The 57671-nt window shown below is 71.8% G+C and carries 41 protein-coding genes, 1 pseudogene and 1 riboswitch; of the genes and pseudogenes, 21 read left to right on the forward strand and 21 right to left on the reverse strand.

Features of this window, described 5'->3' with window-relative positions; translation table 11 throughout:
• Nucleotides 1-155: 155 nt before the first annotated feature.
• From AB0K00_RS40520 to AB0K00_RS40535, 4 genes are all read left to right on the forward strand, one after another.
• Nucleotides 156-1016: a sugar ABC transporter permease gene (locus tag AB0K00_RS40520; RefSeq protein ID WP_363532430.1), complete on the forward strand. Its 861-nt coding sequence runs from the start codon at nucleotides 156-158 to the stop codon at nucleotides 1014-1016.
• Nucleotides 1013-1837: a carbohydrate ABC transporter permease gene (locus tag AB0K00_RS40525; RefSeq protein ID WP_363532433.1), complete on the forward strand. Its 825-nt coding sequence runs from the start codon at nucleotides 1013-1015 to the stop codon at nucleotides 1835-1837. Before AB0K00_RS40520 ends, AB0K00_RS40525 begins: the two co-directional genes overlap by 4 nt.
• Before the next feature lie 40 nt (nucleotides 1838-1877).
• Nucleotides 1878-2900, forward strand: coding sequence for a LacI family DNA-binding transcriptional regulator (locus tag AB0K00_RS40530; protein WP_363532436.1), 1023 nt, complete (start codon nucleotides 1878-1880; stop codon nucleotides 2898-2900).
• Nucleotides 2901-3068: 168 nt separating this feature from the next.
• Complete coding sequence (locus AB0K00_RS40535; protein WP_363532442.1) at nucleotides 3069-4061, forward strand: LacI family DNA-binding transcriptional regulator; 993 nt, start codon at nucleotides 3069-3071, stop codon at nucleotides 4059-4061.
• A gap of 24 nt (nucleotides 4062-4085) precedes the next feature.
• On the opposite strand, the gene AB0K00_RS40540 is transcribed toward AB0K00_RS40535, so the two are convergent.
• Nucleotides 4086-5492, reverse strand: coding sequence for a glycosyl hydrolase (locus AB0K00_RS40540; RefSeq protein WP_363532445.1), 1407 nt, complete (start codon nucleotides 5490-5492; stop codon nucleotides 4086-4088).
• Between the two features lie 195 nt (nucleotides 5493-5687).
• Here AB0K00_RS40540 and AB0K00_RS40545 point away from each other — a divergent pair, with 195 nt between their 5' ends.
• From AB0K00_RS40545 to AB0K00_RS40565, 5 genes are all read left to right on the forward strand, one after another.
• Nucleotides 5688-6215, forward strand: a complete 528-nt coding sequence (locus tag AB0K00_RS40545) for a hypothetical protein (RefSeq protein WP_363532448.1) — start codon at nucleotides 5688-5690, stop codon at nucleotides 6213-6215.
• Nucleotides 6205-7434, forward strand: a complete 1230-nt coding sequence (locus AB0K00_RS40550; protein ID WP_363532451.1) for an MAB_1171c family putative transporter — start codon at nucleotides 6205-6207, stop codon at nucleotides 7432-7434. The genes AB0K00_RS40545 and AB0K00_RS40550 overlap by 11 nt, the downstream gene beginning before the upstream one ends.
• Before the next feature lie 108 nt (nucleotides 7435-7542).
• Nucleotides 7543-7965, forward strand: coding sequence for an XRE family transcriptional regulator (locus tag AB0K00_RS40555; protein WP_363532454.1), 423 nt, complete (start codon nucleotides 7543-7545; stop codon nucleotides 7963-7965).
• 84 nt (nucleotides 7966-8049) lie between these two features.
• Nucleotides 8050-10077, forward strand: a complete 2028-nt coding sequence (locus AB0K00_RS40560; RefSeq protein WP_363532457.1) for a hypothetical protein — start codon at nucleotides 8050-8052, stop codon at nucleotides 10075-10077.
• 118 nt (nucleotides 10078-10195) lie between these two features.
• Complete coding sequence (locus AB0K00_RS40565; RefSeq protein ID WP_363532460.1) at nucleotides 10196-10441, forward strand: hypothetical protein; 246 nt, start codon at nucleotides 10196-10198, stop codon at nucleotides 10439-10441.
• A gap of 207 nt (nucleotides 10442-10648) precedes the next feature.
• Here AB0K00_RS40565 and AB0K00_RS40570 read toward each other — a convergent pair whose 3' ends face one another.
• Together AB0K00_RS40570 and AB0K00_RS40575 are read right to left on the reverse strand one after the other, a co-directional pair.
• Nucleotides 10649-11602: a DUF6569 family protein gene (locus tag AB0K00_RS40570; protein WP_363532463.1), complete on the reverse strand. Its 954-nt coding sequence runs from the start codon at nucleotides 11600-11602 to the stop codon at nucleotides 10649-10651.
• On the reverse strand, nucleotides 11602-12900 hold the full coding sequence (locus AB0K00_RS40575; RefSeq protein WP_363532466.1) for a hypothetical protein: 1299 nt from the start codon (nucleotides 12898-12900) through the stop codon (nucleotides 11602-11604). The genes AB0K00_RS40570 and AB0K00_RS40575 overlap by 1 nt, the downstream gene beginning before the upstream one ends.
• A gap of 112 nt (nucleotides 12901-13012) precedes the next feature.
• On the opposite strand from AB0K00_RS40575, the gene AB0K00_RS40580 reads away from it, so the two are divergent.
• The 3 genes from AB0K00_RS40580 (at nucleotide 13013) to AB0K00_RS40590 (ending at nucleotide 16103) form a co-directional block, all read left to right on the forward strand.
• Nucleotides 13013-13498, forward strand: a complete 486-nt coding sequence (locus tag AB0K00_RS40580; protein ID WP_363532468.1) for a sigma-70 family RNA polymerase sigma factor — start codon at nucleotides 13013-13015, stop codon at nucleotides 13496-13498.
• Nucleotides 13495-14562, forward strand: a complete 1068-nt coding sequence (locus AB0K00_RS40585; RefSeq protein ID WP_363532471.1) for a hypothetical protein — start codon at nucleotides 13495-13497, stop codon at nucleotides 14560-14562. The genes AB0K00_RS40580 and AB0K00_RS40585 overlap by 4 nt, the downstream gene beginning before the upstream one ends.
• Before the next feature lie 203 nt (nucleotides 14563-14765).
• Nucleotides 14766-16103 (forward strand): condensation domain-containing protein, encoded by a 1338-nt coding sequence (locus AB0K00_RS40590; RefSeq protein WP_363532474.1) that lies wholly within the window; start codon nucleotides 14766-14768, stop codon nucleotides 16101-16103.
• 10 nt (nucleotides 16104-16113) lie between these two features.
• Here AB0K00_RS40590 and AB0K00_RS40595 read toward each other — a convergent pair whose 3' ends face one another.
• Nucleotides 16114-17937 carry a hypothetical protein gene (locus tag AB0K00_RS40595; RefSeq protein ID WP_363532477.1) on the reverse strand — a complete coding sequence of 608 codons (1824 nt, stop codon included), beginning with the start codon at nucleotides 17935-17937 and terminating at the stop codon, nucleotides 16114-16116.
• A 214-nt stretch (nucleotides 17938-18151) separates the two neighbouring features.
• Here AB0K00_RS40595 and AB0K00_RS40600 point away from each other — a divergent pair, with 214 nt between their 5' ends.
• The gene (locus AB0K00_RS40600; RefSeq protein WP_363532480.1) at nucleotides 18152-18805 is read left to right on the forward strand and encodes a methyltransferase domain-containing protein; all 654 of its coding nucleotides are present in this window, start codon (nucleotides 18152-18154) and stop codon (nucleotides 18803-18805) included.
• A gap of 10 nt (nucleotides 18806-18815) precedes the next feature.
• Here AB0K00_RS40600 and AB0K00_RS40605 read toward each other — a convergent pair whose 3' ends face one another.
• The 4 genes from AB0K00_RS40605 to gcvT are packed head-to-tail and all read right to left on the reverse strand — an operon-like array spanning nucleotide 18816 to nucleotide 22509.
• The gene (locus tag AB0K00_RS40605) at nucleotides 18816-19709 is read right to left on the reverse strand and encodes a hypothetical protein (RefSeq protein WP_363532483.1); all 894 of its coding nucleotides are present in this window, start codon (nucleotides 19707-19709) and stop codon (nucleotides 18816-18818) included.
• A gap of 24 nt (nucleotides 19710-19733) precedes the next feature.
• Nucleotides 19734-21080 (reverse strand): L-serine ammonia-lyase, encoded by a 1347-nt coding sequence (locus AB0K00_RS40610; RefSeq protein ID WP_363532486.1) that lies wholly within the window; start codon nucleotides 21078-21080, stop codon nucleotides 19734-19736.
• 5 nt (nucleotides 21081-21085) lie between these two features.
• Nucleotides 21086-21445, reverse strand: a complete 360-nt coding sequence (gene gcvH / locus AB0K00_RS40615; RefSeq protein WP_363532489.1) for a glycine cleavage system protein GcvH — start codon at nucleotides 21443-21445, stop codon at nucleotides 21086-21088.
• A 5-nt stretch (nucleotides 21446-21450) separates the two neighbouring features.
• Nucleotides 21451-22509: a glycine cleavage system aminomethyltransferase GcvT gene (gcvT, locus tag AB0K00_RS40620; RefSeq protein WP_363532492.1), complete on the reverse strand. Its 1059-nt coding sequence runs from the start codon at nucleotides 22507-22509 to the stop codon at nucleotides 21451-21453.
• A 166-nt stretch (nucleotides 22510-22675) separates the two neighbouring features.
• A riboswitch (glycine riboswitch) is annotated at nucleotides 22676-22770 on the reverse strand.
• Nucleotides 22771-23008: 238 nt separating this feature from the next.
• On the opposite strand from gcvT, the gene AB0K00_RS40625 reads away from it, so the two are divergent.
• The 3 genes from AB0K00_RS40625 to AB0K00_RS40635 all read left to right on the forward strand — a co-directional run bounded on the left by AB0K00_RS40625 (nucleotide 23009) and on the right by AB0K00_RS40635 (nucleotide 26896).
• The gene (locus tag AB0K00_RS40625; protein ID WP_363532495.1) at nucleotides 23009-24376 is read left to right on the forward strand and encodes an endo-1,4-beta-xylanase; all 1368 of its coding nucleotides are present in this window, start codon (nucleotides 23009-23011) and stop codon (nucleotides 24374-24376) included.
• Nucleotides 24377-24577: 201 nt separating this feature from the next.
• Nucleotides 24578-25657 carry a lytic polysaccharide monooxygenase gene (locus AB0K00_RS40630; RefSeq protein WP_363532498.1) on the forward strand — a complete coding sequence of 360 codons (1080 nt, stop codon included), beginning with the start codon at nucleotides 24578-24580 and terminating at the stop codon, nucleotides 25655-25657.
• 93 nt (nucleotides 25658-25750) lie between these two features.
• Nucleotides 25751-26896, forward strand: coding sequence for an amidohydrolase family protein (locus AB0K00_RS40635; protein ID WP_363532501.1), 1146 nt, complete (start codon nucleotides 25751-25753; stop codon nucleotides 26894-26896).
• Nucleotides 26897-26901: 5 nt separating this feature from the next.
• Here AB0K00_RS40635 and AB0K00_RS40640 read toward each other — a convergent pair whose 3' ends face one another.
• Nucleotides 26902-28359, reverse strand: a complete 1458-nt coding sequence (locus AB0K00_RS40640; protein ID WP_363532504.1) for a cellulase family glycosylhydrolase — start codon at nucleotides 28357-28359, stop codon at nucleotides 26902-26904.
• A 246-nt stretch (nucleotides 28360-28605) separates the two neighbouring features.
• On the opposite strand from AB0K00_RS40640, the gene AB0K00_RS40645 reads away from it, so the two are divergent.
• Entirely contained in the window at nucleotides 28606-29310 is a 705-nt protein-coding gene (locus tag AB0K00_RS40645) for a DUF3662 and FHA domain-containing protein (RefSeq protein ID WP_363532507.1), read from the forward strand.
• Nucleotides 29311-29602: 292 nt separating this feature from the next.
• Here the strand turns inward: AB0K00_RS40645 and AB0K00_RS40650 are convergent, their stop codons facing one another.
• Both AB0K00_RS40650 and AB0K00_RS40655 read right to left on the reverse strand, forming a co-directional pair.
• Nucleotides 29603-30496, reverse strand: coding sequence for an AMIN domain-containing protein (locus AB0K00_RS40650; protein ID WP_363532510.1), 894 nt, complete (start codon nucleotides 30494-30496; stop codon nucleotides 29603-29605).
• A 277-nt stretch (nucleotides 30497-30773) separates the two neighbouring features.
• Nucleotides 30774-34385, reverse strand: a complete 3612-nt coding sequence (locus tag AB0K00_RS40655; protein ID WP_363532512.1) for a CARDB domain-containing protein — start codon at nucleotides 34383-34385, stop codon at nucleotides 30774-30776.
• A 390-nt stretch (nucleotides 34386-34775) separates the two neighbouring features.
• Between AB0K00_RS40655 and AB0K00_RS40660 the strand changes: the two genes are divergently transcribed.
• Nucleotides 34776-35987, forward strand: a complete 1212-nt coding sequence (locus AB0K00_RS40660) for a polysaccharide lyase family 7 protein (RefSeq protein WP_363532515.1) — start codon at nucleotides 34776-34778, stop codon at nucleotides 35985-35987.
• A 230-nt stretch (nucleotides 35988-36217) separates the two neighbouring features.
• Here the strand turns inward: AB0K00_RS40660 and AB0K00_RS40665 are convergent, their stop codons facing one another.
• The 5 genes from AB0K00_RS40665 to AB0K00_RS40685 all read right to left on the reverse strand — a co-directional run bounded on the left by AB0K00_RS40665 (nucleotide 36218) and on the right by AB0K00_RS40685 (nucleotide 46425).
• Nucleotides 36218-39376 (reverse strand): ATP-binding protein, encoded by a 3159-nt coding sequence (locus tag AB0K00_RS40665; protein WP_363532518.1) that lies wholly within the window; start codon nucleotides 39374-39376, stop codon nucleotides 36218-36220.
• Nucleotides 39373-40032 (reverse strand): hypothetical protein, encoded by a 660-nt coding sequence (locus tag AB0K00_RS40670; RefSeq protein WP_363532521.1) that lies wholly within the window; start codon nucleotides 40030-40032, stop codon nucleotides 39373-39375. Before AB0K00_RS40670 ends, AB0K00_RS40665 begins: the two co-directional genes overlap by 4 nt.
• Nucleotides 40019-41101 (reverse strand): DUF559 domain-containing protein, encoded by a 1083-nt coding sequence (locus AB0K00_RS40675; protein ID WP_363532524.1) that lies wholly within the window; start codon nucleotides 41099-41101, stop codon nucleotides 40019-40021. Before AB0K00_RS40675 ends, AB0K00_RS40670 begins: the two co-directional genes overlap by 14 nt.
• A gap of 201 nt (nucleotides 41102-41302) precedes the next feature.
• Nucleotides 41303-43972, reverse strand: a complete 2670-nt coding sequence (locus AB0K00_RS40680; RefSeq protein ID WP_363532527.1) for a discoidin domain-containing protein — start codon at nucleotides 43970-43972, stop codon at nucleotides 41303-41305.
• Between the two features lie 269 nt (nucleotides 43973-44241).
• Entirely contained in the window at nucleotides 44242-46425 is a 2184-nt protein-coding gene (locus tag AB0K00_RS40685; protein WP_363532530.1) for a diguanylate cyclase, read from the reverse strand.
• Nucleotides 46426-46575: 150 nt separating this feature from the next.
• On the opposite strand from AB0K00_RS40685, the gene AB0K00_RS40690 reads away from it, so the two are divergent.
• On the forward strand, nucleotides 46576-48030 hold the full coding sequence (locus tag AB0K00_RS40690; protein ID WP_363532533.1) for a GGDEF domain-containing protein: 1455 nt from the start codon (nucleotides 46576-46578) through the stop codon (nucleotides 48028-48030).
• Here the strand turns inward: AB0K00_RS40690 and AB0K00_RS40695 are convergent.
• The 4 genes and pseudogenes from AB0K00_RS40695 to AB0K00_RS40710 all read right to left on the reverse strand — a co-directional run bounded on the left by AB0K00_RS40695 (nucleotide 48017) and on the right by AB0K00_RS40710 (nucleotide 53435).
• Nucleotides 48017-48664 (reverse strand): response regulator transcription factor, encoded by a 648-nt coding sequence (locus AB0K00_RS40695; RefSeq protein ID WP_363532536.1) that lies wholly within the window; start codon nucleotides 48662-48664, stop codon nucleotides 48017-48019. The genes AB0K00_RS40690 and AB0K00_RS40695 overlap by 14 nt on opposite strands.
• Nucleotides 48652-50028, reverse strand: a complete 1377-nt coding sequence (locus tag AB0K00_RS40700; RefSeq protein WP_363532539.1) for a sensor domain-containing protein — start codon at nucleotides 50026-50028, stop codon at nucleotides 48652-48654. Before AB0K00_RS40700 ends, AB0K00_RS40695 begins: the two co-directional genes overlap by 13 nt.
• A 91-nt stretch (nucleotides 50029-50119) precedes the next feature.
• On the reverse strand, nucleotides 50120-52708 hold the full coding sequence (locus AB0K00_RS40705) for an ABC transporter permease (protein ID WP_363532542.1): 2589 nt from the start codon (nucleotides 52706-52708) through the stop codon (nucleotides 50120-50122).
• Nucleotides 52705-53435: pseudogene (locus AB0K00_RS40710) on the reverse strand (ABC transporter ATP-binding protein). Before AB0K00_RS40710 ends, AB0K00_RS40705 begins: the two are co-directional and overlap by 4 nt.
• Nucleotides 53436-53619: 184 nt before the next feature.
• Between AB0K00_RS40710 and AB0K00_RS40715 the strand changes: the two are divergent.
• Nucleotides 53620-55035 (forward strand): ricin-type beta-trefoil lectin domain protein, encoded by a 1416-nt coding sequence (locus tag AB0K00_RS40715; RefSeq protein WP_363532545.1) that lies wholly within the window; start codon nucleotides 53620-53622, stop codon nucleotides 55033-55035.
• Between the two features lie 245 nt (nucleotides 55036-55280).
• On the opposite strand, the gene AB0K00_RS40720 is transcribed toward AB0K00_RS40715, so the two are convergent.
• Nucleotides 55281-56147 (reverse strand): dienelactone hydrolase family protein, encoded by an 867-nt coding sequence (locus tag AB0K00_RS40720; RefSeq protein ID WP_363532548.1) that lies wholly within the window; start codon nucleotides 56145-56147, stop codon nucleotides 55281-55283.
• Between the two features lie 194 nt (nucleotides 56148-56341).
• On the opposite strand from AB0K00_RS40720, the gene AB0K00_RS40725 reads away from it, so the two are divergent.
• A complete protein-coding gene (locus tag AB0K00_RS40725) occupies nucleotides 56342-57394 on the forward strand; it encodes a pectinesterase family protein (RefSeq protein ID WP_363532551.1) in 1053 nt (350 codons plus the stop codon).
• Nucleotides 57395-57671 lie beyond the last annotated feature (277 nt).

Below are 57671 nucleotides of genomic sequence, written 5' to 3' on the forward strand. Positions count from 1 at the left end.
CGGCGGCCCAGGTCGGCAGGGGGTTCGCCGGGGCCCAGCGCGGCGCCCGACTCACGCACAGCGCGCCCGTCCGGCCCCATGGCACACCGCACCGGCCGGGGCGGGGCCCCCCCCGGCCGGGCGGCGCCACGACGGACCCCGCCCAACGGAGTGCCGTGAGAACCCGACTCGTCCCCTGGCTCTACCTGCTGCCCGCCCTCACGCTGCTGATCGTCTTCACGTACGTCCCGGTCGGCAGCATGATCTCCTACAGCTTCACCGACTGGGACGGCCTCGACCCGAACCCCGCGTTCGTCGGCGTCGACAACTACGTGCAGCTGTTCACCCGGCCGGAGCTGTTCAGCGTCTTCGTCGTCAGCGTGTACTACCTGCTCGCCGCGTTCGTGCAGACCGGCCTCGCGCTGTACTTCGCCTTCATCCTCAGCTTCAAGCTACGGCTGCGGAACCTGTTCAAGGGCATCCTGTTCTTCCCGTACCTCATCAACGGCGTCGCCGTGTCGTTCGTGTTCCTCTACTTCTTCCGCCCCGGCGGGACCCTCGACGCGGTCCTCGCGCTGTTCGGCGCGCACCCCGGCAAGCTGTGGCTCGGCGACCCCGACCTCGTCAACGTCTCCCTGTCCGGGGTGTCGGTGTGGCGCTTCCTCGGGCTCAACTTCGTGCTGTTCCTCGGCGCCATCCAGGCGATCCCGCCGGAGCTGCACGAGGCCGCCGAACTCGACGGCGCGAACCGCTGGCACGTGTTCCGGCACATCGTCGCCCCCGGCATCAAACCGATCCTCAGCCTCAGCGTCATCCTCGCCGTCTCCGGGTCCCTGTCGGTGTTCGAGATCCCGTTCGTGATGACCGGCGGCGCCGGGGACAGCAAGACCTTCGTCATCCAGACGGTCAAGCTCGCCTTCCAGTTCAACAAGTTCGGGCTCGCCTCGGCCGCCGCGGTCGTGCTGCTGCTCATCGTGCTGCTGGTCACCTGGGTCCAGCGCCGCCTGGTACCAGAGGAAAGGACCGACCTGACATGAGCCGGCTCGTCGCAGTGCTCAAGTACCTCAGTCTCGCCGCCGTGTCGCTGGTCGTCCTGCTGCCGCTCGTGTCGGTGTTCCTCACCTCGCTGAAGACCCCGCGGGAGATGACCGACGGCGGCGACCCCCTCGCCCCGCCCGCCGACTGGACCAACTTCGCCAACTACGCCACCGCGTTCACCAGCGGCCGGATGCTGACCGCCTTCGCCAACACCGCGCTCATCCTCGTCGTCTCCGTCGCCGGCACGGTGCTCGTGGGGACCCTCGCCGCATACGCCATCGACCGCTTCACCTTCCGGTTCAAGAAGGTCGTGGTCGGCGCGTTCCTGGTCGCCACCCTCGTCCCCGGCGTCACCACCCAGGTCACCACGTTCCAGGTCGTCGACGCCCTCGGCGCCTTCGACACCCGCTGGGCGCCGATCCTGCTCTACCTCGGCACCGACATCGTCGCGATCTACATCTTCGTCCAGTTCATGCGCGGCATCCCCGTCTCCCTCGACGAGGCCGCCCGCCTCGACGGCGCCTCCACGTTCAGGATCTACCGCAGCGTCATCCTGCCGCTGCTGCGCCCCGCGATCGCCACCGTCGTCATCATCAAGGGCATCTTCGTCTACAACGACTTCTACATCCCGTTCCTCTACATGCCGTCGGAGGGCCTGGGCACCATCTCCACCTCGCTGTTCCGGTTCAAGGGCCCGTTCGGCGCGCACTGGGAGACCATCTCCGCCGGCGCGATCCTGGTCATCGTGCCGACGCTGCTGCTCTTCCTGTTCCTGCAACGCTTCATCTACAACGGCTTCACGTCCGGAGCCACCAAGTGACCCGGTGTGCCGGGCCGGTGCGGGCTGCGACGACAATGCCATGGTGACCCGGCGCCCCACCATCAACGACATCGCCGAGGCCGCCGGCGTCTCCATCGGCGCGGTCTCGTTCGCGCTCAACGACCGTCCCGGCGTCTCCGCCCGCACCCGCGCGCGGATCCTCGCCATCGCCGACGAGATGGGCTGGCAGCCCAGCGCCGCCGCCCGCGGCCTGTCCGCGTCCCGGGCCGAGGCGATCGGCCTGGTCATCGCCCGCGACGCGGCGACCCTCGGCGTCGAGCCGTTCTACATGAAGTTCATCGCCGGCCTGGAGACTGAGCTGTCCGCGACCGGCACCGCCCTCGTCCTGCAGGTCGTCGCCGACCACGACCGGGCCATCGACGCCCTGCGCTCGCTGTGGGCGGCCCGCCGCATCGACGCCACCATCCTCACCGACCTGTGGGCCGACGACACCCGCGTCGCCGCCCTCGCCACGCTGGGCCTGCCGGGCGTCCTGGTGGGCCACCCGCGTCCCGGCTCGACGATCCCCGCGGTGTGGAGCGACGACGCCGCCGCCCTCACCGAGGCCATCAACTACCTCGCCGCCATCGGCCACCGGCGCATCGCCCGCGTCGCCGGCCTCGCCGCCCTGGAGCACACCCGCATCCGCACATCGGCGTTCCGGGCTGCCGCCGCCCGCCACCACCTGGACGCCGCCGAGGTCGTCGACACCGACTACACCTGGGAGGCCGGCGCCTGGGCCACCGAGCAGCTGCTGACCTCGGCCCGCCCCCCGACCGCGATCACCTACGACAACGACATCATGGCCACCGCCGGCCTGCACGTGGCCCGCAAGCTCGGCCTCGACGTCCCCGGCCGGCTGTCCATCATCGCCGGCGACGACTCGCAGCTGTGCGAGATGGCGTATCCGGCGCTGAGCGCCCTGGCCCGCGACGTCCTCGCGTACGGCGCCAATGCCGCCCGCACCCTGCTCGCCCACCTCGAGGGCGCCCCGCCCGGCGACTTCCAGGACGCCACCCCCCGCCTCCTCCTCCGCGACAGCGTCGCCGCCCCACCCCCCTGACCCTTCCCCTGACGAAGCGGAGGCCGTGCGAGCGCGAGCATGGGGGGCTCCGAGGTGGGAACCCCCCGGCCGGCCGCGGCGGCAGCCACCCGGAGCGAGTAACTTCATCCTCGGTCCGGCGCAGGTGGTGCCGTGGGCTGGGAGGGGCGGATGGGTCGGCGGCCGACGATGAGCGACATCGCTCAGCGCGTCGGTGTGTCGCGGGTCGCCGTCTCCTATGCGCTCAACGGGCGGCCCGGGGTGTCCGACGACCTGCGGGAGCGGGTGCGGGAGGTCGCCGCGGAGCTCGGGTTCGCGGTGCACCGGCCGGCGGTGGCGATGCACGGGGCGTCCTGCGACGCGGTCGGGTTGACGCTGCGCCGGACGTCGGCGGCGTTCAGCATCGAGGTGTTCCGGCGGCAGCTCATCAGCGGCATCCAGATGGAGCTGTCCGCGCGCGGGTTCGGGCTGGCGCTGCAGTTCGTCACGAGCGCCGAGGAAGAGATCGCGGTGCACCGCAGGTGGCACGCCGAGCGGCGGGTGGACGGGGTGGTCCTGTGCGACCTGCGCCGCGACGACCCGCGGGTGCCGGCGCTGCAGGCGCTCGGCCTGCCGGCCGTCGTCGTCGGCGGCACGGGTGCGATCCCGGGACTGGCGAACCTGTGGACCGACGAGGCCGCCTCGGCCGGCAAGGTGGTCGGCTACCTGGCGTCCCTCGGGCACCGGCGGGTCACCCGAGTGAGCGGGCCGCCGGACATGCTGCACACCCAGGCGCGGACCGCGGCCGTCGAGCGGGCCGCGGCGGGGATGACCGTGACCGTGGTGGCGGCCGACTACACGGGTGACGCGGCGGCGCAGGCCACCCGGCGCATCCTGAGCGGCGCGCCGCGGCCGACGGCGATCGTCTACGACAGCGACGTGATGGCCCTCGCCGGGCTGGGGGTCGCGGCGGAGATGGGGGTACGGGTGCCCGCCGACGTGTCGATCCTCGCCTGGGAGGACTCACCGCTGTGCGAGCTGGTCCATCCGGCGCTGACGGTCCTGCGCCGCAACATCACCGACTACGGCGCGCAGGCGGCCCGGCTGCTGCTCGAGTGCGTCGACGGGCGGGAGCCGCGCAGCGTGCGGTACACCAACCCCACCCTGGCGGTCAGGGACAGCACCGCCCCCGCCGCCGGCTGAACGACGGCAGGGACGGCTCGGAGCCTATGCCGGCACGGTCCACCGCTGGTTGGTCTGTCCGTTGCAGGTCCAGATCTGGATCTGGGTCCCGTCGGCGCTGGACTGGCCGGCGGCGTCCAGGCACCGGCCCGTCGACGGGTTGACCAGGGTCTGTCCCGCGCGGGTCCACTGCTGGTTGCCGTTGCCGACGCAGTCCCAGAGCTGGACCTTGGTGCCGTCGGCGTTGGCTCCGCCGGCGACGTCGAGGCACTTGCCGAGCGCCCGGATCGTGCCGTCGGTGCCGATGCTCCACTGCTGTGCGCCGGTGCCGTTGCAGGTGTACAGCTGGATCTTCGTGCCGTTCGCGGTGCCGGACGCGGCGACGTCGAGGCACTTGCCGGCCAGGCCGGTGACCGGGCCGGTCCGGGTGCCGCCGGTCGAGCCGGGCACGGTGAACTCGCCGCGGACCAGGACGCGGCTGTTGAAGTACGTGTTCTGCACCGCGGCGTTGGAGTTGTACGCGCCGTCGGTGAGGTACTCGGCCCACACCATGAAGTACGTCCAGCGCGGCTGGGCCTGCAGCAGCGCGACACCCGGCACCTGGCCGACCTCGGCGAGGGCGATCGGCTTGCCGCCGGCGACGTTGAGCATCGCCTGGTAGTCCGAGGTGCTCGGGGCGTACTTGACCCACATGTCGAGGGTCGCGAGGTCCACATAGGACGGTCCGGGCCAGTAGTCGGCGATCGAGCCCATGTTGACGTCCTTGACGTTCCACACCCACACCAGGTTGGTCAGGCCCTGGGTGTTGGCGTAGTGGTCGTGCACGATCTGGAACAGTTTCCGGCTGCCGTTCGCGCCGGGCCGGCCGCCCCACCAGGACCAGCCCTCGTTCATCTCGTGGACGGGGCGGAAGAGCACCGGCACGCCCGCGTTCTGCAGCTGCCGCAGGTAGGGCACGGCCTCGTTGAGGCGGTTCTTGAAGGCGGTGTTCAGCGACGTACCGTCGGTGACGAGCTGGCTCCACTGGCTGTCGCTGAGGTGGCTGAGCACGCCACCGATGTCCCAGCCGCAGGTGGAGCCGACGGTCGGCGGGCACATGTGCCAGGTCAGCGCGACGAGTGAGCCGCCCTGCCACTGGCGGACGGCCTCGTCGACCATCGTCTGGCGGGACGACACGTCGGCGGACTGGAAGAGGAAGTCGCCGCCCCACAGGCCGGGGGTCTGGCCGGTGATCTGCTGGGCAACCCGGGTCCATTTGGTCGGGTCGGCGTTGGGCTCACGGTTGTGCTGCCCGGTGATGGTGTACTGCCCGGAGATGCCGCTCAGGTAGCTGATCAGCGCGCTGCGGGACGACTGCGGGAACGCGTCGGCGGTCTGGGGCCGGGGCTGGGCGACCACGGCGAGCACGGCGGCCGCGAGGGCGGCGACCGCCACGATCCAGGCTCTTCGCACGGGGGGCTCCTTCAGGACGGGCCAGGCGGGCCACTGTACGGAATACTTACTGAACCGAGTAAGTGCAGGCACCGTACGTCCGGGCCACGAACACTGTCAATAGAGCTGAACAAATGAAAGCGGTGGCGGCTTTGGCGGCGCCGACCTGGGGCATATCGTTGAGCCGGTATGCCCCGACCGTCGGCTGGAGCGTGGATGCGGCTGCGAGAGCTGGAGAAACAGGTCAGGCGGATGCTGGCCGGGCTGGAGGTCCCGGACCCGTTCGACCTCCGGGCGTTCTGCGCGTCCGTCGCCGCCGCGCGGGGCCGCGACCTGCACCTGCACCAGCTGCCGGAGGCGGGGGTCGACGGCACGGCGTGCGGGCTGTGGCTCGCGACCGACAAGGCCGACCACGTCTTCTACGCCGCGGGCACCGGGTGGCTGCACCAGCAGCACATCATCCTGCACGAGATCGGGCACATCCTGTGCGAGCACGTCGCGCCGGAGCCCGAGCCCGAGGACGTGACCGCGCTGCTGCTGCCCGACCTGGACCCGGCGACGGTGGCCCGGGTGCTGCGCCGCTCGTCCTACAGCGCGCCGCAGGAGCAGGTCGCGGAGATGATCGCGACGATGCTCAACGAGCGGGCCGGCACCACCGCGGCCCGGCCGCCCGTCGATCCCGCCCTGGGCAACCTGTACGACGCCCTCGCCGAGCCGTTCGTGGTCGAGCGCCGTGGTCGTTGACGTCCTGGAGATCGTCGTCCTGGTCGCGTTCTGGGCGTTCACGATCTGGCGGTTCGCGACGCCGCAGACCGAGCGGGGCAAGGCCGTCCGCCTCGTGGTGCTGCTGGCGACGCTGTCGTTCACGTTCAACCGCCGGGAGATCTCCTACGCGACCGACACGGTGCTGCACGTGGCGGACATCTCGGTGCCGCTGAAGAACCTCGCGACCCTCGCCGCGTCCGCCGGCCTGGTCCACATCGTCGGGCTGCTGTCGACCGACCCGGCGCGGTGGGCCTGGCTACGCCGCGCGGCGTATGCGCTGCTGAGCGTGACGTCCGTGGCGATGTGCGTGCTGTTCCTGCTGGCCCCGCGCCGCCCGGAGCGCTACGACTTCGTCTACGAGCACGCCGGCGAGCCCGTGGTCACCGCCTACGCGGTGCTCACCCAGCTCGGGCTCACCGTCGGGCTGATCTGCGCACTGGTGCTGTTCCGCCCCACCGGGCGGTCGGTCGCGCCGGGGCCGCTGCGGACCGGGATGTGGCTGCTGAGCGCCGGGGCCGTGGTCGGGCTGCTGTTCATGACGAACCGGGTCGTCTACCAGATCAGCCACGCCGCCGGCAGCGTCGCCCTGGACACCACCGCCGCGCAGAACGTCTCGCGCGCGCTGCTGGCGACGATGCTGCTGCTCTTCGCCGCCGGCGGCGCCCTGCCGGCCCTCGGCGGGCTGCGCCGCTGGACCTCACGCTATGTGGCGCTGCAGCGACTGCGGCCGCTGTGGCTGGAGCTGTCGACGGCCGCGCCGGAGGTCGTGCTCGGCGACCCGCCGGGGCGCCTCGGCGAGCTGCTCACGCTGCGGAGCGTGGAACTGCGCCTCTACCGTCGGGTCATCGAGATCCGCGACGCACAGTGGCTCCTCGCCGCGCGGGCCGGGGACGGCGAGGACGACGCGGCGGCCCTGCGGGCGGCGGTGACCGCCCGGCGGCACAGCGCCGCGGCACCGCAGGATGCGGCCGGGCGCGCGGTGCGAGCCATGGCGTCCGGGTCCCCGGTGACTGCCGCCCCCGCCCCGGCAGTTGGCCCGCCGGGCGCCTCCCAGTCGGCCGGCGGGCCCGACGTCGACACCGAGGTCCGGGCGCTGCTCGGCCTCGCGCGGCGATACCGCGACGCGGCCGCGCAGGACGTTGTGGCCACCCCCGTTGCTCTCGCCGGCCACAGCGATCCATCCGACCCGAATGGATGACGTCAACTTCAGTTTATGGGGCGACCTCGTCCATAAATCTGAGCTTATGATGGAGATTTCCATCGTGGGGGTGCGATTGTCAAGCGTCGCTACGTTGCAGGAGGCAAGGTGACCCTCGCAGAGAAGCTCGACCGGCTGTTCGGCACGGTCCACCCGCCCGGCCGCGGCGAGTACAGCTACGAGGAGGTCGCCGCCGCCATCCGTGACCGGGGGGTGATGATCTCCCACACGTATATCTGGCAGTTGCGCAAGGGTGCTCGGGACAATCCGACCAAACGCCACCTCGAGGCACTCGCCGAGTTCTTCGGGGTCAATGCCGCATATTTCCTGGACGACGAGGCCGCCCGCCGCATCGATGAGCAGCTGGAACTCCTCGCCGCGCTGCGGGACAACGCGGTGCGCACGATGGCGCTGCGCGCCGCCGGGCTGTCGGGTCCGAGTCTCGAGGCGATCCACGGCATGATCGAGCACGCGCGCAGGATCGAGGGCCTTCCGGACGATCCGCCACCGGCCGGTGTGGTGCGAAACTGACACGCCGGGCGGGGTGTTGGCCCGGCGGCACGCGACGGTAGCGTTGCGCCAGATCGCGCGCGCGATGGTATGGAGGGTTGGCACATGTCCCAGGGCGGAGAGCTGTTGACGGCTCGCGAGGATTCCGGCTCGCGGCCGAACTTCAAGGTCGCGCTGCGAGGCTACGACCAGGGACAGGTCGACCAGTTCCTCGCCAAGAAGGACCGGGAGATCGCCCAGCTCGCCGCCGAGCGCCGGCGGATCGAGGCGGACCGGCAGGATCTGGACACCCGGCTGCGCTCCATGCAGGCGCAGCGCCAGCAGCTGCAGGCCGAGCTCACGGAGATCCGGGACCGACCGGCGCAGATCGACAAGGCCTCGTTCCGGCACCTCGGGCCGATGGTCGACGACATCCTCGCGCTCGCGGAGAAGCAGGCCAACCAGATCACCAGCACCACCCAGGAGCGCGCCGCCAAGCACCAGGCCGAGGCGGAGAAGGTCCTGGCCGAGGCCCGCGAGCTGGCCGCCAAGACGCTGCAGGACCTCGACGACGAGCTGGCGAAGCGCCGCGCCGAGGAGCAGCAGGCATATGACGAGCGCCGCGCCGCCGCGCAGGGCGAGCTCGCCGAGATCCGCGAGCTGGCGGAGCGGCTGCGGGCCAACAGTGAGGCCGCGCAGCAGCGCGCCGAGCAGGAGGCCAACCGGATCAACGAGCAGAGCGCCGCGCAGATCAAGCACACCCAGGCCCAGGCGAAGGCGCTCCTGGAAGCGGCCCACCTCAAGATCCAGCAGGAGATCGAGGCGGCCCGCAAGCAGACCCAGCAGGAGCTGGCGCAGTGGAAGGCCGCCGCCGAGAAGGAAATCGACGAGGTCAAGGCGGCCGCTGAGCAGGATGTCGCCGCGCACCGCGAGGCGGTCGAGGAGGAGCTGACCCGCCAGCGCGCCGCCGTCGAGGAGGAGCTGACCGGCCTGCGCCGGCGCGCCGAGGAGCAGAACGCCCAGGCCCAGCACCAGCTCGCCACCGTCCAGCGCGAGATCCAGGCCCGCCGGCAGGCGCTGACCCAGCTGCAGGCCGAGCTGGAGTCCCACCAGCAGCGCCTGGCGCAGACCCGCCGTGAGGGCGCGACCGCCGAGCGTGAGGTCGTGCAGTTCCAGCAGCGCCTGAAGGAGACCCGCCAGGACCTGGCCGAGGAGATGGGCCGCCTCGAGGAGGCCCGCTCCGCCGCCGAGTCCGCGGAGCGGCACGCCAAGGAGGTCCGCGCCCGCGTGCAGCGCGAGGCGAAGCGGGTCGCGGACCTGGCCGCCGCCGCCGTCATGGCGGCCGCCGCGGGCGGCGAGACCGGCGAATACGCCAAGATCCCCGTGCGCACCCCGGCGGAGCGGGCCGCGGAGCAGCAGCGGGTCGTCGACCAGCAGCGCCTCGCCGAGCAGGAGCCCGGCGGCCAGCCCCAGCAGAACCAGCCCCAGCAGAGCCACCCGCAGCAGAACCAGTCGCAGCCGAGTCACCCGCAGCAGGGTCACCCGCAGCAGGGCCAGCCTGTCGCAGGTCAGCCGGTCGCGATCCATCCGCTCACCGGGCAGCCGGTCGCGATCAACCCGCTCACCGGTCAGCCGCTCGGCGTCCGCCCGGGCGCGGGCCAGCCGGCCCAGGCCGGCAACGGCGCCGACCGCGGCGCGGCGGCCGACGACGGCGCTGCGGAGGACGACCAGCCCGAGGACAGCCGCACCGGTGAGCACGGCCCGCTCGGCGAGCACGGCCCCCTCGGCGAGCAGGCCGGCGACGACAGCGGCGAGCGCGGCACCCTGGGCGCGCAGCTCCGCGCCGCCAGCGCCAGGTCCGACAACGGCAGGGACGACAACGGCCGGAGCGACAACGGCCGAGACGACAACGGCCGGGGTGACAGCCGCACCGGCGAGCACGGTCCGCTCGGCGAGCAGGGCCGCGGGCAGGGCAAGCCGGGCGACGGGGCACCGCGCAGCCTGTTCGAGCCGCGCACGGCCGCGCACGAGACGACCGACGACGAGCGGCCGAGCACCGGCACCGGCCACGGCAACGGGTTCGCCCGCCACTCCTCGGAGCCCGCCGTCCCGGCCCAGCGCGACGCCCTCCGCGACGCCGACGCCAACCGCTGACCCGACACCGACACCACCGCGACACCGCGACACCGCGACAACCCGAAGGATCGCCGGGGCTCCGACCCCGAGGATCCTTCGGGTTGTCTGGTTTCGCCGCACCGCTGTCGCGTTCTGGGTGTCGCTGACGCCGGACGGCACGGACCTGTTCGACACCGCGCTGCGGCTGCGGGTCTCGCCGGCACCGGAGCACGACCTGGCGCCCGAGGTGGTCGCGGCGGAGTCGCCGCTGGACAACGCCTTCCCCTCGACGGTGGTCGAGGGCGAAGGACCTGCCGGGCGCGCTGCTCGCAGCGCACCTGGAAGCCGGTTGGTCATCGGCTACGACCGGGGCGAACCCAGCCGCCACCTCTGGCACCGTTGAAAAAGCGCGGAAGGCGCCACCCCCGCCGGGGTGGCGCCTTCGTGGCGATCGCGGGTCGGGTGGCCAGCGCCCTGTCGACATAAATGGCCGCTTTGAGTTAGCGACTGTGCCCCGATCTGGAATCGGGGGGCCTGTCGGCCGGGCCTGACGCAGTCCCGCAATACCTTGTATTCAACCGGTTCCCGGGTGCGGCCGGCAACCGGATTTTCAGACCGTCGCCGCGAACAGCGACGCGTACACCAGCCGCGGGCCGTCGGTGACCACCTGGCCACCGACCGTGTCACTGACCACAGTGGACAGTCGCAGGTCGAGGTAGCGCTCCTCCTCGACCAGGTCGCCAGGCTGCCACGCGGCGCGGGCCAGCCAGTCGGCCACCTCGTCCGCCACCGAACGACGCCGCGCCGCCAGGGCGGTGCGCAGCCCGTCGAGGGAGTCCACGTCGAACGCGGCGTCCACCGGAGCGGGCGGGCCGGGTGCGGCGAACCACGCGGCCGGGCCGTAGGCGAAGCACACCAGGGCCATCCAGACCTCGGCGAAGTATCCCGGGTCCGGCGCGATCTCCAGCCCGGCGAGCCGGTCGCCGACGAAGAACAGCGCGCCGAGCTGCCCGTCGAGGAGCTCCAGGCGGCTCTGGTACTGGGTGAGCACCGCCCGCTTGCGGGTCAGCACCTGCTCCAGGTGCCCGCGGGCCGGCAGCCCGTGGCGGGCGTTGAAGCCGGCGATGTCGCCCCACAGCTTGCTGTACTGGCTGGTGCCCCGCAGCCGCAGCGCCGCGGCGCGCAGCTCGACCGGCAGGATGAAGAACCACTGGTCCCGCTCGGACAGGTAGCCGCCCTGGCTCTCCTGGACGCAGCACGCGTCGTCGAAGCGCAGCGTCTGCCCCGCGGCGATGAACGCCGAGCGGCACAGGGCGTGGTTCTGCGCGGAGTCCTGGATGTAGCCGACGTGCAGCGGCACGATCGCCACCCCGGTGTCGCCGGGGTTGGTCAGTTCGACCTGGCCGTAGGTGACGACCCGGCTGAGCTTCAGCCCGCTGCGCGGCGGTGCGACACCCGGGTACGCCGGGCCGAAGACCGGCACCATGGTGAGCGCGCCGGCGCGCTGCGGCGGGCCGAGCCGGTAGCCGGTGGTGTCCACCCCGGCGGGGACTGGCAGGTTCATCACGGTCCTCCTTCCAACGTGAGCGAGGCGGCGGCGAGGCGGCGGCGCAGTTCCGCGGCGATCCACCGGTCGGCGGCGGCACCGTCCACATGGGACAGCATCCACAGCACCAGCGGCGCGAGGTCGTCGCCGTGCCAGAACGTGCGCTGCGGCAGCGCCGGCGCGGGCCGGCGCAGCGTCAGGTCGTCGGCGTGGCCGAACGTGGCCTGGCAGAACACGACCGGCGTGCGGATCCCGGCCCGGGGCAGGGAGGCGGTGACCCGGGCCAGGTCGCCCGGGTGGACGTTCTCGTAGCCGTCGGAGGCGACGGCGACGACGTCCGGCGCGACCGGGCCCGACAGCGCGTCCAGGACACCCGTCGCGAGGTCGGTCGCCCCGCCGGGACGGCCGTGCCCACCGCCGACCGGCACCACGACCAGCCGCGCGCAGATCCGGTCCAGGACCCGCCGCAGCGCGGCGACCTGCGACGCGACCGCCCACTCGCGCTCGCCGTAGCCGCGCATCGAGGCGGAATCGTCCAGCACGAGCGCGACGGTGCCCTCGTAGCGGGGCAGGCCGGCGACGATCGCGTCGGTGTACCGGGCGACCGCCGGCAGCAGCTCGCCGCTCGGCCCGCCGCGCAGCAGGTGCACGAGGGTCGCGGCGAGGTCGCCCCGGTTGGTCGCGGTGACCGTCTCCGGCCGCTGCGCGGTCAGGTCGAGGTCGCCGGCGGCCGGCGGGAGCGCGACGAGCCCGGTGCCGTCGGCGTGCCGGTACAGCGCCGGCACCCGCTGCGACGCGGCGCTGGAGCGCAGCAGCGCGTGGTGCGGGCGGGCGCCGCGGCGCAGGGCGTCGACGCAGGCGCGGGCGGTGGCCCGGCCGAGGGCGTGCTCGAAGCAGTCCTGGGCGAGGCCGCGCCGGGCCTGCGCGAGCTGCGCGGCGTGCGGGTGCTCGAGCAGGACCGTCAGCACGGTCCGGGTGACGTGCTTGTGGTTGGCCCGGCGCCGGCGTACCGCCAGCAGCACGGTCAGCACGTCCGCCGGCGCGAGGCCGAGCGCGAGGACCCGGGTGACCCGCGCGAGGGTGTCCCGGGTGGCGTCGTCGAGCCCGGCGCGGGAGGCGAGCAACAGCTGCAGCAGCAGCCGGGCCCGCTGCGACGCGAGGACCCCGGGCGTGAGCGCGCTCAACGCGTACCGCTGCGGGTCGGCGGTGTACGCCTCGGCGTGCACGCCCTCGTCGTCCCACGCCACGGCACCGCCCCGCGGCACCCGCAGCACCGTGTCGTGCCGCTGCAGATGGCGCACGAACTGCACGGTCATCGTCGTTCCTCCTCCCGAAACGGACTCGCCGCCAGGGTCGCACCGCAAAATTCAGTGGAACGAATGCTTTTCCGTATGCAACCGGCGACCCGGACGGGGCGTGTTCCTGGACATGGCAGACGCCGACACGTTCGCGGAGTTCTACCGGGACACCTATCGGGGCCTGGTCGCGCAGCTCGTCGCGTACACCGGCGACCTCGGCGAGGCGCAGGACGTGGCGCAGGAGGTCTATGTGCGGGCCTGGGCGCGCTGGCGGCAGCTCAACACCTACGACAACCCGCGGGCGTGGGTGAGCCGGGTCGGGCACAACCTCGCCATCAGCAGGTGGCGCAAGGCCCGCACGGCCGTGGCCGGCTGGGCGCGGCACGGACCGCCGCCGCCGGTCCCCGAACCCGACGGCGACACCCTGGACCTGGTCGCGGCGCTGCGCCGGCTGCCGGAGCCACAGCGCCGGGCTCTCGTCCTGTTCCACCTCGGCGGGTTCACGGTCGCGGAGATCGCCGGGATGGAGGGCGCGCCGGAGAACACGGTGAAGGCCCGCCTGGCCCGCGGGCGGCAGGCCCTGGCTCCGATGCTGACCACGGAGGTGACGTCATGACCCCGGATGCCGGGCACGAGGCCGTCGACCAGGCGTTCCGGGCGCTCCGGGCGCGGGTCGACACGGCCGCGGTCGCGCCGCCGGCGGAGCGGATCGAGGCCCGGGGGCGGCGCCGCCGCGCGGGGCACGTGGCCCTCGCCGGGCTGACGGTCCTCGCGGTCCTCGCCGGCGGCTGGGCGATCGCCCGCCCCCCGGACCGGGACGCGGCGCCGAACCCGCCCGCGGTCTCACCGACGGCGCCTGCCGCGCCGACGGCGACACCGACGGGCACCCGGCCGGACCGGATCCCGCCCGGTTTCCTCGCCGGCGAGGCACGTGCCGAGCAGGTCATCGACGAGCACACCTTCCAGGTCGAGTGCTTCGGGCAGCCGGTGGCGCGCCGGGCCATGACCGAGTTCGACGGCGAGCAGGCGCAGCGCCGGCAGCTGAGCCAGGCCCTGTACGTGTACCGCGACGAGAACGCCGCGAAGGCGGTCATGCGGGACCTGCGGCCGAGGCTGCAGCGGTGCAGCGGCTTCGAGGGCGCGAGCGTGCTGGCGCCGGCGAGCAGCCCGGCCCTCGGCGCCGAGGCCCTGTCGATCACGGTCGCGCTGCCCCGCGACGGCGCCGGCGAGCAGACCGGGCAGCCGTTCCGGTTCCTGGTAGTGCGGGTCGGTTCGGCGATCGCCGAGTTCGACGGCATCGTGCGGACCCCCGAGACGCTCGACCGTCCGGGAGCGATGATCCCTCGGATGTGTGTCTTCGGATCCGGGTGCCCGCCGGCGTACGCGGCGCCGGTGCCACCGCCGGCGAACGGGGGCGAGGTGTGGGCCGCGGTCGTCGGTGTCCACGAGACCGGGACGCAGCGGCCGCCGCGGGATGAGACGGCGGGCGAGCTGGCCGTGCTCGGCTACCGGGCGGTGGTCGTGCCGCTGGCGTGCGACGTGGGCGCCGCCGCGGCGCTCGGCGTGGCCGCGGAGGGCAACAGCTACACGGTGGTGTACTTCGCATCGCGCCAGGACGCCAGCAGCCTGGAACAGAAGTACGGGCTGACGGCGGTGCGGGTGCGGACCTACTGCAGCTGAGCGCCGGCGAGCGGCCGGTCCCGCCGGTGCCTGGCGACCTTGCCTTTGGCGACGGCCCACGGCCCACGGCGTGGGCGCGGCGGCGGCGCGGACCTGAGCGACCGTACGGCGCACTGCATATACAGCTTCGCGACGCCGTCGACATTCCGTCCGGCGGTGCACGAGACTCGGCCTGGGCGGTCGGCGACAGGGGTGGAGCGGGCATGACGGTGGCACAGCTGTGGACGGACCGGCGCTCGGAGGTCGCGTTCAGCGGCGGCCGGGCCGGGTCCGGTCCCGCGACGTGGGGGCAGCAGGCGATCTGGGACGTGGTGCGCAACCTCGGCACCGACGCCGCCCGCTACAACGTCTCCGGTGGCCTGCCGCTGCCGGCGCCGGTCCCGGCCGAACGGGTCGAGGCCGCAGTCCGGGACCTGGTGCTGCTGCACGAGTCGCTGCGGACCCGGCTGCGCACCGCCGACGACGGCCGGCTCGACCAGGTCGTGCACGCCGCCGGCGGCATCCCCGTGGTGACCCGCGCGGCGGACGCGGACACGGTCACGCCGACCGCATACGCGCTGCGCGACGAGCTGCTCGCGGTGCCGTTCGACGCCGAACGGGAGTGGCCGCTGCGGGTCGGTGTCGTGCAGGTCGGCGGCGACGCCCGGTACGTCGTGTTCTTCCTGTCCCACACCGCCTCCGACGGCTGGGGGCTGCGCAACCTCCTCGCCGACTTCGCCGCCCTGCTACGCGGCCCGCTGCCGGCGCGGGACCTGCTGCAGCCGCTGGACGAGGCCGCGTTCCAGACGTCGGAGCGTGGCCGCCGCCGCGACGCCGCCGCCCGCCGGTCCTGGTGCGAGAAGCTCGGCCGCGGCCCGGCGAGCCAGTTCCCGGCGCGGGCGGGCCGGGCACCGGCGGCCACGTTCCCGAACGCGGTGCTGAACTCCCCCGCGCTGGCCCTGGCCCTGGACCGGGTCGCGGCCGGCCTGTCCGTCAGCCCCGCCGCGGTCGTCCTCGCCGCGGCGGCGGCGTCCGCGGCCCGCCTCACCGGCGTCGGCGAGGCCGTCTTCCAGGTCGTCGTCAACAACCGGTTCCTGCCCGGCATGGCCGGCGGCGTGACGACGATCGCGCAGGAGGGGCTGTTCCACCTGACCGGCACCGGCGGCGCGGACTTTCCGGACCTGGTCCGCCGGACGTTCGGCGCCGCCCTGTCCGCGCAGCGCCACGCGTACTACGACAAGCTGGCCCTCGACCGTGCCGTCGCGGCCCTCGACGCCCCCTGCGACCACACGTGCTTCGTCAACGACCAGCGGGGGCTGATGCCGGCGCTCGGCTTCGCCCCGCCGGCCCCGGCGCCGCTGCCGGAGGCGCTGACCCGCACGACCCTGACGTGGCCGGTGGAGCACGAGCCGCGCCGGGGCGTGTCGTTCGCCCTCGACGCCCAGGACGCGCCCGGCGCCCTGGAGCTGGCGATGACCGCCGACAGCGCCCTGATGCCGCGGTCCGACATGGCGACGTTCCTGTACACGATCGAGGACCTGATCGTGCGGGCCGCCGGTTGACCTTGCCGGGTCAGACCTTCCAGACCCAGACGTCCACGACGTGCTCGCCGGGGCCGAACAGCATGTCGGCGGTCTGCCGGACGGCGTCGCTGTTGCCGTGGCCGTCGGCGAGGATGATCCGGTCCGCCTTCCAGTACGCCAGGTCGGCCTTGGCCTGTGCCACGTACTCGGGGCCGAGCTGCGGCACGACGCCGTCGTTGCCGACCTGGCCGAGCAGGGACCAGGTCTGCGGGTAGGTCGGGCCGAACATCGCCTTGTGCTCCGGGTCGTTCGGGTCCGGGGCGAGGAAGTACCCGCCGGCGATCTTGAAGTCGATGCGCGCGTCGATGGACCAGCGCATCGCGTCCAGGCCCTCCCACCAGCCGCCGGGGATGACCACGACGGTCGCCTGCTCCGGGACGTGCTGCCGCCACACGCCGCTGCTGAAGAAGATCGGCGGGGCGGGTCGCTCGTTCGTGGGTTGCGGCGTCGGGATCAGCGGCAGCAGCGCCATCGCCAGGGCCGCCGTCCACAGCCAACGGCCGGCGACGGGCAGCGGCTCGTCGTCCTCGTCCAGGTCGGCGGGGGCCTCCGAGGCGAACGAACCCTCACCGGACGGCTCCGCCGGGACGGCGGCGGCCGCCATCGCCGTGACCTTCTCGGCGCGGGGTGCCGGCGCCGCGACGATGAACCGGTCGACCAGGATGGCCAGCAGCACCCCGACGAGCGGGGTGACGACGAGCGCGACCCGGGTCGGCACCACCGAGTCGAACAGCGGCAGGTCGACCAGGAAGCGCCACGGGCCGTGCCAGGTGGTCTCCTCGCCCTTGTACCGCACGACCGGCCCGAGCGACAGCGCCGCGAACACGACGGCGGTCACGAACAGCGCCCGCGCCGCCCGGTGCCGCCACAGGGCGGCCGCGGCGGCCGGCAGGAGCAGCAGCAGCGGCCAGCCGAAGAACGTGTTCTCCTCGGTCGGCCCGCCGAGCTTCTCGATCTGGGTGACGTCGCCGAGGATCGAGCGGCGGCTGAAGTTGAAGAACCCGGCGAAGTCGGCGCTGAAGCCGTGCACGAAGTCGGGCAGCCCGTGATACGCCTGCGGGCCGGTGAACTGGTGCCACAGCGGGTACGCCATGACGACGCCGGCGGCCAGGGCGGTGACGCCGAGCGCCGGCAGCGCGGCCCTCGCGGCCGGCAGCATCTCGCTCGGCCGCAGGAACACCAGCAGGAACACCAGCAACGCGAACGCCGCGAGGAACAGGACCTCCTCGTTGATGAAGCACTGGTACACGACCAGACCGGCCAGCACCAGGCCCTTGCGGACGGTGTCGCCGGGTTCACGCATCCGGAACACGGCCCACAGGATCAGCGGGATCATGAACTGTCCGGCGATGTTGGGGTGCCCGGTCGTCTGCGACACCATCGCGGGGCCGAACCCGCAGAACAGCGCGCCCAGGTACGCTGCCGTCCGGGACCGAACGACGTCGCAGCGCAGGAGCATGAAGTACCACGCGATCGCCGTGGCGGCGGGCGCGATGGTGCTGATGATGACGAACGTGACGGGCGCGCCGAACAGCAGCGTGATCGGGGCGAGCGGCAGGGCGAGCCCGAGGATGGACGTGTTGGCCATCAGGTTCACGCCCAGCGGTGCGTTGAGCTGGTCGGTGAAGAACGGGGAGTCACCATGGGTGAACAGGCGCGCGGCGTGCGTGAGCACCCACTCGAAGAACACCTGGTCCTGGTTGTTGTCCGCGAGCATCCTCGTCTGCGGCGCCGCCCACAGGTGGTGGAACAGCACAACGGAGAAGACCACGTAGCTCACGACGACAAGCGCGCTCTTTCCGCCGGTTTTCACGGGTGAGACCATAGCTGGACCCCTGCCCATGGCGCACGCTCTGGTCCCAGAGCATCGACGCCTATAAACTACGCCAATTCCGGATAACATGATCAGATCGTTGGATCGCCGAGCTACCGAGGAGAACGCCGTGCCGCTTGGAGGCGATCGGGATCGCAGTCCGGAGATCCTCGGTGACCAGCTCATTCAGTCCGAGGTGCTCGAGGGACTGGCGATGGCGAAGAACCATCGCAAGTGGTTCGTCGCGTTCGCGACGCCGTTTCTCGGCGACGACCCGATCGAGGTCAGCGCGGGCCTGGGCGACTACGCGGCGGAGTGGCTGGAACACGCACCCCGGATGACGGTCACCGAGGCCGACCCGGACCGGCTCCTGGCGCTCAAGGAGCGCTTCTCCGCCAACCGTGAGGTCTCGATCCGCGAGCTGATGCTGCCGAGCGAGATCACCGCCGAGCACAGCGCCGCCGTGTCGTACAACGTCCTGGAGCACATCGAGGACCACCTGGGTGCGCTGCAGACGATGCGGTCGCTGGTCCGCCCCGGCGGCTACGTGATCATCGTGGTGCCGGCGTTCCCGTTCGCGATGGGCCCCGCCGACATCGCGACCGGCCACGTGCGCCGGTACACCCGAAAGACCATGCGCGAGGTCCTGCTCGCGGCGGACCTGGAGATCGAGAAGTTGCACTATGCCAACTCGCTGGGTCTGATCGGCTACTACGTGTCGACGTGCCTGCTGCGGCAGAAGCCGGGCCCGGGCCTGATGGTGAAGTTCTACGACTCAACGGTCGCACCGATGACCCGCTTCGCCGAACGCTTCATCACCCCGCCCTTCGGCCAGTCCGTCATCGCCATCGCTCGCCGCCCGGTCTGAAAGTTTCGCTTCACCGCAGATTTCGGGGCCGGGTCGCGGCGAGCCACCCGGCCGGGTCGTCGGTGGCGATCGGGTACCCGTACGTGAGGTCCGCGTGCCCGGACGACAGCGTGTCCTGCGCCCACAGGCGTTCGCACAGTGAGCAGCGGTACACGGCCAGCCACCGCGCCGGGTCGGCGGCCACCTCGTCGAGCAGCGGCAGGATCCTGGCCCAGTTCCCGGCGAGCCGCACGGCTTCCCACCGCGCCTCCGGCGCCTCGAGGCGTTCGTGCCGGCAGCCGCACACCAGGGGCTCGGCCAGGTAGCCGTAGCGCCGCCCCCACGCCAGGACCCTGGCCGTCTTCCGCCGCGACCGCCACCCCCTCCCCCGCCGCGTGTGCTGCCAGACGAGCGCGCCGGTGTCGACGTCCGGGTGCACCAGGGCGCACGCGAGGGCCTCGTGCGCGTCGTACGGCCCGTCGTACGCCCGCTGCGCCGCCGACAGCACCACCTCGGCCGGATAGCGGCCCTGCCGGGCCAGGGCCAGCCGGGCGAGCTTCGTGACCGTGCTCGGGAACAGCCCGTGCGCCACCGGCTCCCCAGGCGCCCCGAGGGCCAGCTCCCACACCGTGCCGAGGAGCCGCTCCGGCACCGGCGGCACGTCCCTCGCCGGCGGGAACGCCGAGCGCAGATACGTCAGGAACTCCTGCGCCCCCGGGTCATGCCCGAGCGCCGCCCGCACCAGCGCCAGGAGCTCCGGTCCGGCGGCCACCCCGGCCAGCGTCAACCGATCGAGTGACAGCTCCCGCACGACTGTCCAGGCCGCCGTGGGATCGGCCACCTCAAGGGTCCAGTAGTCGGTGTCCCGCGGCCGCAGCCCCGCAATCTCCCGGGCCACCTCACCGCCGTCAAGGACCCGCTGCACCGCCTCAGTCTCCCACCGATCCCGTCAACACTCGATGACCGTGACTGCCAGTCCCCCGCGGGCGGTCTCCTTGTACTTGACCGACATGTCGCGGCCGGTGTCGCGCATCGTGCGGATGGCCTTGTCGAGGGTGACCTTGTGGCTGCCGTTGCCGTTGAGGGCGAGCCGGGCCGCGTTGATGGCCTTGACGCTGGCGATGGCGTTGCGTTCGATGCAGGGGATCTGGACCAGGCCGCCGACGGGGTCGCAGGTGAGGCCCAGGTTGTGTTCGAGGCCGATCTCGGCGGCGTTCTCGACCTGTTCCGGGGTGCCGCCGAGGACCTCGCACAGCCCGGCCGCCGCCATCGCGCACGCGGAGCCGACCTCGCCCTGGCAGCCGACCTCGGCGCCGGAGATGGAGGCGTTGCCCTTGATGAGGATGCCGACGGCGGCGGCGGTGAGCAGGAACCGGGCGACACCGTCGTCGGTGGCGCCGGGCACGAACCGCGTGTAGTAGTGCAGGACCGCGGGGATGATGCCGGCGGCGCCGTTGGTGGGTGCGGTGACGATCCGGCCGCCGGAGGCGTTCTCCTCGTTGACGGCGAGGGCGAAGAGGTTGACCCAGTCCAGGACCCGCAGCGGGTCCTCCGTCCCGTCGTCGGCCTTGAGGTCGCGGAACAGGGCGGGCGCGCGGCGGGGGACGCGCAGCCCGCCGGGCAGGACGCCTTCGCGGTCGCAGCCGCGTTCGACGCAGGCCTGCATCACCGACCACAGGTCCAGCAGGCCGGCGCGGGTGTCAGCGTCGGGGCGCCAGGCGCGTTCGTTGGCGTACATGACGGCGCTCATCGGCAGGTCCAGCTCCCGGCACAGGGCGAGCAGCTCACCGCCGGTGCTGAACGGGTGCGGCAGGACGGTGGTGTCGGCGACGATGCCGGTGTCGCCGACGACGAAGCCGCCGCCGACGGAGAAGTACGTGCGTTCCGCGACCAGCTGCCCGGCCGGGTCCCAGGCGTGGAAGCGCATGCCGTTGGGGTGTTCGGGCAGCGACTTGCGGCGGTGCAGGACGACGTCGGCGTCGCTGTCGAACGGGATTTCACGACCACCGGACAGCCGCAGCCGGCCGGTGCGGCGGATGTCGGCGACGCGTTCGTCGGCGGTGTCGGTGTCGACCGTCGCCGGGTCCTCGCCGAGCAGGCCGAGGACGACGGCCTTCGCGGAGCCGTGGCCGTGGCCGGTGGCGCCGAGCGAGCCGAACAGCTCCGCCTTCACCCGGCCGACCTCGACGGTGTCCAATGTGGACGCGAAGCGGTGGGCGGCGCGCATCGGGCCGACGGTGTGCGACGAGGACGGGCCGATGCCGACGGAGTACAGGTCGAACGCGCTCAACGCCACCGGGCTCACCCGACCAGTGCGGTGTAGGCGGCCGCGTCGAGCAGGTCCGGGGTACCGGCGACGCGGAGCTTGAACAGCCAGCCGCGTTCGTACGGGTCGTCGTTGAGCAGGCCCGGCTCGGCGACGAGCGCGTCGTTGACCTCGGTGACGGTGCCGTCGGCGGGGGCGACGAGGTCGCTGACGGACTTCGTCGACTCGACCTCCCCGCACGGCGTGCCGGCGGTGACGGTGGCGCCGACGTCGGGAAGCTGGACGTAGACGATGTCGCCGAGCGCGGCGGCGGCGAACGCGGTGATACCGACGACGCCGTCGTGCAGCCATTCGTGGTCGCGGGTGTAGGACAGGTGCGGCGGGATCGCGGACATGATGCTCACCTCTGCGAGGAGTAGAAGGGCAGCGCGACGACGTCGGCGTCGACGCCGGCACCGCGGACGTCGACGGTGAGCCGGGTGCCGGGCGCGGACCGGCCGGTGGGGACGTAGGCCATCGCGACGGGATGGCCGAGGGTCGGCGAGAGCGCGCCGCTGGTGACCGCGCCGATCTGGGCGCCGGTCGCGGGGTCGAGCACCGGGTAGCCGCGCCGGGGCGCGCGGCGGGTGCCGGTGACGAGACCGACGAGGACGTCGGCCGGGCCGTCGGCGCGCTGGCGGCGCAGGGCGGCGGCACCGACGAAGCCGGGCTTGTCGAAGGCGACGACCCGTTCGAGGCCGGCCTGCAGCGGCGTGACCCGGACGGACAGTTCGTGGCCGTACAACGCCATCCCGGCCTCCAGCCGCAGCGTGTCGCGGCAGGCGAGCCCCGCGGGTTCGGGGCCGCGGCCGAGCAGGGACTGCCAGACGGTGCCGGCGTCCTCGGGGCGGCAGTACACCTCGAAGCCGTCCTCGCCCGTGTACCCGGTCCTGGCCAGCAGCACACTCCGGCCGGCCACCGTGAACTCGCGGATCGCGTAGTAGCGCAGCGGTCCCGGGTCGAGCATCGCCGCGGCGGCGGGCCCCTGCACCGCGACGAGGGCCCAGTCCGCGGACGCGTCGCGGACGCCGACCTGGAAGCCGTCGGCGTGCTCGCGGAGCATGGCGTAGACGACGGCGGTGTTCGCCGCGTTGGCCACCACCAGGTAGCGGCGGTCGGCGAGGCGGTAGACGACGAGGTCGTCGAGGACACCGCCGGTGTCGTGGCAGAGCATGGTGTACCGGGCCCGCCCGACCGCGAGCGTCGACAGCCGGCCGACGAGCGCGTAGTCGAGGAAACGGCCCGCGTCGGCGCCGGTGATCTCGAGCTCGCCCATGTGGGACAGGTCGAAGAGTCCGGCGGTGCGGCGCACGGCGTGGTGCTCGGCCAGCTCGCCGCGGTAGCGCAGCGGCATCCGCCAGCCGGCGAAGTCGGTGAAGGTGGCACCCAGATCGCGGTGCACATCGAACAGTGGCGTCACGTGAGGCTCCCTGGGTCCGGATGCCGTCGCGGACGGCACCCTGCTGGGTGACCTCCCCGCTCTGTCATCGGAACCTGAGAGCTTCACCGCCCTGCCCGCGACGTGCCGGGTGGGCGGTTTGCACCGTTGGCGCAGGACAGTGATCGTCCTGACTTTCCAGAGTCGCCTGACCGCGGCGGTACCTGTGCCTGAGAGATTCTGGGGAGAACATTGCTCCTTCGGCGCCCCGGTGGTGACCGGGGGCTCTCCCGTCGCGGGTCGTGCAGCGCGATGTGCAGTTGTGATCAGGACCGTATGACCCGCCGCCCCACCGCGTCAAGCACGCCCCGTGCTGCAACTTTCACAGATCAAGTTTCGAAACTCGCTGTTCGCGCCGCCGCACGCTGCGCCGACGCCGCTACCTGGAATCGGTGCGCCGCCGGCCGGGGTCGCCAGGGTTGCGTTGATCGATGCTGATCGGGTTCCCCGCCGAACATGTTTCGAAACGGAAGGCGTTGTGATGGACAGGAATCGAAAACGGGCTCTGGGTGCCGCGGGTGCGGGTGCCGTCGCGGTGGCGGTGGTGTTGGGCGTGGTGTCCACGGCCGCCGCGGCCGGGTCGACGTTGCACACCGCCGCGGCGGACCGGGGCCGCTACTTCGGTACGGCGGTTGCGGCGTACAAGCTCAGCGACAGTGTGTACAGCACCATCCTGGATCGTGAGTTCGGGATGGTGACGCCGGAGAACGAGATGAAGTGGGACGCGACGGAGCCGTCGCAGGGGTCGTTCTCCTACGGCTCCGCCGACCAGATCGTGGCGCATGCCCAGGCGCACAACCAGCGGGTGCGTGGGCATGCGCTGGCGTGGCATTCGCAGCAGCCCGGGTGGGCGCAGAACATGTCCGGTACGGCGTTGCGCAATGCGATGGTCAACCATGTGACGCAGGTGGCGACGCATTACAAGGGCAAGATCTATGCGTGGGACGTGGTGAACGAGGCGTTCGCCGATGGTGGTGGCGGCGGGCGGCGTGACTCGAACCTGCAGCGCACCGGCAACGACTGGATCGAGGTCGCGTTCCGCACCGCCCGGGCCGCGGACCCGGCCGCGAAGCTGTGTTACAACGACTACAACACCGACGGGCAGAACGCGAAGTCCAACGCCGTGTACGCGATGGTGCAGGACTTCAAGGCCCGTGGGGTGCCGATCGACTGCGTCGGGTTCCAGTCGCACTTCAACAGCGCCAGCCCGGTGCCGTCGGACTATCAGGCGAACCTGCAGCGCTTCGCCAACCTCGGCGTGGACGTGCAGATCACCGAGCTGGACATCGAGGGCTCCGGCAGCACCCAGGCCGACAACTACCGCCGGGTCGTCGAGGGCTGCCTGGGCGTGACCCGCTGCACCGGCATCACCGTGTGGGGCATCCGTGACAGCGACTCCTGGCGCGCGTCCGGTACCCCGCTGCTGTTCGACGGCAACGGCAACAAGAAGGCCGCGTACACCAGCACGCTGACCGCCCTCGGCGGCGGAGGACCCACCTCCAGCCCGCCCGTGAGCAGCAGCGCCAGCTCCCAGCCGCCCACGAGCAGCTCCCCGCCGCCGAACCCGACCGGCGGCTGCACCGCCACCGTGTCGGTCAACCAGTGGCAGGGCGGGTTCGTCGCCACCGTCCGCGTCACCGCCGGCAGCGCGGGCACCAACGCATGGACCGTCACCATGCCGCTGCCGTCCGGGATCACCGTCACCAACTCCTGGAACGTGACCCGCAACGGCAACACGTTCACCAACGTGTCGTACAACGGCCGCATCAACCCCGGCCAGTACACGGAGTTCGGCCTCCAGGCGACCGGCACCGCCGGCACCCTCACCCCCACCTGCGCGGCCTCCTGACCCCATCGGCCGAGCCGGCCCTGGCCCCTCGGCCTACCGGCCCCGCCCCGAGTTTCTTCGGGGCGGGGCCGGCTTGCATTCACCGTGATCCATGCCTCGGGTATCATGGACGCGGGAGCCGTACAGCGCCGCGGACAGCCCCTGAGCTGCGCCGTAGGCGTCGACATGCACGCCATTCGCATCGACGTGACGGAGCTCCCTGTGCAACTTTCAGCCCGTGCCAGACGCCTCACCATCGGCGCCGCCGCCATCCTGACCGCCGCCATGGCCGCGGTCGTCGTCGCCCAGAGTCCCGCCTCAGCCCACGGCTCGATCACCGACCCGCCGTCGCGCAACTACGGCTGCTGGGCCAGATGGGGCAGCGACTTCCAGAACCCGAACATGTCCCAGACCGACCCGATGTGCGCCCAGGCGTGGCAGGCCAACCCGGACACCATGTGGAACTGGAACGGCCTCTACCGCGAGGGCGTCGCCGGCAACCACCAGGCCGCCATCCCCGACGGCCAGCTCTGCAGCGGCGGGCGCACCCAGAACGGCCGGTACGCGTCCATGGACACCGTCGGCGCGTGGGTCGCCGCGACGAAGCCGAACACCTTCACCATGACCCTCACCGACGCCGCCCAGCACGGCGCCGACTACCTGCGGATCTACATCACCAAGCAGGGCTTCGACCCCACCACCCAGCCGCTGACGTGGGCGAGCCTCGAACTGGTCAACACGACCGGCCGGTACGCGCCGGCACCGCAGTACCAGGCGCAGGTCAACGCCGGCTCCAGGACCGGCCGGCACGTCATCTACACGATCTGGCAGGCCAGCCACCTCGACCAGTCGTACTACTTCTGCAGCGACGTCATCTTCACCGGCGGGACCGGTCCGACCGGCAGCGCCTCTCCGTCGTCGCCGTCGTCGTCCCCGAGCCGCAGCACCAGCCCGAACGCCAGTGCCAGCGCCTCCCCGAGCCGCAGCACCAGCGTCCCGCCCGGTGGCTGCACGGCCGCCTACGCCAAGACCAGCGAGTGGAGCGGCGGCTTCGGCGCCAACGTCACCGTCACCGCCGGCGGCGCCGGCACGAACGGCTGGACGGTCAAGCTGACCTGGGCCAACGGGCAGACGATCACGTCGTTCTGGAACGCGGCGATCACCTCCGCCGGGGGCGTCTCGACCGCCGTGAACGCGAGCTACAACGGCAAGCTGAGCGCCGGGCAGTCCACCAGTTTCGGCTTCAACGGCGCCTGGTCCGGCACCAACACCGCACCGGCGGTCACCTGCACCGCCACCTGACTTGCCAGCCCGTAGCTTTCGAGATAGCTTTTTGAAAAGCTTTTCTCGGAGGTGTACGTGCAACGCCAGGTTCTTGTGCAACACGCTCACGTCGTGCCCGGCAGCGGTCCCGAGCTGCCGGGCACCGACGTCCTCTGCACCGACGGCGTCATCACCGCCGTCGGTCCCGATCTCGCCGGCCGCGCGGCACCCGGCTGCGAGGTGCTCGACGCGACGGGGCTGACCGTGACCGCGGGGTTCGTCGACGCGCACCGGCACGTGTGGCAGGCGGCGCTGCGTGGTACCGGCGCCGACATGCCGATGTCACGGTATTTCGCGGAGATCCTCGGCACCGCCCTGTCCGCGCTGTCGCCCGCCGGCGCGTTCGACGCGACGGCACTCGGCGCGTCGCTCGCGCTGAACGCCGGAGTCACCACCGTCTTCGACTACAGCAACGCGACCCGCACCCCTTCGCACACCGACGCGATCCTGGACGCCTTCGAGGCCTCCGGGATCCGCGCCGTCGTCGGTCACGGCGATCCCTCGGCGACGGCCGACGTGCGGCGGCTCACGGGGCGGACCGGGCGGGTGACCGGCGCGCTGGCCATCCTCGGCCCGGAGTACGACGACTGGTCCACCGCCGTCGCGCAGCTCGCGTTCGGCCGGGACCTCGGGCTGATGGTCTCCACGCATGTGGGCGGCGGCTGCGTGCGGCGGCTGCACGACGCCGGGCTGCTCGGCCCCGACCTGCAGCTCGTCCACCTCAACGCGGTCACCGCCGACGACGCGAAGCTCCTCGCCGCCGCCGGCACCGCGGTGGTGGTGACGCCGACGGTGGAGGCGGTGATGGGGCACGGGGCGTCCGCGTACGGCCGGCTCGCCGACGCCGGTGCCCGCCCCGCGTTCGGCGCCGACGTCGTCATCAACAACCCGCCGGATCTGTTCGAGCCGCTGCGGGACACGCTGCGGACCTCGCGGCTGCGGACCGGTTCGGCGTCGGCGCCGGCGGCCGCGGACCTGCTGCGGGCGGCGACGGCCGACGGCGCCCGCGCGGTCGGCCTCGGCGACGTGATCGGCACCGTGGAGGTCGGCAAGCGGGCCGACCTGCTGCTCCTGGACGGCCTCGGGCACCTGCGTGGCGACCGGGCGGGGGCGGTCGTGTCGTGCCTGTCCGTCGCCGACGTGCGCACGGTGCTCGTCGACGGTCACGTGGTGAAGCGGGACGGGCAGTTGCTCGCCCGTCCCGCTTCGTCTTTCTAGAGTTTTTAGAAGTTGTCGGCGGTGCGGATCCGGCTGCGGACCCACGCGCCGGAGGTGCTCAGCGACGACGGGTTGGTCCAGCTGCCCGCCGCGCACGTGCCCGGGTTGAACGCGGCGCTGCTCTCGTTCGCGTCCGAGTAGGTCCAGTTCGCGTAGCTGATCTTCTTCGAGTCGAGCAGGTCGAGCCAGGCGGTGCTGCTGTTCAGGTCGACGTTGCCGCCGCCGGTGGCGCTGACCGTGCCGAACTCGGTCACGAACAGCGGCAGCCGGCCCGCCGCCCGCGACACCACGGTGCGGTAGTTGTCGGTGTGCGACGCGGCGTAGAAGTGGAACGCGTACATGATGTTCTGCGCGTTCACCGGGCTCGACACGATCTCGTTCTCGTCGGCGCCGTTGGACACGCCCAGCGACGACCAGCCGCGGGTGCCGACGATGACGACCGCGTCGGGGTCATTGGCCCGGATGACCGGGATGACCTGCTCCGCGTACGTCTTGATCTGCTGCCACGTGACGCCGTTGGGCTCGTTGGCGATCTCGTAGATGACGTTCTTCTTGTTCGCGTTGCGGGCCGACACGGCCGCGAAGAACGTCTTCGCCCGGTCCAGGTTGTAGTTCGGGTCACCCGGGGTCAGCGTGTGGAAGTCGATGATCGCGTACAGGCCCTTGGACTCGGCCAGGTCGACGTAGCCGTTGACCTGGTTGGTGAAGCCCGACGGGTTCGTCTCGTAGCCCTGCTCCTGCACGTACATGGCGATGCGCAGCAGGTCGGCCTTCCAGTCGTCGGCAAGGGCGGACACCGACGCGTTGTTGACGCAGGAGGCGAACCACTGGATGCCGTGGGTGCTCATGCCCCGCAGCTGGATCGCCTTGTTGTTCTGGTTGCAGAGGTTGACCCCGCACACGTGCAACTGCCCGTTGGCCGCGAGCGGCGTGCCACCCTGCGGCGGCGTGCTCGGGCTGGTGCTTGGTGATGTGCTCCTGCTTGGCGACGGGCTCGCGGACGGTGACTTGGACGGCGTCTGGCTCGGCGTCGGTGTGTTCGTCACGGTGCCCGTGCACGTCACGCCGTTGAGCGTGAACGCCGTCGGCGACGGGTTGGCGCCGGTCCACGTACCGTTGAAGCCGATGCCCGTGGACGCCCCGGTCGCGAGCGCACCGTTGTAGTCCATGCTGCGGGCCGTGACGGCGGTGCCGCTCTGGCTGTAGGTCGCCGACCAGCCCTGCCCGATCTTCTGCCCCGCGTCAGGGAACGTGAAGCCGAGCGTCCAGCCGTTCACGGCGTCGCCGAGGTTGGTGATCGTGATGTTCCCGGTGAACCCGCCCGGCCACGAGTTCGCCGTGTACGCGACGCGACAGCCGCTCGCCGCTGACGCGTTGACGGCGGGCAGGACGATGATGCCGGTGACCGCGAGGGCAGTGGCGGCGCCCACCGCGAGGAGTCCACGTTTGTGCAAGACCTTCATGACCGGCGATCCTGTGCCGTCCCTGACAGTGACGCCAGTCGCAACGATGTCCCGGGACACCCCTGACCTGGTCCTTTCCGCAGGTCAGGGCCATCGTCACGGTGATTGTCGGCACCACGACGCGGATGAAACGTTCATGGACGCTACCGTTGAGGGCATGAGCGGTCCGGAGCGCAGCGTAGGAGCCGCTCATCATGTTGCAGGGTGGCGCTCGCGGCGACGCCGGAGCGAAGCGGAGGCGGCGGCGTGAGTGGATTGCAGCGGTTCGAGAAGCGTCTTGAAGGCATGGTCGAGGGCGCCTTCGCGAAGGTGTTCAAGGGTGTCGTCCACCCCGTGGAGATCCTCAACGCGATGCAGGGCGAGGCCAACGCCGGCAAGACGAGCATCGCCGGCGGCCGGATCCTGGTGCCCAACCGCTATGTGATCGTGCTGTCCCCCGCCGACCACGACCGGCTCTCGCCCTATGCGGCCGCCCTCGCCAAGGAGCTCGCGCAGTCCCAGGCGGAGTACATCGGCGAGCAGGGCTGGGCCGTCTACGGCGACATCCTCGTCGAGGTCTCCCGCGGCGAGACCCTGGAGACCGGCCTGTTCCGCGTCGACGCGCAGGTGTACACCGGCGCCGACCAGCGGACCCGCCGCGGCCCCGACAGCGGCGTCCGCCTCGTCACCGACGACGGTTTCGCCCACGCCGTCCAGCGCGGCAGCACCGTCATCGGCCGCGGCGACCAGGCCGACCTGCGCCTCGCCGACACGGGCGCGTCCCGCCAGCACGCCCGCCTCGACTTCGACGGCAACCGCCTCACGCTGACCGACCTCGGCTCCGCCAACGGCTCCCGCGTCAACGGCCAGAAGGTCACCTCCGTCACCGTCAACCCCGGCGACGAGATCGTCATCGGCACCACCCGCCTCTCCGTCCGCGTCGACGGCCCCACCGCCCCCGCCCCCTTCTAGCCGCGATGGCCCATCGACCGGCGGCTCGCTTCGGAGCGTGACGGGTTCGTACGGCGATTTGGATGGTGGGGGTAGCGTTAAAAGCAGGACGACGCCATCGCACCGGGACGTCAGGTTCGCTCGTCAGGCGGTCACGTTCGTCAGGCGGTGCCACCGCATCGGGACGTCGGGTTCGTCAGGCCGTCACGTGCGCGCCGGTCACGTGCGTCAGACGGTCGGGCGGTCACGTGCGTCAGGCGATCACGTGCGTCAGGCGGTCAGGTGCGTCAGGACCCGGGTGGCGTCACGTTCGTCAGGACTGGACGTCGAGCACGACCCGGGTCGGTTGCTGCAGCAGCATGACCCGGAAGCCACCGCGCCGGGCGGTGCCGACATCGGCGGTCATCACCCCGGCGCCCACGACCGTGAACGACAGCGTGCGCAGTGCGGGCAGCCCGAACGTGTAGGCGGCCGGCCCGGCGAACGACGCGTGCGGCGACTGCGTGGGCGACCCCTGACCGGTGAAGGTGACCCTGATCGTGGAGCCGCTCCCCACGTAGGACACCGACACCGCCGGCGGCTGCGACCCGTCCATGTCGAAGACCAGGCGGTCGTAGCCGGGGTGCCGGCCGGAGCGGACCGCCTCGACGAGCGCGTCCGGGGCGGTGCCGGCGTGGCTGACCGTCGCCGACCCGAACGCCTGCGCGGGCTGGTGGGCGACGTCGACGGCGATCCGGTCCGGGTTGTGCAGCGTCAGGACCCGGAAGCCGACGCGGTCGGCGAGGCCGAGGCCGTAGCTGGCGTAGCCCTCGAACACGCCGCCGGACTTGATCTGCAGCAGCGTCGGCAGCCGCGGGTCGCGGGCCGCGGTGTCGCGCACCTCGGCGACACCGTCGAAGACCACGACGAGGTCGGCGTCGCCGGCGAGCGGGATGATCTCGTCCTTCGCCTGGTGGACGAGGGTGCCGTACTCGACCCGGTAGCCGGGCGTGCCACCGGTGAAGTCGAACACGGTCCGGTCGTAGGTGGCGTGCTGGCCGGTACGGATGCCGGTGAGCACGACGGGACCGGCACCCGAGGCGGCGGCCGCGACGGGGTCGGTGCGGGTGGGGGCGGGCAGGTCGGTTGTCGCGGCCGCCGCGCCGGTCGTCAGCACCAGGCCGACGCCGACGCCGGCCGAACACAGCAGGAACCATCCTCGTAGCATCTGCGGCTCCTTTCGTATGAGCGCGGCGCCGTGCCGCTCCCATACGACGGTCGATCACCGAGACCGGTTGACCGCCGGTCAGCCAGCCGACACACGACCGCCGACCACGCCGCGCCACCGTCCGATCGGCCCGCGACGCCGAGCCGAGCCGCACCGCCGCGACCGGGCCGACACGCAACCGTCGAGCCACACCGAACCGCCCCGCACCGCCGCGAACAGGCCGGGAACACGACCGCGGGCCCGTCGTGACGACGGGCCCGCGGCGATGGTGGGACGGTCAGCCGCCGTTGATGACGAACTGCGAACCGGGCTCCTTGACGATGTTGCCGTCAGCGGAGTTGGTGATGGTCACGTTCGTCAGGTTGGCGGTGCCACGGGCGCCCGACATGGCGAGGATGCCCGCGCCGTTGTTGGACTTGTCGATGCGCACGTTGGTGATCGCGACGTTCGGCATGTTGCCGCCGCCGTTCTTGAACTGGATGCCGTCGTAGGTGGAGTCGACGATGTCGGTGTCGCGGATGGTGACGCCGACGATGTCCAGGGTGGACGGGAAGAGCGTGATCGCCCCGAACTCCTGGTCCTCGTTCCAGAACACGCCGCCGCAGCGGTACAGGCCGTTGTTGGAGATGACCGTCGTGCCGCTGAAGGGCTGCGGTGAGTGGTCGGTCGCCAGCATGATGCCCGGGTAGTTCATCGTGTCGTAGACGAGGTTGTTCTCCGCGCCGTTGCCGTAGCCGCCGTAGATGGCGAGCCCGTTGGCGCGCCACGGCAGCTGGACGGTGTTGTTGGTGAAGTGGTTGTCGTGCGCGATGTCGACCGCGGCGTCCTTCACCCGGGGGTTGGCCCAGATGGCGAGCGAGTCGTCGCCGGTGGTGCGGAACGACGAGTTGAACACCCGCGAGTTCTTCGTGCCGTTGGAGAAGTTGATGCCGTCGGCGAACGTGTCACGGATGCGCATCCCGGTGAACTCGAGGCCGTCGCCCGGGTTCCAGTACGCCGGGGTGTCGCTGTAGTCGCGGCCGACCCAGGCGCCGACGTTGACGTGCTCGATCCAGACGTTGCTGATCTTCGTGTTCTTGCCGAACCGGCCGTTGAGGCCGTGGCCCCGGTTGGCGCGGTTCGTGGTGCCGCCGAAGATCGCGAGGTCGGAGATCTGGGTGCTGTCGTCGATGTCGAAGCCGACGTTGCCCTCGTGCGGGTGGTTGATGTTGCCCACCACGTTCTGCGGCTCGGTCAGCGTGTAGAGCTGCGAGTGCCACATGCCGGCGCCGCGGATCGTGACGTTGCGGATGCCCTTCTGGTTGTACTGGCCGCGGGTCGGGTCGACGGACAGGATCTTCTGCTCCTGCCGCCACTGCCCGGCCGGGATCCACACGCAGCTGATGACGCCGTTCATGTCGTCGTTGACCGCGCGCTGGATGGCGCCGCTGTCATCGACGCCGTCGTTCGGCACCGCGCCGTACGTGGTGATCGACGTGCAACCGGCGGGCTGGCTGAGCGCCGGCGCGACCTGCTCCAGGTCGATCAGGTCGATGTAGTAGAAGGACGCGTTGTCACCGGCGTCGCGCTGCAGCTTGAACTTCGTGCCGACCGGGTAGGAGTTGGCCAGCAGCACGTGCGACTCGTCGAACAGGCGGCGGGCGTTGGCCTGCGGCGAGTTCGACAGCGACTCGGTGTCGTCCGTGGTGCCGTAGAGCCAGCTGTACTTGGAGGACAGCGTGATCTTCTGCACGAACACGTTGTTCGCGTACAGGCTGATCGTGTAGTCGGCGCCGCCGCCGGACGCGGAGTCCGGGACGGAGTTGCGCACCACGATGGAGTTCGCGGCGTTGGTCGAGGTGACCTCGACGTAGTTGCCCTGGCTGTTCAGGCGCACCGACGCGCGGCCCGAGGACTCGGTGCCGAAGTTGGTGTGCCCGAAGGTGCGCAGCGGGTCGGCGGTGACCAGGGTGCCCTGGTACGTGCCGGCCTCGGCCTCGTAGGACGTGTACGGCACGGCCGCGCCGCGTCCGACCACAATGGACTGGGTGAAGGTGTTGTTGCTCTCGTTGGTCTCGGCGACCACACCGGTGGCGTCGGCGGTGGCGGTGATGGTGGCGCCGCCGCTGGTGGCCGTCCAGGTGCCGCTGATCGCCACGTTGACGGTGGCGCCGGCCGCGATCACGCCGGTGGTGCCGTTCAACGTCGCGCTGCCGACCGTCACCCGGGTGACGGTGGAGACGCTGGTGGCGGTGATGCCGCGGTTGTTGACCGCGACGGTGAAGCTGACCGCCGCGCCGACCGCCGGGTTCGACGGGTTCGACGAGACGCTCAGCACCTGCAGGTCCGGGCCGGGCGCCTGGGAGACGACCAGCTGGGATGCCGCGGTGAAGGCGTTGTTGGACTCGTTCTGCTCGGCGACCGTGTTCGCGGGGTCGACGGTCGCGGAGACCGGGTAGCTACCCATCGCGCGGGTCCCCGCGTTGACGGTGACCGTGGTGGACGCGCCGGCGGCGAGCGCACCGACAGCGGCTGTGCCGGCGGAGGTCCCGCCGACGTTCACGTTGACCGTGGTCGCGGCGGAGGCGGCGGTACCGGCGTTGCGCACGGTCGCCGACACGGTGACGGCCTGGGTCTCGGTCGGGGCGGTCGGGGACCAGGTGAGGCCGGTGACGACGAGGTCCGGGTTCGGCGCCGGGGTGCCGATGACCTGGAGCTCGGCGACCTGACCGCCGGGTGCGCCGTTGTTGATGAAGATCTGCAGCTGCACGTCGGCGACGCGGCCGCTGACCGGGATCGTCACGGTGTTCTGGTTGCCGGTCGGGCTGAAGCCGTAGTCGGCGCGGGGCTTGAGCGAGGTGAACCCGGTGGCGGACTGCTCGCGGCCGAGGACCTGGATGGCCTGGGTGCGCGGGCCCCACGCGGTGTCGGGGTTGAGCTTGACGACGACCGAGCTCACGTCGGCGTTCGAGCCGAGCTTCACGGTCAGGATGCCGGTGAAGCCGTTGGACTCCCAGTAGGAGCCGACGTTGCCGTCGTTGGCGTTCGTGGCGACGAACGTGAACACCGACGTGTTCGCCTCGATCGCCTTGCCGAGGGCCAGGTTCGTGCCGTTCGGCGGGGTCGTGCCGGTCCGGGTGACGTGGTTGCTCTCCGCCGACGCGTTGCCGGCCGGGTCGGTCGCCTTCACGTAGTACTCGACCGTCGCCGTGTCAGGCTGCGTGTCGGTGTACACCAGGACGGTGCCGCCCACGGTTGCCCGCAGCGAGCCGTTGGCGAAGATCTGGTAGCTGGCGATGCCCGACGCCGACGTGGACGCGGTCCAGGTCAGCCGGATCTGCCCGGACGCCGGCTGGGTGTACGCGAGGTTCCCCGGTGCCGTCGGCGGCTGCACGTTGCCGGCCGCGCCGTAGATCTCGAACTCCGACAGCTGCCCGGCGGGCCAGCCGTTGTTCGCGGTGATGGTGACCCGCACGTACCGGACGCTGGCGGCGGTGAAGTTGATGGTGACGACGTTCGCGGAGGCGGGGTTGAACACCCGGCCCGCCGACGCCGACAGGTCGTTGAACGCGGTGCCGTTGACGCTGCCCTGCACGGCGAGCGTCTGCGTGCGGGTGCCCCAGTTGCTGGGCAGCTTCAGCACGACCTGGTCGATGGCGGTGTTGGCGCCGAGGTCGACCTGGATCCATTGCGGGAACACGTTGTTGGTGCTCTCCCAGTACGACCCGGCGTTGCCGTCGTTGACGTTGCCGGTGCCGTACGGGCCGTTGGAGCTGCTGGCCTGGACCTGCTTGCCGAGGGCGAGGTTCGGCCCACCGGCGGCTTCGGCGGCCGTGGGCATCGTGGCGGCGATGACCGCGGTAGCCAGGACCGCGGCGAAGAGCCGCCACCTGGGCTTTCGTGTACTCATGACGTCTTGGCCTCTCATCGGGGCGAGGGCGCGACACGTCGGGCCCGCGGGACGCATCCTGCGGGCACGGCGGCGAGGCGCGCCGGGGGTGACGGTGCGCCCTGTGTGGGGACTGTGTGGGGACTGTGGGATCGGCGGTAACGGCGGGTGGGCGGGACGGAGCAGGCGGTGGCGGTCGACTGCTACGTAGCTTGCACAGCGGCACACAGAATCTTGACGTGTTCTGCAAAGTTCTTGCGTCGCTGGACATCCAAGATTTCAGATGGGTGCCGGTTCGTCAACATGCACAGCAAGGAAGCGTTGACAAGGCATTGACAAGTTTGTTTATTGTTAGCCGCCTTGCCTATTTCCGGGCGGGCGCAGGCTTCCCATCCCCCACAAGGACAGCCCATGCAGCGACGCTCGAAAATGCTCATCCTCACCGGCTCCACCGTCACCGCCATCACCGCCGCCGTCGTCGTCGGGGTGCTCGGCGGTACCAACGCCTCCGCCGCCACCGCAGGGCCCATCACGGGGCTCGGCGGCAAGTGTGTGGACGTCGCGGCGGCAAGCTCCGCCAACGGCGCCGCGGTGCAGCTCTACGACTGCAACGGCACCGCGGCGCAGACCTGGACCGTCGACGGCAGCCGCATCCAGGCCCTCGGCAAGTGCCTGGACGTCACCGCCGCCTCAACGGCGAACGGCGCCAAGATCCAGCTGTACGACTGCAACGGCTCGGCGGCACAGCAGTGGACCGCGAGCAACGGCGCCCTGGTCAACACCGGCTCCGGCAAGTGCCTCGACGCGACCGGGCAGAGCTCGGCGAACGGTACCCGGCTGCAGATCTGGTCCTGCACCGGCACGGCCAACCAGGCGTGGACGCTGCCCGGCGGCACCGCGCCCCCGACCACACCCCCGGCCGGCGGCCTCAACCCGGCGGTCGCACCCGGCGGAAACTTCGACCTGTCGATCTGGCAGCTGCAGCTGCCGGTCGGCTCCCCCGGCGCACCCACGACCATCCCGTCGTCACAGCTGCGGGGCGCGAACGGGTACACGAACCCGGCGTACTTCTTCACCGACAAGAACGACGGCTCGATGACGTTCTGGGCCCCGGAGAAGGGCGTCACCACGCCGAACTCGAACTACGCCCGCTCCGAACTGCGCGAGATGAACGCCAGCGGCAGCGCCGCGGACTGGCGCCTGGCAGGCTCGCATCGGATGAGCGCGACGCTGCGCATCCCCAACGTGACGAAGAACGTCTGCGTCGGCCAGGTCCACCTGGGTACCGGCGGCCCGTCGACGAAGCCGCTGCTGGAGCTGTACTACCGCCCCAACGGCGACATCTACATCGGCACCGAGAACTCCCCCGACGGCGGTCAGACCCTGCACCTGGTCGGCAACGTGCCGCTAGGCGTCAAATGGTCCTACGTCATCGCCATCTCCGGCGGCAACCGGATCAACCTGACCGTGAACGGCAGCACCACCAGCTACGCGATCCCGTCGTCGTTCAACCAGTACGGCATGTACTTCAAGGCCGGCTCCTACAACCAGTCCTCCTCGGAGAGCACCACCAACGGCGCCAAGGTCAAGTTCTACTCCCTGACGGTGTCCCACAGTTCCTAGCTGCAGTTCCTAGCTGCCCCACCGCAAGCGGCGGGTCCCGCCGGGGGATTCTCACCCCGGACCCCCAATGCGCCGCAAGCGGCGCACAGCCGCGCTGCGCGCTGGCAGGGATCGCGCATACGCGCCCATCCCGTGGTCGCCCTCCGCGCGCTGCCACCGGCACGGCCGAGGGCCGGGCTCCCCGTCGTGGGAGACCGGCCCTCGGTGTGCAGTTCCCCACGCGGGCCGTGTCACACGGCTGCCCGGGCGACGACCTCCTCCGGGGAGAGCGGCGCCTTCGGGTGGTGGCTCAGGCACAGCGGTGTCTTCACCTTCACGAACGAGAACCCTTCCCCGGCGGCGTAGAACTCGCCGCTGCCGAGCATCCCGATGTCGGGCAGCTTGCCGCCCTTGGCGAGTGCGAGCTCGCGGGCGGCGTCGATCTGCGCCGGCGAGTTCAGCAGCCCGAAGAACTGCGTCGTCGCGTTGCCGGAGATCTGGTTGTGCAACCCTTTCGGCGCCTGCGTCGCGAAGACCAGGCCGAGGCCGTACTTGCGGGCCTGCGACGCGAGGGCGATCGTGCTCGCGGTGCAGGGCGTGCTCCCCGCCGACGGCGCGAGGGTCTGCGCCTCGTCCATGACGAACAGCCCGCCGAGCGGCCGGTCCCCTGCCGGGTGCCGCTTGATCCAGGCGAACAGCGCCATCTGCAGCTGGTTGACGAAGCTCTGCCGCTGCTCGTCCGAGCTGAGCCCGGCCAGGCTGATCACCGACACCCGCGCCCGCTTCCCCGGCGGCGGCGTCAGCAGCGCCCCCGGGTCCGCCGCGGCGCCCTTCCCGCCGAACAGCGGGTCGGTCACCATCGCCGCCTTCAACGTCTCGGCGGCGTCGAGCGCGAGCTTCTCACTCTTCGCCATCCGGCTCACCCCATACGGCAGCTCCGCCAGGTAGTCGGTGAACCCGCGCAACCCGACGGCGCCGCTCTTCGCGTACGCCTGCAGCGCCTCGGTGAGCACTGCCTTGCCCTGCTGCGCCAGCTTCGACGCCCCAGCGACCCCGGCCCGCGGCGCGAGCGCCGCGACCGCGGAGTGGATCGCCTGGTCGAACTCGTCCGGCGAGTCCCGGATCGGCGCGAAGTCCGGCAGCGGCTGGAACGCCAGCGGCCGCCCGGCGCTGACCCGCGGCGTCCAGATGACCACATCGGTGTTCTCGAGGTAGTCCCGCGCCTTGTCCTCGTCCCCGGGCCCCCACCCACTGGGCGGCTCCGGCCACGCATCCCCGAGCCGCGCGAGGTCATTGTTCGGGTCAAGCACGATCGCCGACACCCCCTTGCGCGCACACTCCTCGACGAGCCGCCGGATCAGCACCGTCTTGCCCGACCCCGACCCAGCGAAGATCACGGTGTGCCGCCGTAACGACTCCAGATCCACCCGGAACGGCCGCTGCCCGTCGATGACCTTCCCAAGCCCGATCGTCGACGTATCACGGTCGTCGTCGTCCGGCGCGACAGCCGATGACAGAGTGGCTGTCGGAACGGGTGTCGGAGCGGTGACGACCGGCGCGGGAGCGGCCGGTGTCGGGGTCGGATCGACCGGCGTCGCCTGCAGCAACGCGGAGAACAGCGAGGTCCGGCTCGCGGGCTTGCGCGATGCCAGCCACTCCTGCAGGTCGGGCCGCGGCACGGTGCGCAGATCACGCAGAGCGGTGAAGACCTTCAGATCCTCCGGTGTCAGGGGGTGTACGACACCGCCCGCCGCCTTGAACGCCTCGGTGATCTCCGTGGTGCGAGGTCCGGTGGGCCACGGACCGTTGCGCAGCAGGACGAGCCGACGCTGCGGGACCTGCACGTCGAGCCCCGCCATCGTGCACGCGGCCTTGACCCGGCTGATGACAGCCACGGCATGCGGGCTGCTGATCGCCCGGAACGCCCAGTGCGCCTCGTTCTCGGTCGCCTCGTCGAGGACCTCGATCAACCGGGCGTGCAGCGAAGGCTTCTCCGGTGGCAGCGGATCCTGCTTGTACACCTTCCCCGTCGGCGCCCGCTCGTCGATCCACGACGCGATTCCGGCGGCGAGCAGCCCGGGCACGTAGGAATCCTCGGTCTTCGGCTCCAGCGCACCGCTGACCTCGGACCGGGCGACCAGCGCCGCGAACAGATCGTCCAGGCCCTTCAGCGCGACCTCGTCGGGCTGCTGGTGCCCGGGCACGATCGCGGGTCCGGTGAGCTTGTTGAGATCGTCCAACTCGGTGATCTCGTTGTGCTCCAGACACGAATGGACGTGCCGGTCGACGATGCGGAGCAACGCTCGCGGGGTGTAGTTCTGCGCGTCCGCGAACGCCTTCTGCTGAATGGGCCACGTCGCGTACGGCGCGGCGAACCGCTGCTCGGCGTACTTGACCGTGAACCGTTTCGCGATGATCGCCTCGCCGATCTCCGGGCTGAGGATCCGGTCGGGCAGCGTCGTCGGCCGGAACCTGTCGAGCACCGGTGTCGGCGCCAGATTGCGGATCATCACCCAGGTGTCCGGCAGGCAGGAAACGACCGTCAACGTCCGGCGGGTGACCTCGCGCAGCATGAGCATGCCGTCGGCGATCGGCCCGAAGATCCGCGCCTGGTCCTCCTCGACGCCTGCGTGGGACTGCACGACCGAGGTCTTGCTCTGCGCGAAGAAGGTGTCGAGCTGGTCGAAGGCGATGACGCTCGGATCGAGCGTGAGCGCCATGAGCCGGGAGATGTCCCGGACGATCTGCTGGGGGTTGCGGATCCCGGGCGTGAGTCCCCAGACCGCCCGGTCAGCAGGCTCACCCGGCTCGGAGATGAGGTGGGCGTAGCCGACGTCCTGAGCCTCGAAATCGCGGGAGCCCCAGAGCACGAGCGCCCGGGCGGTGTCCTGACATTCCTGCCCGACAGCGTGGTTGAACTGCCGCAGCCCTCTGATGAAGACGTCCAACTGCGCTCGCGTGAGGTCGGTTTCGCCGACGACCGCCTCGCGCACGTCCAATGGCATGCCGATCTGCGTGGTGATCCGCCGCAGGAACGTCTTGAGTTGGGTGCGGAAACCGATGGCGTCGTGGCCCAGCCCTTCGACCATGCACAGGGCGGTGCTCTCCCAGAAGTTCTTGCCGCTGATCAGGCTGACCAGGAAGAAGTAGCCGCCGTCGCGCTGGATCTTCTCGCGGACCGCACCGAGCAGATGCGTCTTGCCGGAGCCTGAACGGCCCTGCAGCGCCACCCCGATCGGGCTCGCATCGTCGCCGGTCCGCGCCTTGTTGACACCGCTGAGGATCTCCGCGACGGCCTTCGCGTGCAGCTCCGGCACGTTGTACGGAGACGGCCGCCACACGTCGTCCGGGGTCGGGGCGGGGTTGAAGTCGAGCGCCTCCAGGGCCCGGCGCTCGTTCTGGCCGATCATACGGCCGCGCCGATCGACAACACGTGGTTCAGCTCATCCCCGATCTGCAGTGCCGCCGAGAGCTCCCGATCGTCGAGCACCTTCGTGTTCGCCGTGGGGATGATGCGGACGTCCTCCAGCCGTGCCATGACCCGCAGCGTGGCGTCCAGCAGCGGCCGGTCCATCCCGCTGAGAGCCTCGCGGAGATCGGCGAGGCTCACCCACTCACCCGGCGCCGGGGACAGCTTGTCGTAGGCCAGCCGTACCTGTGTCTCGAGATCGTCACCCTGATCGACGACAGGTTCGGGGGCGGCTGCGGCCGGGGTGCTGCGGGTGAAGAACATGGCGTGGCTGGAGCGGCCGCTGAGGGCGCGGTCGATGTTGGTCAGCAGCGTCACGAGCGTCTTGTGCGCCGACATGGCCCGGGCCGGCGGGGTCCGCACCTTCTGGATCACGGCCCAGCCCTTCTCCGTCAACTCATGGCTGAACGGCCGCGTCGACTTGTCCGTCTCGACCAGGCCGAGGTTGACCAGCTTCTTGTTGTCACCGCCGGTGAGCGAGAAGCCGGCAAGCTCCTTGAGCTCGTTGTTGTTTAGCGGGCGGGCCTCGGCCATCAGCACGACCAGAGCGAGGAGCTGGGTGCCGGTCAGCGTGGGGACGTCTTCAGTGCTCGACATGTGCGATCTTCTCCTTGACGGACCGTCGGTGATGCAGCATTTGGCGAAGCTTCTCGACCACGGCCCCGGCGTCGGCGAGGACCTGGTCGTTGGTGAAGCGCAGGACGTCGTGGCCGAGCAGGTGCAGCTGGACGTCGCGGCGGTGGTCGTCGGCGAACTGCAGGTGCTGCCGGTGCTCGGGCCCGTCGACCTCGACGACGAGACCTTCGGCGGGCCAGAACAGGTCGAGGCGGTAGATCTGGCCGAGGATGTGCCACTCGTACGTGTGGTTCCAGTGCCGGCCGCAGGCCCACTGGTGCGGCGCCAGTGCCCGCTCCAGGGTGGTCTCCGCGGCGCTGTCCCGGCGCGGCTGGCCGGACAGCGGCGGATAGGTGAGGACGTGCTCGGCGCCGGCAGGGGCGGGCAGCGGGATCAGCTGAGCCTCGGCGGCGAGCTGGGTCAGGTGCGCCGGCAGGGTGATCGGCACGGACCGGATCCGCTCGACCGTGTGCAGCGGCGCGCCGGCAAGCCATACGGTGAACGGCCCGCGATGGGCGAGCCATTCGGCGGCGCGGGTCAGGTTGCGCTCCGCCGCCGGGTCGAGACCCGCCGGGACGTGCATGAGCAACGCGGTGCCGTGGCGTCCGTACGCGCCGGCGACGACCCGGGCGAGACCGGCGGCGCGGACCTCAGCGGGGAAGCGGGGCCGGCCGCCGGTGCTGCCGCGCAGGGCGCGTTCGGCAAGATCGGCGAGGAACGGCCCGAAGTTGCTGGAGCGGGCGGCGGCCTCGGCGGCGAGGACGCGGACCGCGGCGACGCCGTGGCCTTGCGGGCCTTCGAGACGCTCGGCGCCGGGCAGCCAGGCCGGAAACAGGGCGAGGGCGGCACGGTCGAGCTCGTCGAGGATGACCGTGACATGGTCGGCGGCGGCGACGAGCGCGGCGGGGCGGAACTGCACGACGGCGGGCGCGCCAGCCGGCAATGGGTCGAGGTCGATGGCGAGCAGCTCCGGGTCGACCCCGGCAAGGTAGCTGACCTGGAGCGGAGGTGGAACCTCCCACCACCGTGGCACCGGCGACCCTCGCCTCATGGTCAGCCACGCTACTGGGTGGCACGACCCGCTCGCACTCCGCTGTTCAGAAACGGAATACGCCGACTCGGCTGCGGATCCAGGCTGATCGGCTCACCGTTCCCACACGCACGTCGGGACATCAGCGGTAACGGCTGAGGGCCGGGCTCCCAGGTGGGAGGCCGGCCCTCAGTCTTCAGTCAGTGCTCAGGAACCCTGGGATCAGGGGTAGCTGACCACGTTGGACGGCGTCACCGCGGAGGCCTGGGCCGCCGCGCCGGTGTCGTTGATGACGTGGGTGATCGAGCCCTTGCCGAGCGACACCGTCAAGATGTTGTGGAACTTGACGTTTGGTGTGTTCGGCACTTCGAACGAGTGGTACGCGGCGATCGAGGGGTCGGTGGTGAACACGCAGTAGCTGCCCATACCCCAGCCCTCGTGTGTGGTGACGTTGTTGCCCACCTTGTACGCGGCGTAGCCGACGATGCCGTCGTGCGTCCAGGCGGCGGCCGACGGCGGGTCGTACGGCAGCTCGTTCTGGAAGAAGATCGTCTTGCCGCCGTTGCCGTTCCAGACCACGTTGTACTTGTTGAAGTGCTCGACGAACAGGCCGTAGGCGAGCACGTTCTGGCCGTTGACGATCAGGCCGTTGTCGGACGGGTTGGAGGTCCAGCCCGCGCCGTCGCCGTGGTCGGCGCGCCACGCCCAGATGTGGTCGATGATCGTGTTGTTGTTGTTCACGATCAGGGCCGCGCTGGCCTTGGCGGCACCCGCACCACCGACGCGGAGGAACACGTCGGAGATCAGGTTCGGGGCGCCGGCGTGGTTGCCGGAGGCGCCGTTCGGGCCGACCTGCAGCAGCGCCGGGGAGTTCGTCGGGCCCGCGTCGAAGAGCAGGCTGGCGATCTTCACGCCGTCGACGTCGCCGACGGCCATCGGCAGGGCGCCGTTGTCCGCGACGATCGTGGCGTACCCGAGGCCGAGGACCACGGTGTTGGCGCGGTTGATGTTGACGGTGCTGTTGAGGTGGTACACGCCGGGGGTGAAGAGCAGGTTGAGGCCCTGCGCGACGGCGGCGTTGAGGGTCGCGGCCGAGACGCCCGGCTTCGCGACGTAGAACTGGTTGATCGACAGCGAGGAGCCCGGGGTCTGGCCGTTGATCCAGGTGGCGCCGCTGCTGTTGGTGCGCAGCGACGGCACGAACACCCGGTAGGCGCCGGACGCGTCGGTGTACAGGTACGGCTTCTCCTGCGTGATCGGGCTCGTCGGCAGGGTGGTGTACGGCGGGTTCGGGAAGCTGTTGGCCGGTGCGCCCTGCACGCCGGAGAACACCATGTTCCAGACCGAGCCGTTCCAGCTGCCGATCGTGCTGTCACGGGTGAACCACTGCTGCTGCGAGCAGGGGTTGATGTTGCCGCTGACGCGGGAGTCGGCGATGTAGCCGCCGGAGGCCCAGCCGCAGTTCGGCGACGCGAGGGTCATGCCGCCGTGCACGTCGATGCGGCGGAACGGCGCGGCCTGCGCGACGGCCCAGCGGTCGACACCGGAGACCGGGTAGACGGAGAAGTTCTCCGCCGAGCGCCAGAAGTTCTGCGTCGCGTTGCCCTGGAACCAGCCGGCGTCGACGGTCACGTCACCGTGGATCTGGACGTCCTGCGGGTTCTGGCCGAGGCCGTTGATCGAGGTGTAGAACCCGATCTGGGCGTTGAGGCCGCTGTACGAGCCGGGCTTGAACAGGAACTGGATGCGCCCGGGACCGAACTGCGCGGTCTCCTGCTGGGTGAAGATCTGGTCGAGCTTCGTCTGGATCGACGCGCTGGACATCGACGGGTCGAAGACGATGACGTTGGAGCCGAGGTCGCCGCCGCCCTGGATCGGGCCGGTGGACGTCGACGGGGTGACCGACGCGGACGGCGACGTCGACGGGGTGGTCGAGGTCGAGGTCGAGCCCGTGGGGCCGGTGCCGGTGCGGACGATGAACTCCCACAGCGAGTAGCCGTAGCCGGTGCCGCGGGCGGTGCCGTAGACCCGCACGTAGCGGCCGGAGCCGGCCACGTCGAGGGTCTGCACGCCGCCGGTGCCGCCGGTCACGGTCTTGATCGTGGTGAAGTTGGTGCCGTCGGCGGACGTCTGGATCTGGAAGTCCTTGCCGTAGGCGGCTTCCCAGTTCAGCGTCACCTGGCAGATCGACTGGGTCGAGCCCAGGTCGACGCGCAGCCACTGCGGGTCGGCGAACAGGCTCGACCAGCGGGTGCCGGCGTTGCCGTCGACCGCGGCGCCGGCGGCGTTGGCGCCCGCGTTCTCCGCCGACGAAGCGGTGGCCGGCTTGCCCTGCGCGGCGTTGACGGCCGTGTTGCAGGTGCCGGGGTTGGTGGTGCCGCCGTAGGAGCCGTAGACCTGGAACTCCCACAGGGAGTAGCCGTAGCCGGTCGCGCGGGCCGTGCCGTACATCCGCACGTACCGGCCGGAACCGGTGACGTCGTAGGTCTGCGCGCCGCCGGTCGCCCCGGTCACCGACTTGATGTCGGTCCAGGTGTTGCCGTCCGGGGACGTCTGCAGCTTGAACGCCGTCGCGTACGCGGCCTCCCAGTACAGCTTGATCTGCGAGATCGTCGCGGTCTGGCCGAGGTCGACGCGCAGCCACTGCGGGTCGGAGGCGGCCGAGGACCAGCGGGTGGCCGTCGTGTTGCCGTCGAACGCGGCCGAGGCGGGCGTGCCACCGTTCTCGTCCGACGAGGACAGCGCGGTCTTGCCTTGTGAGAGGAGGGTGTCGGCGGCGGACGCCGAGAAGGTCGTGGTCACCGCATACGTGGCCACCATCAGGATGGCGGCGACGGATGCGAAGATCAGATTTCGGCGGCGGCGGTGCGCCGGTCGTGCGGCGGTCAGCATCAATTGCTCCCGGTTTCAGGGCGGGCGGCAGCCGGTAGCGCCACCGTAGGGGTACGGTGGTGCTCGGTCCGGCCATCCGGGGTGTGTGACTCCGCGGCCAAAGGCGGGCGGCCCGGAGTCTGGGGTGGGAGAGCGCTCTCCAAGAACGAGGGTTGTCCGATCGGGGCGCCCTGTCAAGAGCGGGCCCACACTTATTCTTCGATCCGTAGGAAGCTCGCCGCGACCACTACAGGAGAGCGCTCTCTCTGAGACTGTGGGTGACCAGCGCTTTAGCGGCTCGACAGCCGCAGATCGGAGAACGCGGACAGCGCCGGGCCCGAGCCGAGCGCGAACCCGAGATCCCGCAGCCGCGACACCTGCCCGGGGTCGCGGACCCCGCTGACGACCGTCTCTACGCCGGTGGCCGCGACGAGCCGCGCCACGGCGTCGACCAGTGCCTCCCGGCGGGGGTCCTCGCCGTCGACCGGAAACAGCGCCGCGTCCAGTACCAGCCGCGTGAACGGCAACGCGACCAGCAGGTCGAGCCGCGCGTGCGCGGTGCCGGTGTGGTCCAGGGCGAGCCCGACGCCGAGCCCCCGCAGCTCCTGCAGCGCCGCGCGGACGGTGGTGTCCTCGGCGGCGAGGCCGGTCGGCACGGCGAGGGTCAAGCAGCCGGGCGCGACGCCGGCCTCGGCGAGAATCCCGGCGACGTCGTGCGGGAAGCCCGGGGCGAGCAGCGCCGAGCGGCTCAGGTCGACGGTGAACGAACGCCCGGGCGGCGTCACCCGGCACGCCTCGGCCAGGGACCAGCGCACCAGCGGCACCGACAGGTCCGCTACGTCGACGGAGGGCCACCGGGCCCGCAGGCACCGTTCGACCTCGGCGCCGTCGGCGAGGCGGGCGATGGGTTCGCCGGTGAGCTCGACCCGGCCGGCGCTGATCGCGGCGCGCAGTTCGTCGGCGCGCTGGGCAGGTGTCGCGAGCAGCCCGGCGAGGTCGGGTGTGTACCGGGCGTGGCGGCCCTTGCCGCGCTGCTTCGCCGCGTACATGGCGATGTCGGCGTGCCGCAGCAGCGACTGCGGGTCGTCGTCGGCGAGCCGCTCCGCCACGCCGACGCTGGCGTTGACGGTCAGCAGGTGCCCGTGGGTCGTGACGGGGTTGGCGAGTTCGGCGAGGATCCGCTCGGCGACGTCACCGGCGACGTGGTCGTCGGCGCCCGGCAGCAGCACCGCGAACTCGTCGCCGCCGAGCCGGGCGACGAGGTCGTCGGGGCGGACCGCGGCCTGCAGCCGGCGGCCGACCTCGACGAGCAGGCCGTCGCCGACGTGGTGGCCGAGGGTGTCGTTGACGGTTTTGAAGTCGTCGAGGTCGACGAGGATCGCCGCGCCGTGGAACGCCTCGTCCAGGGTGTCGTTGAACAGCGTCCGGTTGGGCAGGCCGGTGAGCGCGTCGTGGGTGGCCTGTTCGTGCAGCAGCCGCTGGTGGTCGCGGACGGTGCCGAGCAGCGCGTCGTTGTCGCGGAACGCGAGCAGCTGCCGCAGCACGACGGCGATGGTCGCGGCGACCGCGCCGGCCAGGATGGGCACGTCCCCGACGTCGGCGATGTGCAGCAGGAAGACGGCGCCGACCGCGAAGTACGGCAGGATGCTGTACGGGCGGCGGCGCCGTTTCGGCACGACGGCCACCGGCCGGGTCCGGTGCAGCTGCACGACCCCGGCGAGGCCGACCATCGCGCCCTCGAGGGTGGTGATGACGTCGGAGACCCCGGCCAGGCGCGGGTTCTGCAGCACCGGCACGAGCGCCGAGCCGACGGCGCCGAGCACGACCACGCCGGCCAGGGACTGCAGCGCGAGCATGTCGACGGCGTCGGTGCCGACGAGGATGAGTTTGACCACGGCGAGGACCGCGAGCAGGCACAGCAGGCTCAGTACCAGCAGGCCCAGGGCCCGGGGCAGGTCGGCGCGGGCGGCGGTGATCGGTTCGAGCACGAACTTCCACAGGAACGTCGCGGAGCACACGAGGACCGTGGCGGCGTCCAGCCCGAGCCGTAGCCAGTCGCCGCGGCTGCGTCGGCGGGTCGGCAGCCGCAGCAGCCCCCACAGCACCAGCAGCAGCGCGACGCTGAGCAGCAGCACGGCGCCGGTGAGCACGGGTCCGGATTTGCGCCCGCCGAGGCTCGCCTCGGTGAGGGGTTTCGTGGCCGGGGCGATGAGCAGCGCGGCGATCCCCATCAGCCGCCAGAAGCGGCGCCCGGCGGGTGCGAGCCTGGCGAGGCGGGACGCCTGGAACAGAAACCAGGAGGCGACGGCGAGGGAGAGCGCGCCGGGCAGCCAGCCGAGGATCGTCGCGCCGTCGAACCCGGCGGCGCGGGTCCCGGCCCAGCCGACCGCGACGGCGATGAGCGGGGCGTAGAGCAGCAGCAGCCGACGGGCACCGTCGGCCAGCGAGCGAGGGTGCCGCTCCGGCTCGTCCAACGCCTGACCTCACCGCCTCGTCGTGTGCCGGTGGATTTCCGGCCGACGTCTTGTTCGGCCGATGTGGTGCCGAGCTGAGCGGTATCGCGTGCGGACAGGGTAGCGCTCGGTCACCACTCACGTCGACGCTCACGCTGCCGATGTAGGGGCATGAGTCTGCTCCGGCGGGTACGGCGCCTGGCGCCGCCGAAGCCGCTCGGCGGCCGGATCCGGTGGCTGTTCGTGATCTTCGGGGTGTTCAACCTTGTCACGGTCCTGCCGCGGGTGTTGAGCCGCGCCGACGAGCCGGTCGCGTCGCGGTTCGCCGCTGCCGTGGCCGCGGCCGCGCTCGCCGGGTGGTGGTTGTGGCGGTACCGCCGGGGCACGTTTCCCGCCTGGATGATCCCGTTCGAGGGGCTGGCCCTGCTCGCGATCGGTCTCGGCATGCGCAGCTGGGTCGCCACGCTGGGCCTGTTGTTCGTGTTCGTGTCGTTCCGTGGCCTGTACGGCACGTGGCGGCATGTCCTCGTGTTCACCGTCGTCGTGTTCGCGGCCGCGGTCACCGGGGTCGCGGTGACGGAGCCTTCGTCGGTGGTGGAGTTCCTGCAGCAGGCGCCGGGTGTGCCGCCGCTTGCGTTGTTCACGGCGGCGGTCGCGGAGTCGACCCGCCGCCAGGAGCGGGCCGCGGCCCGGGAGCGGGTGTTCGCCCGGCTCGGTTCGACGCTCGCCACGACGTCGGACCGGGAGACGATCCTGCGGCACTGCGCGGAGGCGGCGACGGAGCTGCTCGACGGGGTCCCGGGTGCGTGGGCCGCGACCGTGTCCGACGATCTTGTCGTGACCGCGGCCGGTCCGGTCCCGGTGGAGCTGCTCGCCGGTCCGGTCGCGGCCGCGGCGGAGGGCGACGGCGGCGTCCGGTTGCCGCTGCGCTCCGACAAGCAGCATTTCGGTGATCTTCTCGCCGGTTGTGCCTCGGGCCGGGTCCCGGCGGAGGTGGGTCCGTCGCTGGAGACGCTGGCCGCGCAGACGTCGCTCGGCCTGGTCAACGCCGAGCACGCCGCGGACCTGCATTATCAGGCGTTCCATGACAATCTCACGGGTCTGGCCAACCGTTCGCTGCTGCGCGAGCACCTGCTGCACGCGCTCACCCGCGCCCGCCGGGGCAGCCCGCTCGCGGTGCTGCTCATCGACCTCGACGGTTTCAAGCAGGTCAACGACACCTTCGGTCATGCCGCCGGCGATCAGCTGCTTGCCGCGGTGGCGCAGCGGCTCCGGGACGGTGTCCGCGGCGCGGACACCGCGGCCCGGCTCGGTGGTGACGAGTTCGCGGTCGTCCTGGACGGTATGGACGCCGCTGAGGACGCGGCCGTCGTCGCCGGCCGGCTCCTCGCCGCCGTCCAGGCCCGGGTCCGGGTCGCCGGGACCGAGTTGACGCCGCACGCCAGTGTCGGTGTCGCCTGCTGGCACGGTCAGGCCGGGATCGACGAGCTGCTGCATGACGCCGATACGGCGATGTACGCGGCGAAGTCCGCCGGGAAGGGCCGGGTCGCTCAGGTCGACGCCGCGGGCGTGGTGCGGTTGTTCGCCCCGCCGCAGGTTGCGGCGGTGGTTGTCAGCTCTGGTTGAGATAGGTGAGGACGGCCCGGACCCGCCGGTTGGCGTCGTCGGCGGGTGGCAGGTCGAGTTTGGCGAAGATGCTGGTGATGTGTTTTTCCACGGAGACGGGCGCGAGGACGAGCGCGGCGCAGATCGCGGAGTTGGACAGGCCTTGCGCCATGAGCCCGAGGACTTCCCGTTCGCGGGGGGTGAGTGCGTCGATGCCGTGGTTGCGGCCGCTGCGGGCGAACAGTTGCCGGATGACTTCGGGGTCCATGGCGGTGCCGCCGGCGGCGACGCGTTCGACGGCGTCGAGGAAGTCGTCGAGGGCGGTGACGCGGTCTTTGAGCAGGTAGCCGACGCCGCCTCGGCCGTCGGCGAGCAGTTCGGCGGCGTATGCGCGTTCGACGTACTGGGAGACGATGAGGACGGGCGCGGTGGGGTTGCCGGCGCGCAGATGCAGTGCGGCGCGGAGGCCTTCGTCGCGGAAGCCGGGTGGTAGCCGCACGTCGATGATGCACAGGTCGGGTTGGTGTTCGGCGGCGGCGTCCAGGAGCGCTGGGGCGGTGTCGACGGCGGCGACGACGGTGTGTCCGGTGTCGGTGAGGAGCCGGGTCATGCCTTCGCGGAGCAGGAGCAGGTCTTCGGCGATCACGATGCGCATGGGAACTCCGCTTGCAGGGTGGTTGGGCCGCCGGGTGGGCTGGTGATGCTGAGTTCGCCGTCGAGGGCTTCGACGCGGCGGCGGAGCCCGTCGAGGCCGGATCCCGCGGGGTCGGCGCCGCCGCGGCCGTTGTCGGTGACGGTCACGGTGACGGCGGTGCTGGCGGTGGCGGTGGTGCTGCTGGTGGTGGTGGTGATGGCGACGACGCAGGTAGTGGCGTCGGCGTGTTTGGCGGCGTTGGTGAGGCCTTCGGCGACGACGAAGTATGCGGCGGATTCGACGGCCGCTGGGTGTCGGGTGGTGGGGTCGCCGTGGATTTCGACGGTGAGGGGGCTGTCTCCGGCGAGGGCGGCGAGGGCGGCGTGCAGTCCCCGGTCGCCGAGGATCGGCGGGTGGATGCCTCGCACCAGCCGGCGGAGTTCGGTGAGGGCGTCGTCGAGTTGCCGCCGCGCAAGTTCGACGTCCGCGGCCGCGGCGCTGCTGGTGTCCGCGGCGGCGCCGCTGTTGCTGTTGGTGTCCGCGGCCGTTCGGTCGCCGTTGGTGTCCACGGCCGTTCGGTCGCCCCGGTGCGCTGTGTCGACGGCGCCGCCGGCGGTGCTGCCGCCCGCAGGGCTGCGGAGTTTTCGGGCGGCCAGGGCGAGGGTCATGCCGGCGGCGACGATGCGGGCTTGGGCGCCGTCGTGGAGGTCGCGTTCGATGCGGCGGAGTTCGGCGGCTTGGGCGTCGACGACGCGCCGGCGGGTTTCGGTGAGGCGGGTGGTTTCGTCGACGAGTCGCCGGTGGGTTCCGGGTGCGAGCAGTGTCTGGGCGAGGCGGGCTTGGGTTTGGGCGAGGTGCCGGAGGGTCCAGGTGATGGCGGGGAGGAGGAGCAGTCCGATGGGGACGAGGGCGAGCCGGCCGGTGGTGGTGGTCATGAGCGGGTCGGCGGGGAATGGTGCTCGCGGGTTCGGCACGGCCCAGAGCCAGAGGGGGGCGGCGATGGCGCCGAGGTCGACGGCGGTGATGACGGCCGCGGCGATGCCGGTGGCGAGTCCGATGGGGAACAGGGTGGTGAGCCAGGCGAGGTCGCGCCAGGTGGCGGGTTGGGCGGCGACGGCGGTGACGCGGCGTCTGATGGTGTCGCCGGTGATGGGCACGTATGGCGTTTCGATGGGGGTGCCGAGTTGCCAGCCGGCCCGGTGTCGTTCGAGGCCGGCGAGGCGCCGGGTCACCCAGCTGGCGGCGAGGAAGACCGGGCCGCCGAGCTGGGTGATGGACAGGACGGCGACGATGACGGTGGCGGTGAGGCTCCACAGGAGTCCGGCGATCCCGGCGATGATGCCGGTGAGCAGGTAGGCCAGGGCTCGTAGTGTCGCTTGCAGCACTTTCTGGATGCTACCGGCGCCACGGCCCACCAAGATCGCCGCCCGCACCGCCGCTGTCCGCACCGCCGCTGTCCGCACTGGTCGTCGGCCTTCACTGGTCGTCGGTGAGGGCCGGCAGGTCCCGGCGGCGCAGCAGCACCCGGGCCGGGAGGACGCCGGCGAGCAGGCCGAGCGCGGCGACGCCGAGGGCCATCGCCGCGTAGGTGGCCGGGTCGACGATCACCCGGAACGCGCCGTCCTGGGCGACGCTGAACGTGCCGACGACGATCCCGGTGACGAGCGCGCCGAGGGCGAGCCCGACGGTGACGGCGATGAGCGCTTCCCGGGCGGCGAGCCGGTGCAGCTGCCCGGTGGTGGCGCCGGCGAGCCGCAGGCCGGCGAATTCGCGGCGCCGGCCGGCGGTGGCGATCGCGAACGTGTTGAGGATGGCGATCGCGGTGAACCCGAGCGACACGGCGACCATGAGTTCCCAGGCGCCCTGCTGGTCCTGCGCGTCGCCGGCCGCGGCCGCGCCGGTCGTGGGGGTGACGAGGACGCCGGGCACGGCGGCGCGGATCCGTTCGGCGGTGCCGTCGTCGTACCGCACGGCGATGCCTCGCACGAGGCCGCGCGGGTCGTGGGCGGCGACGAGGGTGGCGGGCAGGACCGCGTCGCCGAAGCCGCGGGACCGTTCGTAGATGCCGGTGAGGCGCAGCCGGACGCGGTGGCCGTCGGCGAGCCAGAGGTCGACGTCCTGCCCGACGCTCCAGTGGTACAGCCCGGCGAGGTACCGGCTGGCGGCGAAGCCGCCCCCCGCACCGACGACGCCGGCGTCTCCGGCGCTGAAGCCCAGGTCGAGCGCGGTCTGCGAGCCGGTGGTGAGCAGCCCCTGCGCGGGGTGGTCCTCGGGCTTGCCGCCGGCGACGACCACGACCCGGGTCGGCAGGTTCGCCGTGGCGCCGGTGACGCCGCCGACCGCCATGACCGTCGCGGCGGTGGTGAGGGAGAGTCCTTGCGGCGCGGTCACCTGGGCGGTGGCCGGTGCGGTCCGGGCGGCCTGCTCGGCGGCGGTGACGTCGGTGAGCATCCGGCTGTTGAGCAGCATCGTGGCGTTGATCGCGAACATCAGCACGAGCGGCACGGCGACGGCCGCGACGCGGCGTGGTTCGGCCCTGCTGACCTGCCCCGCGAGCCGCCCGACCGGGCCGGTGCCGGGCAGGCGCGACACGACGGCGATGAGGGGACGCACGGCGTACGGGCCGAGCGCGGTGACGGCGCACAGCAGCAGCGCGCAGGACACGAAGCTCATGCCCATCCCGAACGGCCCGCCGAGCGGCACGAACGTGAGCACGGCGATAGCGCCACCGGCCGTCACGACGGCGGCCAGGACCCTGGTGAACCAGCCGCCGGCGGGTTGGACGGCGGTCTCGGTGAGCGCCTGCGTCGGTGCGATGCGGGCCGCGCGGCGCCCGGCGATGCGGGCCGCGGCGGCGGTGACCAGCAGCCCGGCCGCCGCGGCGGCGATGAGGACCAGGGCGTTGACCTGGACGGTGAACTGCGGTGGGACGGCGCCGAGCCGGCGGAACCGGGCCGCGACGGCCTCGGCGATCACGATGCCGAGCGGCGCGCCGGGAATCGCCGCGGACCCGGCGAGCAGCAGGCTCTCCACGGTCAGCAGGCGGCGCAGCTGCCCGGGGGTGGCGCCGGCGGTCCGCAGCAGGGCGAGCTCCCGCAGCCGCTGCCGGACGCCGAGGGTGACGGTGCCGGTGAGCACGAACACGGCGGCGAACGCGGTGATGCCGATGAGGAACCCGAAGATCGAGATCGGCGCGATGTAGTTCGGCAGCGCGCCCGGCAGGTCGGCACGGACCCGTTCGTCGCCGGTGAGGACCGTGACCGCGCCGGTGAGGGTGCCCCCGCCAGCGGTGCTGCCGGCGGCCGGGACGGCACCGGCGACGACCTGTTCGACGGCGGCGCGTAGGTCGCCGGCGCCGGGCGCGGCGAGGATCCCGATCGCCGTGGGCCCGTCCAGGCCTGACAGCGCGGCGGCGGCGTCGTCGGCGACGAACAGCGCCCCCTGCGCGGCCAGCCCGTCGCGGCCGGCGGGGGCGGCGATCCCGGAGATGCGCAGGGTCCGCACGCCGGTGCGGCTGGTGACGGCGACCTCGGCGCCGGTGGTGAGCCCGGCGCGGCCGGCGAGGTCCGCGTCGAGGACCGCCTCACCAACGCCCGGCGGGTTCCCGGTGCGCAGGGTGTACGGGGTGAGCGCCGCCGACGCCCAGCCGTGGCCGACGACGGGGGCGCCGTCGGCGCCGCGCAGCGGACGGCCGGCCGCGGTCACCTCGAGGGGGAACGCGAGGTCCGGCACCACCGACGCGACGCCCGGCAGGCCCGCGAGCCGGGCGGCGAGGTCGGCGGGCAGGGTGCCGGCGCCGGTGAGCCGTTCCGTCTTGACCTTCCGTTTGACCTTGTCCTTGTCCTTCTTCCGTTTGTGGGTGACGGTCTCGACGGTGACGGCCCGCTCGCCGGAGACGACGACCGCGGCGGCGGCGAACCGGTCCGCCGGTGGCCGTGCCGTGAGGACCGACGCGAGCAGCAGCCCGCCGCTGGACAGCAGCGCGACGGCGAGCAGCGCGGCGAGGAACGTGCCGGCGTACGCGCCGCGGTGCCGGCGCAGGGTGCCGAGGGCGAGGCGGATCATCGGGCGCTCACCGCCGCCATGCGCGCCGCGACGCGGTCCGCGGTCGGGTCGGCCAGCTCGCCGGCGACGTGACCGTCGGCGAGGAAGACGACCCGGTCCGCCCACGCGGCGGCGGCCGGGTCGTGGGTCACCATGACGATGGTGGCGCCGAGCCCGTCGACCGCCTCCCGCAGCAGGGCCAGGACCTCCCGGCCGGTGGCCAGGTCCAGGGCACCGGTCGGCTCGTCGGCGAAGATGACCTCGGGACGGCCGGCGAGGGCCCGGGCGAGGGCGACCCGCTGGCGTTGCCCACCGGACAGTTGGGCCGGCCGGTCGTCTTCACGCCCCGCCAGCCCGACCCGTCGGATGACGTCCTTCGCCCAGCCACGATCTGGTCGTACACCTGCCAACCGCTGCGGCAGGAGCACGTTGTGCCACACGGAGAGGGAGTCCATCAGGTGTAGCTCTGGAAGACGAAGCCGACCCGTTTGCGCCGGACCTGGGTCAGCCGCGGCTCCCGCAGCGCGCCGATCTCCTGACCGGCGAGCCTGACCTGTCCGCTGTCGGGCCGGTCGAGGCCGGCGGCGCAGTGCAGCAGGGTCGACTTGCCCGATCCCGACGGTCCCATCACCGCGCAGAACGATCCGGCCGCGAACGCCACCGACACCCCGTCCAGGGCGCGGGCGCCGCCTCCGCCGGGATAGGTCTTCGTCACGTCGAGCACCTCGACGACCGCGTCGTTTCTCATGAGGTCGAGCCTGTCCGAGGCGGCGCCGCGGCAACACACGGCGGACCTTGCTCCTGCGTGGTGGGGAAACCCCTACCCCTGGACGCGCCGCGAGCTTCACGCATTGACCAATGTCATGGTCGGGACGACACTGGCGGGACCAGGTGACAACGATGTCACCATCCGGCCGCCACCGGGAGGGTCCATGAACCACCACGTCCCCCATCCACGCCGTCTCCTGCTCGCCGCCGCCGCGTTCGCGCTGGCCGTGGCGGGTCTGAGCGCACCGTCCGCCGTCGCCGCCTCCTCGGCCGCGGCCGTGCCCGCCGACGACCCCGCACGGGGTCTCGTCTACGGCGGGTTCAAGCCCGGCGCCGGCCGCTGCGCCGGCCTCCTCGAGGTCAAGGCCGTCCCCGGCGCCTGCACACACGGGCCCGACGCGCCGTTCCCCGGCCTCGACGTGACGAAGCCGGTGCCGCCGCTGACGGGGCTCGCCGTCAACCCGCTCAGCGTCGTCTGCGACGGCGACGGGCAGTCCGGCAACCGCGTCCAGGTCCTGTACGTGCGCGGCTCCGGCAACGCCGACCGGTACAACCAGTACCTGGCCTCGATCCGTACCTGGTCCTCCGCGGTCGACGACATCTACAGCGCCTCGGCCGCGCAGACCGGCGGCACCCGGCACATCCGGTTCGTCACCGACAGCGGCTGCAACATCGCGGTGTCGAACGTGGCGATCGCCAACAGCGCCCTGAGCGACTTCGGCAACTCCGTCAACGCGATCAAGGCGCTCGGCTACAACCGCACCGACCGCAAGTACCTGATGTACGTCGACGCGACCGCGCTGTGCGGCGTCGCGTACGTGACGCTGGACGACCAGCCGGGGCAGAACAACGCCAACAACTCCGGCGCGTCCTTCAGCCGGGTCGACTCCGGCTGCTGGTCGGCGGGCCCGGCCGCACACGAGCTCACCCACGCCATGGGCGCGGTGATGAGCTCGTCGCCGAACCACACGGCGTACGGCCACTGCACCGACGACTACGACATCATGTGCTACAACGACGGGCCGGGCACGGTGCTGCGGATCGTCTGCGCCGACCAGGCCCAGGACAACCGCCTGGACTGCAACAAGAACGACTACTTCAACACCAACCCGCCGGCCGGCTCGTACCTGGCGACACACTGGAACACCGCCAACAACCGCTTCCTGATCGCCAGCGGAGGCGGCGGGGGCGGGGCCACCGGCGCGCTCACGATGATCGGTGTCGGCAAGTGCGTCGACGTCAACGCGGGCGCCACCGCCAACGGCACCAAGGTCCAGATCTGGTCCTGCAACGGCACCACTGCCCAGCGGTGGAACCTGCCCGGCGACGGCACCGTCCGCGCGCTCGGCAAGTGCCTGGACGTCACCTCCAGCGGCACGGCCAACTCGACCAAGCTGCAGCTGTGGGACTGCAACGGCACGGGCGCGCAGCAGTGGACCTACGTGGCCGCGAGCCAGGCGTTGCGCAACCCGCAGTCCGGCCGTTGCCTGGACGACCCCGCGGGCAGCACCACCGACGGCACCCAGCTGACGATCTGGGACTGCAACGGCACCAACGCGCAGCGGGTCACGCTGCCGTAGTCACCGGCGCCGGGGCGGCGGTCACGCCGCCGTGGCGGACTTGCCGGGGCGGCGGGGGTCACGCTGCCGTAGTGGATGGGCCGGGGCGGCGGTCACGCCGCCGTGGCCGATTCGCCGGGGCGGCGGGTGACCGCCGCCCCGGCACTTGAGCGGGGGACCCGCCGGGAATGTTTCCCCCCTCCCGGCGGGTCGTCACTCGGACCCCCCTCGGCCCTTGTCGATGTACTGACGGACAGGAACCGCGCTCAGCCGGAGTGCGGGCAGGTGTCGCGGTACTCCTGGATCGCGGAGCCCGACGGCTTCGGGCACAGGAACTGCTCGTAGCGGGTGTCGTTGTCGATGAACCGCTTGAGCCACGAGATGCTGTACTTCGCGACCGTCACGTTGCTGGACGTGGGCGCCGAGTGCGAGGCGTTGTTCAGCTCCAGGTACGCCTTGTCGAGGCTGGCCGGCAGGCTGGTGTAGAACGGCTCGGCGTGCGAGGCGACGGGCGCGACACTGTCGTTCTCGGCGCCGATGATGAGGGTCGGCACGCTCACCGACGACCAGGTCTTGGTGGTGTTCCACGGGGTGAGCGGGATCGCCGCCTGCAGGGCCGGCCGGGTGCTCGCGGCGGCGAGGCTGCCACCGCCGCCCATCGAGTGCCCCATGACGCCGAGCCGGGTCGCGTCGATGCGGGTGCGCACCGAGCTGCTGGCGGTCAGGTAGTCCAGGGCGGCCAGGAGCTGCCGGCCGCGGCTGGCCGGCTGGTCCAGCGTGGACAGGGTGTCGATGGTGATGATGACGAAGCCCTGCGAGGCGAGCCGTGGACCGAGCCACGCGACGCTGGACTGTGACGCGGTATAGCCGGGCGAGATTGCGACGGCGCCGAAGGTACCGGCCGTGGTGCTGGTCGGGTAGTAGATGGTGCCGCCCCCGAAGCCGGTGACGCTGCCGCGGGCGACGGTGACCTGCGCGACGGCGAACGAGCCGCGGGTGGCCTCGATCGAGGCGACCGTCGGCGCGGGTCCGCGCTCGTACGGGTTGGCGGCGAGCGCGGGGGTGACCTGGCCGCCGACCGTCACGGCGAGAACCGTGACAGCGAGCAGGATCAGCCGTTTGAGGTGGGGCATGGCGGGCTCCCTCACATTGGCATCGGTGAATGCCAGGCAAGTCTGAAGCCGAGTTCCTACCGACGGGTAATCCCGCGGCGGACCGTCGCCCGATGCTATGACACCGCCGCCAGTCCGTGAAAACCCCTTATGAAAGCGCATTCCTGCGTCTGGAGACCTTGCGCGGGGCTGCAAAGGTTTGCAAAGCTCGATGGATGAGCTCCCGCCGATTTCTCCTCACCGCCGTGCTGTGCGCGGCCGCCGGCACCGCCGCCGCCACCGGGACCGCCGTCCTGCCCGCCGCCGCCTGGCCGGGCCCGTACGTGACCGTCGCCGCCGACGGCTCGGGCGACTTCACCAGCGTCCAGGCCGCCGTCGACGCCGTGCCGTCGGGCAACCCCGGCCCGTTCACCATCAAGCTCAAGCCCGGCGTCTACCGCGGGCAGGTGATCATCCCCGCGGACAAGCCGCACATCGTGCTGCGCGGCCAGGGCGCCGACCCCACCCAGGTCGTGATCACCGACAACCGCGCCAACGGCACCCCGAAGCCCGAGGGCGGCACCTGGGGCACGTCCGGCAGCGCGTCGGTCACCATCTCCGGCGACGACTTCTACGCCCGCAACCTGACCTTCGCCAACGACTTCGACGAGGCCGCCCACCCCGAGATCACCTCGAAGCAGGCGGTCGCCGTGCTCACCCGGGCCGACCAGCTCGTCTTCGACAACGTCCGGTTCCTCGGCAACCAGGACACCCTGTACGTGAACAGCCCGGACGCCGCGACCGTCAGCCGCGTCTACTTCCGCAAGTGCTACGTCGAGGGCGACGTGGACTTCATCTTCGGCCGCGCCACGGCCGTCTTCGACCGCTGCGAGATCCGCTCACTCAACCGCGGGTCAGCCACCAACAACGGCTACGTGACCGCGGCGAGCACCTCGATCGCCAACCCCTACGGCTTCCTCATCGTCGGCAGCAAGCTGACCAGCGACGCACCCGCCGGCACGGTCTTCCTCGGCCGCCCCTGGCACCCGAGCAACGACCCGAACGCGATCGCGCAGACGGTGATCCGCGACTCGACGATCGGCGCCCACATCGGCGCCGCGCCGTGGACCGACTTCGGCACCTGGTCGTGGCGGGACGCCCGGTACGGCGAGTTCCACAACCGTGGCCCCGGCGCGGCGGTCACCGCCGACCGGCCCCAGCTGACCGCGGACCAGGCGGCCGGCGCCACCATCGACGCGTACCTCACCGGCTGGCACCCGCAGCGGTGACCGGCACCCGCGACGCTGAGCGGAGACGGCCCCTCACCGGCCGACATCCGCGACGCTGAGCGCTGAGCGGAGGCAGCACCGCAACGCAGAGCGACACCGCGACGCGGAGGGCGACACGGCAACGCCGAGCGGAGGGCGAAGCGGCACCGCAACACTGAGCGGCACCGGCGACGCTGAGCGGAGGCGGCACATCGGAGAGGCCCGGTGACGGCGACCTGCTGCATAGCACCGTACACCATCCGACCAAATTACCTATCCGCCTCATCACCCACCGTAG

Source organism: Dactylosporangium sp. NPDC049525 (assembly GCF_040676755.1).
Taxonomy (GTDB): domain Bacteria; phylum Actinomycetota; class Actinomycetes; order Mycobacteriales; family Micromonosporaceae; genus Dactylosporangium.

What these genes read in the sequence shown, in the direction of transcription:
- AB0K00_RS40725 (WP_363532551.1), top strand. Translation starts at nt 56,342, where the DNA reads ATGAGCTCCCGCCGATTTCTCCTCACCGCCGTGCTGTGCGCGGCCGCC.
- AB0K00_RS40655 (WP_363532512.1), bottom strand. Translation starts at nt 34,385, where the DNA reads ATGAGTACACGAAAGCCCAGGTGGCGGCTCTTCGCCGCGGTCCTGGCT.
- AB0K00_RS40625 (WP_363532495.1), top strand. Translation starts at nt 23,009, where the DNA reads ATGGACAGGAATCGAAAACGGGCTCTGGGTGCCGCGGGTGCGGGTGCC.
- AB0K00_RS40535 (WP_363532442.1), top strand. Translation starts at nt 3,069, where the DNA reads ATGAGCGACATCGCTCAGCGCGTCGGTGTGTCGCGGGTCGCCGTCTCC.
- AB0K00_RS40600 (WP_363532480.1), top strand. Translation starts at nt 18,152, where the DNA reads ATGGCGAAGAACCATCGCAAGTGGTTCGTCGCGTTCGCGACGCCGTTT.
- AB0K00_RS40570 (WP_363532463.1), bottom strand. Translation starts at nt 11,602, where the DNA reads ATGAACCTGCCAGTCCCCGCCGGGGTGGACACCACCGGCTACCGGCTC.
- AB0K00_RS40525 (WP_363532433.1), top strand. Translation starts at nt 1,013, where the DNA reads ATGAGCCGGCTCGTCGCAGTGCTCAAGTACCTCAGTCTCGCCGCCGTG.
- AB0K00_RS40580 (WP_363532468.1), top strand. Translation starts at nt 13,013, where the DNA reads ATGGCAGACGCCGACACGTTCGCGGAGTTCTACCGGGACACCTATCGG.
- AB0K00_RS40575 (WP_363532466.1), bottom strand. Translation starts at nt 12,900, where the DNA reads ATGACCGTGCAGTTCGTGCGCCATCTGCAGCGGCACGACACGGTGCTG.
- AB0K00_RS40545 (WP_363532448.1), top strand. Translation starts at nt 5,688, where the DNA reads ATGCGGCTGCGAGAGCTGGAGAAACAGGTCAGGCGGATGCTGGCCGGG.
- AB0K00_RS40585 (WP_363532471.1), top strand. Translation starts at nt 13,495, where the DNA reads ATGACCCCGGATGCCGGGCACGAGGCCGTCGACCAGGCGTTCCGGGCG.
- AB0K00_RS40680 (WP_363532527.1), bottom strand. Translation starts at nt 43,972, where the DNA reads ATGCTGACCGCCGCACGACCGGCGCACCGCCGCCGCCGAAATCTGATC.
- AB0K00_RS40670 (WP_363532521.1), bottom strand. Translation starts at nt 40,032, where the DNA reads ATGTCGAGCACTGAAGACGTCCCCACGCTGACCGGCACCCAGCTCCTC.
- AB0K00_RS40560 (WP_363532457.1), top strand. Translation starts at nt 8,050, where the DNA reads ATGTCCCAGGGCGGAGAGCTGTTGACGGCTCGCGAGGATTCCGGCTCG.
- AB0K00_RS40650 (WP_363532510.1), bottom strand. Translation starts at nt 30,496, where the DNA reads ATGCTACGAGGATGGTTCCTGCTGTGTTCGGCCGGCGTCGGCGTCGGC.
- AB0K00_RS40675 (WP_363532524.1), bottom strand. Translation starts at nt 41,101, where the DNA reads ATGAGGCGAGGGTCGCCGGTGCCACGGTGGTGGGAGGTTCCACCTCCG.
- AB0K00_RS40660 (WP_363532515.1), top strand. Translation starts at nt 34,776, where the DNA reads ATGCAGCGACGCTCGAAAATGCTCATCCTCACCGGCTCCACCGTCACC.
- AB0K00_RS40665 (WP_363532518.1), bottom strand. Translation starts at nt 39,376, where the DNA reads ATGATCGGCCAGAACGAGCGCCGGGCCCTGGAGGCGCTCGACTTCAAC.
- AB0K00_RS40715 (WP_363532545.1), top strand. Translation starts at nt 53,620, where the DNA reads ATGAACCACCACGTCCCCCATCCACGCCGTCTCCTGCTCGCCGCCGCC.
- AB0K00_RS40640 (WP_363532504.1), bottom strand. Translation starts at nt 28,359, where the DNA reads ATGAAGGTCTTGCACAAACGTGGACTCCTCGCGGTGGGCGCCGCCACT.
- AB0K00_RS40695 (WP_363532536.1), bottom strand. Translation starts at nt 48,664, where the DNA reads ATGCGCATCGTGATCGCCGAAGACCTGCTCCTGCTCCGCGAAGGCATG.
- AB0K00_RS40690 (WP_363532533.1), top strand. Translation starts at nt 46,576, where the DNA reads ATGAGTCTGCTCCGGCGGGTACGGCGCCTGGCGCCGCCGAAGCCGCTC.
- AB0K00_RS40720 (WP_363532548.1), bottom strand. Translation starts at nt 56,147, where the DNA reads ATGCCCCACCTCAAACGGCTGATCCTGCTCGCTGTCACGGTTCTCGCC.
- AB0K00_RS40530 (WP_363532436.1), top strand. Translation starts at nt 1,878, where the DNA reads ATGGTGACCCGGCGCCCCACCATCAACGACATCGCCGAGGCCGCCGGC.
- AB0K00_RS40590 (WP_363532474.1), top strand. Translation starts at nt 14,766, where the DNA reads ATGACGGTGGCACAGCTGTGGACGGACCGGCGCTCGGAGGTCGCGTTC.
- gcvH (WP_363532489.1), bottom strand. Translation starts at nt 21,445, where the DNA reads ATGTCCGCGATCCCGCCGCACCTGTCCTACACCCGCGACCACGAATGG.
- AB0K00_RS40705 (WP_363532542.1), bottom strand. Translation starts at nt 52,708, where the DNA reads ATGATCCGCCTCGCCCTCGGCACCCTGCGCCGGCACCGCGGCGCGTAC.